The sequence below is a fragment of the Neptunomonas antarctica genome (genome assembly GCF_001305295.1).
Taxonomy (GTDB): domain Bacteria; phylum Pseudomonadota; class Gammaproteobacteria; order Pseudomonadales; family Balneatricaceae; genus Neptunomonas; species Neptunomonas antarctica.
Map to the genome: position 1 here is coordinate 1 of NZ_LJSI01000054.1, position 57,671 is coordinate 57,671.

General features: G+C 44.9%; 55 protein-coding genes, 4 tRNA genes and 1 riboswitch (1 of these 60 running past the window's edge). Of the genes, 29 read left to right on the forward strand and 30 right to left on the reverse strand.

Features of this window, described 5'->3' with window-relative positions; all coding sequences use genetic code 11:
- Nucleotides 1-604, reverse strand: a 604-nt coding sequence (locus Nant_RS19245) for a retention module-containing protein (protein ID WP_156298844.1), incomplete at its 3' end; no start/stop codon positions are given.
- 184 nt (nucleotides 605-788) lie between these two features.
- Nucleotides 789-2,513 (reverse strand): 30S ribosomal protein S12 methylthiotransferase accessory factor YcaO, encoded by a 1,725-nt coding sequence (ycaO, locus tag Nant_RS19250; protein ID WP_054343314.1) that lies wholly within the window; start codon nucleotides 2,511-2,513, stop codon nucleotides 789-791.
- A 237-nt stretch (nucleotides 2,514-2,750) separates the two neighbouring features.
- On the opposite strand from ycaO, the gene Nant_RS19255 reads away from it, so the two are divergent.
- The 4 genes from Nant_RS19255 to Nant_RS19270 all read left to right on the forward strand — a co-directional run bounded on the left by Nant_RS19255 (nucleotide 2,751) and on the right by Nant_RS19270 (nucleotide 3,176).
- A tRNA-Asn gene (locus Nant_RS19255) sits at nucleotides 2,751-2,826 on the forward strand.
- Nucleotides 2,827-2,840: 14 nt separating this feature from the next.
- Nucleotides 2,841-2,917 (forward strand) — tRNA-Pro (locus tag Nant_RS19260).
- 53 nt (nucleotides 2,918-2,970) lie between these two features.
- Nucleotides 2,971-3,047: transfer RNA gene (locus Nant_RS19265), tRNA-Pro, on the forward strand.
- Between the two features lie 52 nt (nucleotides 3,048-3,099).
- A tRNA-Pro gene (locus Nant_RS19270) sits at nucleotides 3,100-3,176 on the forward strand.
- A gap of 259 nt (nucleotides 3,177-3,435) precedes the next feature.
- Here the strand turns inward: Nant_RS19270 and Nant_RS19275 are convergent.
- Nucleotides 3,436-4,713, reverse strand: a complete 1,278-nt coding sequence (locus Nant_RS19275; RefSeq protein WP_054343315.1) for a ubiquitin-like protein — start codon at nucleotides 4,711-4,713, stop codon at nucleotides 3,436-3,438.
- Between the two features lie 434 nt (nucleotides 4,714-5,147).
- Between Nant_RS19275 and Nant_RS19280 the strand changes: the two genes are divergently transcribed.
- The 4 genes from Nant_RS19280 (at nucleotide 5,148) to Nant_RS19295 (ending at nucleotide 10,062) form a co-directional block, all read left to right on the forward strand.
- Entirely contained in the window at nucleotides 5,148-6,695 is a 1,548-nt protein-coding gene (locus Nant_RS19280) for a GGDEF domain-containing protein (protein WP_054343316.1), read from the forward strand.
- Nucleotides 6,696-6,844: 149 nt separating this feature from the next.
- Nucleotides 6,845-7,477, forward strand: coding sequence for a helix-turn-helix domain-containing protein (locus Nant_RS19285; protein ID WP_054343317.1), 633 nt, complete (start codon nucleotides 6,845-6,847; stop codon nucleotides 7,475-7,477).
- Between the two features lie 67 nt (nucleotides 7,478-7,544).
- Nucleotides 7,545-7,649, forward strand: a riboswitch (SAM-I-IV-variant riboswitch).
- 45 nt (nucleotides 7,650-7,694) lie between these two features.
- Entirely contained in the window at nucleotides 7,695-8,072 is a 378-nt protein-coding gene (locus Nant_RS19290) for a hypothetical protein (protein WP_054343318.1), read from the forward strand.
- Nucleotides 8,073-8,307: 235 nt separating this feature from the next.
- Entirely contained in the window at nucleotides 8,308-10,062 is a 1,755-nt protein-coding gene (locus tag Nant_RS19295) for a DEAD/DEAH box helicase (RefSeq protein WP_054343319.1), read from the forward strand.
- Nucleotides 10,063-10,248: 186 nt separating this feature from the next.
- Here Nant_RS19295 and Nant_RS19300 read toward each other — a convergent pair whose 3' ends face one another.
- From Nant_RS19300 to Nant_RS19310, 3 genes are all read right to left on the reverse strand, one after another.
- Nucleotides 10,249-10,746 (reverse strand): outer membrane lipoprotein, encoded by a 498-nt coding sequence (locus tag Nant_RS19300; protein WP_054343320.1) that lies wholly within the window; start codon nucleotides 10,744-10,746, stop codon nucleotides 10,249-10,251.
- A gap of 96 nt (nucleotides 10,747-10,842) precedes the next feature.
- Nucleotides 10,843-12,621 carry an ABC transporter ATP-binding protein gene (locus tag Nant_RS19305; RefSeq protein ID WP_054343321.1) on the reverse strand — a complete coding sequence of 593 codons (1,779 nt, stop codon included), beginning with the start codon at nucleotides 12,619-12,621 and terminating at the stop codon, nucleotides 10,843-10,845.
- A 163-nt stretch (nucleotides 12,622-12,784) separates the two neighbouring features.
- A complete protein-coding gene (locus Nant_RS19310) occupies nucleotides 12,785-13,027 on the reverse strand; it encodes an HP1242/YdcH family protein (protein WP_054343322.1) in 243 nt (80 codons plus the stop codon).
- Nucleotides 13,028-13,289: 262 nt separating this feature from the next.
- Here Nant_RS19310 and aroA point away from each other — a divergent pair, with 262 nt between their 5' ends.
- Nucleotides 13,290-14,570 (forward strand): 3-phosphoshikimate 1-carboxyvinyltransferase, encoded by a 1,281-nt coding sequence (gene aroA / locus Nant_RS19315; protein ID WP_054343323.1) that lies wholly within the window; start codon nucleotides 13,290-13,292, stop codon nucleotides 14,568-14,570.
- 133 nt (nucleotides 14,571-14,703) lie between these two features.
- On the opposite strand, the gene Nant_RS19320 is transcribed toward aroA, so the two are convergent.
- Nucleotides 14,704-15,699 carry a YeiH family protein gene (locus tag Nant_RS19320; protein ID WP_054343324.1) on the reverse strand — a complete coding sequence of 332 codons (996 nt, stop codon included), beginning with the start codon at nucleotides 15,697-15,699 and terminating at the stop codon, nucleotides 14,704-14,706.
- Between the two features lie 179 nt (nucleotides 15,700-15,878).
- Here Nant_RS19320 and Nant_RS19325 point away from each other — a divergent pair, with 179 nt between their 5' ends.
- A complete protein-coding gene (locus Nant_RS19325; protein WP_238377198.1) occupies nucleotides 15,879-16,775 on the forward strand; it encodes a LysR family transcriptional regulator in 897 nt (298 codons plus the stop codon).
- A 98-nt stretch (nucleotides 16,776-16,873) separates the two neighbouring features.
- On the opposite strand, the gene Nant_RS19330 is transcribed toward Nant_RS19325, so the two are convergent.
- The 7 genes from Nant_RS19330 to Nant_RS19360 form a co-directional block, all read right to left on the reverse strand.
- Nucleotides 16,874-18,142, reverse strand: coding sequence for an MFS transporter (locus tag Nant_RS19330; protein ID WP_054343326.1), 1,269 nt, complete (start codon nucleotides 18,140-18,142; stop codon nucleotides 16,874-16,876).
- Between the two features lie 306 nt (nucleotides 18,143-18,448).
- Entirely contained in the window at nucleotides 18,449-18,769 is a 321-nt protein-coding gene (locus Nant_RS19335; RefSeq protein WP_054343327.1) for a chaperone modulator CbpM, read from the reverse strand.
- Nucleotides 18,762-19,718, reverse strand: a complete 957-nt coding sequence (locus Nant_RS19340) for a DnaJ C-terminal domain-containing protein (RefSeq protein WP_054343328.1) — start codon at nucleotides 19,716-19,718, stop codon at nucleotides 18,762-18,764. Before Nant_RS19340 ends, Nant_RS19335 begins: the two co-directional genes overlap by 8 nt.
- A gap of 270 nt (nucleotides 19,719-19,988) precedes the next feature.
- Entirely contained in the window at nucleotides 19,989-20,423 is a 435-nt protein-coding gene (locus Nant_RS19345; protein ID WP_054343329.1) for a hypothetical protein, read from the reverse strand.
- Between the two features lie 223 nt (nucleotides 20,424-20,646).
- Entirely contained in the window at nucleotides 20,647-20,958 is a 312-nt protein-coding gene (locus tag Nant_RS19350; RefSeq protein ID WP_054343330.1) for a BolA family protein, read from the reverse strand.
- Nucleotide 20,959: 1 nt separating this feature from the next.
- A complete protein-coding gene (locus Nant_RS19355) occupies nucleotides 20,960-22,333 on the reverse strand; it encodes a DUF3422 family protein (protein ID WP_054343331.1) in 1,374 nt (457 codons plus the stop codon).
- Nucleotides 22,334-22,346: 13 nt separating this feature from the next.
- Nucleotides 22,347-22,718: a hypothetical protein gene (locus Nant_RS19360; RefSeq protein ID WP_054343332.1), complete on the reverse strand. Its 372-nt coding sequence runs from the start codon at nucleotides 22,716-22,718 to the stop codon at nucleotides 22,347-22,349.
- A 53-nt stretch (nucleotides 22,719-22,771) separates the two neighbouring features.
- Between Nant_RS19360 and Nant_RS19365 the strand changes: the two genes are divergently transcribed.
- Nucleotides 22,772-23,458 (forward strand): hypothetical protein, encoded by a 687-nt coding sequence (locus Nant_RS19365; protein WP_054343333.1) that lies wholly within the window; start codon nucleotides 22,772-22,774, stop codon nucleotides 23,456-23,458.
- A gap of 18 nt (nucleotides 23,459-23,476) precedes the next feature.
- On the opposite strand, the gene Nant_RS19370 is transcribed toward Nant_RS19365, so the two are convergent.
- The 5 genes from Nant_RS19370 to rlmKL form a co-directional block, all read right to left on the reverse strand.
- Complete coding sequence (locus Nant_RS19370; RefSeq protein WP_054343334.1) at nucleotides 23,477-26,905, reverse strand: SbcC/MukB-like Walker B domain-containing protein; 3,429 nt, start codon at nucleotides 26,903-26,905, stop codon at nucleotides 23,477-23,479.
- Nucleotides 26,892-27,527: a DUF4194 domain-containing protein gene (locus Nant_RS19375; protein WP_054343335.1), complete on the reverse strand. Its 636-nt coding sequence runs from the start codon at nucleotides 27,525-27,527 to the stop codon at nucleotides 26,892-26,894. Before Nant_RS19375 ends, Nant_RS19370 begins: the two co-directional genes overlap by 14 nt.
- Entirely contained in the window at nucleotides 27,527-28,921 is a 1,395-nt protein-coding gene (locus Nant_RS19380; protein WP_054343336.1) for a Wadjet anti-phage system protein JetA family protein, read from the reverse strand. Before Nant_RS19380 ends, Nant_RS19375 begins: the two co-directional genes overlap by 1 nt.
- A gap of 249 nt (nucleotides 28,922-29,170) precedes the next feature.
- Entirely contained in the window at nucleotides 29,171-30,382 is a 1,212-nt protein-coding gene (locus Nant_RS19385; RefSeq protein WP_054343337.1) for an ammonium transporter, read from the reverse strand.
- 275 nt (nucleotides 30,383-30,657) lie between these two features.
- Nucleotides 30,658-32,796 carry a bifunctional 23S rRNA (guanine(2069)-N(7))-methyltransferase RlmK/23S rRNA (guanine(2445)-N(2))-methyltransferase RlmL gene (gene rlmKL / locus Nant_RS19390; protein ID WP_054343338.1) on the reverse strand — a complete coding sequence of 713 codons (2,139 nt, stop codon included), beginning with the start codon at nucleotides 32,794-32,796 and terminating at the stop codon, nucleotides 30,658-30,660.
- A gap of 340 nt (nucleotides 32,797-33,136) precedes the next feature.
- Here rlmKL and rmf point away from each other — a divergent pair, with 340 nt between their 5' ends.
- A complete protein-coding gene (rmf, locus tag Nant_RS19395; RefSeq protein WP_054343339.1) occupies nucleotides 33,137-33,343 on the forward strand; it encodes a ribosome modulation factor in 207 nt (68 codons plus the stop codon).
- Nucleotides 33,344-33,475: 132 nt separating this feature from the next.
- Here rmf and Nant_RS19400 read toward each other — a convergent pair whose 3' ends face one another.
- On the reverse strand, nucleotides 33,476-34,504 hold the full coding sequence (locus tag Nant_RS19400; RefSeq protein ID WP_054343340.1) for a quinone-dependent dihydroorotate dehydrogenase: 1,029 nt from the start codon (nucleotides 34,502-34,504) through the stop codon (nucleotides 33,476-33,478).
- Between the two features lie 79 nt (nucleotides 34,505-34,583).
- A complete protein-coding gene (locus Nant_RS21165; protein WP_076495957.1) occupies nucleotides 34,584-34,802 on the reverse strand; it encodes a DUF2835 family protein in 219 nt (72 codons plus the stop codon).
- Between the two features lie 212 nt (nucleotides 34,803-35,014).
- Between Nant_RS21165 and Nant_RS19405 the strand changes: the two genes are divergently transcribed.
- Nucleotides 35,015-36,700 carry a BatD family protein gene (locus tag Nant_RS19405; protein WP_054343341.1) on the forward strand — a complete coding sequence of 562 codons (1,686 nt, stop codon included), beginning with the start codon at nucleotides 35,015-35,017 and terminating at the stop codon, nucleotides 36,698-36,700.
- 15 nt (nucleotides 36,701-36,715) lie between these two features.
- Nucleotides 36,716-37,582 (forward strand): potassium channel family protein, encoded by an 867-nt coding sequence (locus tag Nant_RS19410; RefSeq protein WP_054343342.1) that lies wholly within the window; start codon nucleotides 36,716-36,718, stop codon nucleotides 37,580-37,582.
- On the opposite strand, the gene Nant_RS19415 is transcribed toward Nant_RS19410, so the two are convergent.
- Nucleotides 37,539-38,438, reverse strand: coding sequence for a TIGR01777 family oxidoreductase (locus tag Nant_RS19415; protein ID WP_054343343.1), 900 nt, complete (start codon nucleotides 38,436-38,438; stop codon nucleotides 37,539-37,541). The two genes, Nant_RS19410 and Nant_RS19415, sit on opposite strands and share 44 nt — an antisense overlap.
- A gap of 99 nt (nucleotides 38,439-38,537) precedes the next feature.
- Here Nant_RS19415 and Nant_RS19420 point away from each other — a divergent pair, with 99 nt between their 5' ends.
- From Nant_RS19420 to Nant_RS19435, 4 genes are all read left to right on the forward strand, one after another.
- Nucleotides 38,538-39,149, forward strand: a complete 612-nt coding sequence (locus Nant_RS19420; RefSeq protein WP_054343344.1) for a riboflavin synthase — start codon at nucleotides 38,538-38,540, stop codon at nucleotides 39,147-39,149.
- A gap of 21 nt (nucleotides 39,150-39,170) precedes the next feature.
- Nucleotides 39,171-39,929, forward strand: coding sequence for a YciC family protein (locus tag Nant_RS19425; RefSeq protein ID WP_054343345.1), 759 nt, complete (start codon nucleotides 39,171-39,173; stop codon nucleotides 39,927-39,929).
- A 137-nt stretch (nucleotides 39,930-40,066) separates the two neighbouring features.
- Nucleotides 40,067-41,314, forward strand: a complete 1,248-nt coding sequence (locus Nant_RS19430; RefSeq protein WP_162224960.1) for an HDOD domain-containing protein — start codon at nucleotides 40,067-40,069, stop codon at nucleotides 41,312-41,314.
- Between the two features lie 460 nt (nucleotides 41,315-41,774).
- A complete protein-coding gene (locus Nant_RS19435; protein ID WP_054343347.1) occupies nucleotides 41,775-41,960 on the forward strand; it encodes a hypothetical protein in 186 nt (61 codons plus the stop codon).
- Between the two features lie 125 nt (nucleotides 41,961-42,085).
- Here the strand turns inward: Nant_RS19435 and Nant_RS21625 are convergent, their stop codons facing one another.
- Nucleotides 42,086-42,256 (reverse strand): hypothetical protein, encoded by a 171-nt coding sequence (locus Nant_RS21625; protein WP_179078916.1) that lies wholly within the window; start codon nucleotides 42,254-42,256, stop codon nucleotides 42,086-42,088.
- 165 nt (nucleotides 42,257-42,421) lie between these two features.
- Here Nant_RS21625 and Nant_RS19440 point away from each other — a divergent pair, with 165 nt between their 5' ends.
- Nucleotides 42,422-42,787, forward strand: a complete 366-nt coding sequence (locus tag Nant_RS19440; protein WP_054343348.1) for a DUF2956 domain-containing protein — start codon at nucleotides 42,422-42,424, stop codon at nucleotides 42,785-42,787.
- 119 nt (nucleotides 42,788-42,906) lie between these two features.
- Here Nant_RS19440 and Nant_RS19445 read toward each other — a convergent pair whose 3' ends face one another.
- Entirely contained in the window at nucleotides 42,907-43,131 is a 225-nt protein-coding gene (locus tag Nant_RS19445; protein ID WP_054343349.1) for a hypothetical protein, read from the reverse strand.
- Nucleotides 43,132-43,623: 492 nt separating this feature from the next.
- Between Nant_RS19445 and Nant_RS19450 the strand changes: the two genes are divergently transcribed.
- The 3 genes from Nant_RS19450 (at nucleotide 43,624) to Nant_RS19460 (ending at nucleotide 45,753) form a co-directional block, all read left to right on the forward strand.
- Nucleotides 43,624-44,706 carry a site-2 protease family protein gene (locus tag Nant_RS19450; RefSeq protein ID WP_082400413.1) on the forward strand — a complete coding sequence of 361 codons (1,083 nt, stop codon included), beginning with the start codon at nucleotides 43,624-43,626 and terminating at the stop codon, nucleotides 44,704-44,706.
- Entirely contained in the window at nucleotides 44,706-45,431 is a 726-nt protein-coding gene (locus tag Nant_RS19455; protein WP_054343350.1) for a pseudouridine synthase, read from the forward strand. Before Nant_RS19450 ends, Nant_RS19455 begins: the two co-directional genes overlap by 1 nt.
- 79 nt (nucleotides 45,432-45,510) lie before the next feature.
- A complete protein-coding gene (locus Nant_RS19460; RefSeq protein ID WP_054343351.1) occupies nucleotides 45,511-45,753 on the forward strand; it encodes an RNA recognition motif domain-containing protein in 243 nt (80 codons plus the stop codon).
- Nucleotides 45,754-45,873: 120 nt separating this feature from the next.
- Here Nant_RS19460 and Nant_RS19465 read toward each other — a convergent pair whose 3' ends face one another.
- Nucleotides 45,874-46,353 carry a YehS family protein gene (locus Nant_RS19465; RefSeq protein WP_054343463.1) on the reverse strand — a complete coding sequence of 160 codons (480 nt, stop codon included), beginning with the start codon at nucleotides 46,351-46,353 and terminating at the stop codon, nucleotides 45,874-45,876.
- Nucleotides 46,354-46,941: 588 nt separating this feature from the next.
- On the opposite strand from Nant_RS19465, the gene Nant_RS19470 reads away from it, so the two are divergent.
- Nucleotides 46,942-48,177, forward strand: a complete 1,236-nt coding sequence (locus Nant_RS19470) for a hypothetical protein (protein ID WP_054343352.1) — start codon at nucleotides 46,942-46,944, stop codon at nucleotides 48,175-48,177.
- Nucleotides 48,178-48,265: 88 nt separating this feature from the next.
- Here the strand turns inward: Nant_RS19470 and Nant_RS21630 are convergent, their stop codons facing one another.
- Nucleotides 48,266-48,439 carry a hypothetical protein gene (locus tag Nant_RS21630; protein WP_179078917.1) on the reverse strand — a complete coding sequence of 58 codons (174 nt, stop codon included), beginning with the start codon at nucleotides 48,437-48,439 and terminating at the stop codon, nucleotides 48,266-48,268.
- A 210-nt stretch (nucleotides 48,440-48,649) separates the two neighbouring features.
- Here Nant_RS21630 and Nant_RS19475 point away from each other — a divergent pair, with 210 nt between their 5' ends.
- The 4 genes from Nant_RS19475 (at nucleotide 48,650) to Nant_RS19490 (ending at nucleotide 53,605) form a co-directional block, all read left to right on the forward strand.
- Nucleotides 48,650-49,885: a winged helix-turn-helix domain-containing protein gene (locus tag Nant_RS19475; protein WP_238377199.1), complete on the forward strand. Its 1,236-nt coding sequence runs from the start codon at nucleotides 48,650-48,652 to the stop codon at nucleotides 49,883-49,885.
- A gap of 267 nt (nucleotides 49,886-50,152) precedes the next feature.
- The gene (locus Nant_RS19480; RefSeq protein ID WP_054343353.1) at nucleotides 50,153-51,466 is read left to right on the forward strand and encodes a cation:proton antiporter; all 1,314 of its coding nucleotides are present in this window, start codon (nucleotides 50,153-50,155) and stop codon (nucleotides 51,464-51,466) included.
- Nucleotides 51,467-51,522: 56 nt separating this feature from the next.
- Nucleotides 51,523-51,882: a hypothetical protein gene (locus tag Nant_RS19485; RefSeq protein WP_054343354.1), complete on the forward strand. Its 360-nt coding sequence runs from the start codon at nucleotides 51,523-51,525 to the stop codon at nucleotides 51,880-51,882.
- 175 nt (nucleotides 51,883-52,057) lie between these two features.
- Nucleotides 52,058-53,605, forward strand: coding sequence for an SLC13 family permease (locus Nant_RS19490; RefSeq protein ID WP_082400415.1), 1,548 nt, complete (start codon nucleotides 52,058-52,060; stop codon nucleotides 53,603-53,605).
- Between the two features lie 171 nt (nucleotides 53,606-53,776).
- On the opposite strand, the gene Nant_RS19495 is transcribed toward Nant_RS19490, so the two are convergent.
- Entirely contained in the window at nucleotides 53,777-54,616 is an 840-nt protein-coding gene (locus tag Nant_RS19495) for a class I SAM-dependent methyltransferase (RefSeq protein WP_054343355.1), read from the reverse strand.
- A 145-nt stretch (nucleotides 54,617-54,761) separates the two neighbouring features.
- Nucleotides 54,762-55,643, reverse strand: coding sequence for a LysR family transcriptional regulator (locus Nant_RS19500; RefSeq protein WP_054343356.1), 882 nt, complete (start codon nucleotides 55,641-55,643; stop codon nucleotides 54,762-54,764).
- Nucleotides 55,644-55,765: 122 nt separating this feature from the next.
- Here Nant_RS19500 and Nant_RS19505 point away from each other — a divergent pair, with 122 nt between their 5' ends.
- Nucleotides 55,766-55,975, forward strand: coding sequence for a DUF2798 domain-containing protein (locus tag Nant_RS19505; RefSeq protein ID WP_054343357.1), 210 nt, complete (start codon nucleotides 55,766-55,768; stop codon nucleotides 55,973-55,975).
- Between the two features lie 69 nt (nucleotides 55,976-56,044).
- On the opposite strand, the gene Nant_RS19510 is transcribed toward Nant_RS19505, so the two are convergent.
- Complete coding sequence (locus Nant_RS19510; RefSeq protein WP_054343358.1) at nucleotides 56,045-56,995, reverse strand: DMT family transporter; 951 nt, start codon at nucleotides 56,993-56,995, stop codon at nucleotides 56,045-56,047.
- Nucleotides 56,996-57,123: 128 nt separating this feature from the next.
- On the opposite strand from Nant_RS19510, the gene Nant_RS19515 reads away from it, so the two are divergent.
- Nucleotides 57,124-57,609 carry a MarR family winged helix-turn-helix transcriptional regulator gene (locus Nant_RS19515; RefSeq protein WP_054343359.1) on the forward strand — a complete coding sequence of 162 codons (486 nt, stop codon included), beginning with the start codon at nucleotides 57,124-57,126 and terminating at the stop codon, nucleotides 57,607-57,609.
- Nucleotides 57,610-57,639: 30 nt separating this feature from the next.
- Here the strand turns inward: Nant_RS19515 and Nant_RS19520 are convergent, their stop codons facing one another.
- Nucleotides 57,640-57,671, reverse strand: the final stretch of a protein-coding gene (locus Nant_RS19520) for a sulfite exporter TauE/SafE family protein (RefSeq protein ID WP_054343360.1). It continues 772 nt past the right edge of the window; 32 of the gene's 804 nt are visible here — the last part of the coding sequence; its start codon lies beyond the right edge, outside the window; the stop codon is at nucleotides 57,640-57,642.

The following is a 57,671-nucleotide window of genomic DNA, read 5'->3' on the forward strand; positions in this document are numbered from 1 at the left end:
CCGCGGTGATGATACGTGCACCACTGTCTTCGGCGATGGCGGCCAGCGTCACCGGATCGGTTGTCGGTGCATTGTTCACTACTACTGGCGGCTCCTGAGCATTAATCACTAGTGCTTCAGGATCTACAGTAAATGCAGTCTGAGTCGCGGTTAAACCTATCGTGTCAAAACCTGCTTCAGCATTACCTTCTGCAGCGGTCCTTTCAACTAACACAAAAGAACTACCTTCATTCTCTCCTGCCGCCGCTCCGGCAACATTACCCGCAGCAGGTGCTTCAGCAGCCTGAGTCGGGTCAACGCCTGCCAAAATGGCCTGCTGGATAGCTTCAACAGAGGCTACGTCATCATTTATTACTGCTTCATCTATAGGGTAATCCGCCGCGGCAGTATATGTGTCTGCCGAAACCAACCAGCTTTGACCACCTTCCAGAGCTACTGATTGGCCATCTGCCATTGTGATTTCAATTTTTGCATCAGGAGCAGTACGAATAACTTCGTCCGCATACACTTCATCTCCGAGCATCAGAAGCCTCTGTGTACCATCCGCTTTAATTGCATATGCTTGCCCAAGAATAAAGTTTACAGTTCCAACGACAGTAGCCATGTTATTTACCCTATATAATATTGCCTAATTGCAGACTATTTAACTGCATTCGAACCTCATTTTGAACTGTACCGTGGTACAGGATATACCGATGTCTACACGCGGCAGATGCAGAGAGCTCGGTTGACTAAAAACCGACACACCCTCCACCGCAGATCAAAACCAGAGAATATAGGAAAGAAAACTAAATTTTAGCTGACTGGAGGCGCTGATAAGCCATTAATAAGGAAGTGTGTGTTTGAAGCGGCCCTAACTCTGCATCAATGCTGATCAAGCTTTCAAAAACACCTTCACCTTTAAGCATCGCCTGACATCGACTCACCTGCTCAGCTCCATATAAGTCATTTAATACATGCACAAAGGATTCAACGTCACCATCTTCTAGCAAAGAAAATTGCAGCAACTGATGTAAACAACGATATAATCTTGCACGTTCTTTATTTAAGCAAGCAAACTGTAACAACCCATTACCACACGCCAACGCTACTTTCAGGTGCTGCAACCTAAGTGCGATGAGATACTTCAATTCAACCACCCTTAAGCCATCAAAGCCACTACCGGAATCAGGCGTGATACCAATCAGTTCTGAAATAAGCTGCTGATCATCCAGCCCTTTTTTGCCAATCTCCTGATAAAGCTCCTCAAGCACATGATCAGATAGCGTAGCTATCGACATAATTCGGCTGCGCATACCAATACCGAGATTATTATTATTCCTTACCAGCGTTTCCACTGGGTAAACTTCAGACATTCCCGGCACAATAACCCGGCAACAATACACACCTAGATGTTCGTAGTCCGCGATATAGATATCCATATCTACTTTATGAATCAAGTGACACAAATGCTCAAACTCCTCCTTGCTATCGCCTTCCATGTTCCAATCAGCGAATTCATAGTCTGTATCAGACGACAATAATTCCCACGAAACTAATCCACTTGAGTCGATAAAATGAGTTTCCAGATTGTGCTGCTCTGCCACCAACTGAAGATCAAACGAGGGCTCAGAGAAATGCTCCAACTGATTCAGCGCCCTTCCTTGCAATAATTCAGTGACGGCTTTTTCTAAAGCCACCTCAAATTTCGGATGGGCGCCAAATGAGGCGAAACAACCGCCATCTTCAGGATTCATCAATGTCACGTTCACCAACGGAAATTTACCGCCCAACGAGGCATCCAAAACATAGACAATAAAACCATGCTGACGAAGCGCAGCAATAGCCTCGGTCATTTTAGGATAGCGATTAATCACCTCATCAGGGATTTTTGGCAAACTGATACCTGATGAAATTATTGTGTTCTTTATATGACGCTCAAATATCTCTGATATCGCCTGAACCCGGGCTTCATTAAGCGTGTTACCCGCCGCCATGCCATTACTAGCATAGAGATTGCCGATAATATTGACGGGGAACCATATTTCTTCTTTAGTCTTTTGCTTAATAAAGGGTAATGCACAAATACCACGCTCCCGATTACCCGAATTTGTATCAATTAACATAGACGCAGTTAATTCATCATCCATGTTGTAGTGACTGAGTGTCGCCTCATCCAGCAAACCTTTGGGTATTTCATCAGAGGAAACCGGAAACCACCGCTCATTGGGATAGTGTACGAAGTCGCCTGTCGATACATTTTTACCTAAATAGAAATCTGCAAAGAAATAATTACAACTAAGCTGCTCAAAATACTCACCCAGCGCACTGGCTCTGGCTGCCTCTTTTGTTGCCCCTTTTCCATTCGTAAACAACATAGGACAATTTTTATCCCGCATGTGTACGGACCAAACATTAGGCACCGGATTCAGCCAATTAATCTCTTCTATTTCAAAACCCAGCGTTAACAACAAACCAGACATCTTTTCTATTGAATCTTCTAATGGCACGTCTTTACCAGTTATACATGTCATATTACATCTCTACTCAGCTTTGGCCGCTTACACTCGACTTATTATTGTTATGCCACTGCCGCTACTTTCTGGTAGCCGTATTTACAGATAAACAAGCGTATAGCACCATAAGTAACAAGAAAATATAAGATTTAGTTAATCTCATTAAAAACAAGGGGTTTTATTAGTATTTTTTAACAAATTCGCTTGACGACATGCGCCTCCATCACTAATATACGCGCCCACAGGTTAGGTGATTCCTCGATAGCTCAGTTGGTAGAGCAGTAGACTGTTAATCTATTGGTCGCTGGTTCGAGTCCAGCTCGAGGAGCCAATCTGTAATAGTGTCGGAGCATAGCGCAGCCTGGTAGCGCATCTGGTTTGGGACCAGAGGGTCGTAGGTTCGAATCCTACTGTTCCGACCATTGATTTTCCCAAAGAACTCTATAGATTAATTTATAGTGTTCAGCTTTTTAGTCGGAGCATAGCGCAGCCTGGTAGCGCATCTGGTTTGGGACCAGAGGGTCGTAGGTTCGAATCCTACTGTTCCGACCACTTACTTCCCAAAGAACTCTATAAGTTATTTTATAGTGTTCAGCTTTTTAGTCGGAGCATAGCGCAGCCTGGTAGCGCATCTGGTTTGGGACCAGAGGGTCGTAGGTTCGAATCCTACTGTTCCGACCACTTATCCGCTAAACGATCCGAATTTCGTTTTATCATGCCTCGATCCTTCGTAATGCCTAGATATATTTTCAGTGTTCTGACCACCTCTTAACGAGACAATTTAATTAGTCACTCGGGTACGTATTCGTATTACCGCCTGCTTTATCTTGTATATAACTACCCGAATCTCTTCTCATAATCTCTTGAAATAAAAAAACCACCCCGAAGGATGGCTTGAGAAAAGACTGATACCGTCTATTACTGTCGTTTTACAAAGCATTTAATGCATACTAACAACCCAACTAAGCGCCACCCAAGCTTCCGCTTGCTGGCCTTCAGTCGTTCCATTTATCATCAAGCTAACTCTATTAGCCTCAAAGTCTTTGATAAGACCGAGGGAAGCCCGTGTCCAATTATTATCCTGATCATCTATAACCACTGAGAAGCTATCTCCTGCTCCTGTAAAACCAGAAACAGAACCAGCGCTGACTCCCAATCTATGCACTTGCTCCAGGCCAGCAGTCAAATAGGCATGACCAGACAATGCCCGCATCAAGCTGATACCCACGCGCAGCTCAGACACATGGTAATTAAAATCATCGAAAGCCACCGGGGCTGAACCACCTCGCTCTGTATAGGCATCTACGGATGAGGACATATAGGAGAGATCCACAAAAGGTGAAAAATTCGCACCCACTACCGCAAACAAGTCTTCCCAATCCGTGCGCGCTCGCACTGCCCAAGTATTGGCATCCGTCTCGCCCAACGAAAGATCAATACCTGAATCAGTTAGGTAGCCACGCTCAATTTTTGTACTGGACGGACTGTAATACCCTGTCAACGTCAGCCACATATCAGGTGAGAGATCTTCTATGGGCGCAATATACTCAACTAGCAGATAGTAACCATCCTGATCTTGTTCACCACCATAAAGTGTACTTATCTGCCTTCCTGTTCGCCCCACGGCTAACCCGACTTGAGCACGAGACTCGTTTAAAACTTTACAACCACCGAGCTCCGCAAGATACCGCGAACCATCAGAAGAGCCATGGTTCAACACACCCCAATCACCAGAGGCCCAAAGACAAGCATCAGAGCCTGCTGCAGCTCGCATGAGAAGAGGATGCCCATGATTACCGTGAAGGACCATACTACCCGCATTTACGCCTTCTAAAGCTAATCCACTTAGCGTTTTTAAACTTTCTAATGGATCAGGGATATTCAAAGTCGATATTATCAGGTGGAGAGTCGACTCTTTTTGGATATTGTAATCCGCAAGTGTCCTTTCATCTTCTAATTCTTCACCAGCAAAGACTAAACGCTGCTTACCAGGGAACACTCCTTCTTTTTCTTGGATCTTAGACTTTACGGTTTCGATCGTATCCCCAGCCTCAACGTCAAGCGTAATAGTTTTTCCTGATGTCGTTTTAACAAAGATCTGCATAGCAGAAACCTGACCAGACATAAACATCAAACTGACTAACAGAAACGGAAGTAGAAGCTTATTAATAGAGCTCTGAATCTTGAAGTATCGCGAATAAGCACCTACGTACTGCATATATTTTTCTCTAGGTTAGATGGGTAATAGTAGTAAGTTATTAGTGACTAAATCCGAGAGCACGGGAAAACCCTACTCTTTAGAGTCACTGAATCGGTTTGCTGCTCAATCCTTGCATAAGAGCGATCACGCATCAGACACTTATTCCGGACACTTATCCCTATTTTCACAGCCTTATCGTGCCTACAACATATGAATTAATATATAGTATATTTTATTCGTATGTTCTTATCTAACTGCCGACACGGTTTAACACTTTTCAAGATCCATTTACTCGCATTCAAAGAATCATTTTATTTGTAAAGCCCTCAAATTATTTGTAAAGCCCTCAAACTTAGCTTTAAATACGTAACGGTTTAGCTCACTAAGGATTTGATGTGCTATCAAGACTTTTCTTAATATGGACTGTTTGCTTACTGATCTCGGCACATGCTATGTCGAGTGAAAAAGTAACATTACAACTCCGCTGGCATCATCAAGCACAATTCATAGGTTATTACACAGCCAAAACAAAAGGCTATTATGATGAAGTTGGTTTAGATGTAACTATTCAAGCCGGCGGCCCAGGCATCATCCCTTGGCAGGAAGTCATCAGCGGCCGGGCAGATTACGGCATAGAAAACACTAACGCTTTAACTGCTTTTATGTCTGGCGAACCAATTATCGCGCTTGCGGCCATCTACCAACACTCTCCCAGCGCTTTCTTGACCAAGCGCTCTTCTGGCATCAAACACCCCACAGACCTAGCCGGTAAAAAAGTGATGATTTTTCCAGGCGGACAAGACCCAGAATTAATGCTATTACTCAAACAAGCTGAATTATCCAAAGCCAACATCAGCCTCATCCCGACCAGCACTGATTTAAACGACTTAATCAATGACAAAGTTGATGTTTATAATGCCTACATTTCTAATGAGCCTTACGCCCTGGAACAAAAAAACATACCTTATCGCCTGATCAAACCAGCAGATTACGGAATTGATTTCTATAGCGACATCCTTATTGCAAATAGATTAACAGTTAACGAAAAACGACAACAAATTGATAAATTTATCTCCGCTAGCCTCAAAGGCTGGCAATATGCTTTAAGCCACCCTGAAGAAGCGATCGCCCTTTTTAAAAAAGAATACCCAACGAACAAAGACCTTGGATATTTACGCTATGAATTAAATATCGCACATGAACTCATCATGCCCGGACTAATTGAAATCGGCCACATGAACCCCGAACGCTGGCAGCACATAGCAGACATGCTAGCCGAAGCCGATCTCATAAGAAAAAACCGTAGCATTGAGGGGTTTATCTATCAACCGAAAGAAAACTTTGACTGGTCCGAGTGGGAACCCATCTTGTATTCGGCAGCCGGCTTAATATTACTACTATTAGTGTTTAGTTTTTATTTACTCTCACTGAACTTAAAACTAAAACGTGAGATAAATATTCGACAAGCAGCAGAACAGCAGCTTAAACGCCTCGCAACACACGACTCACTAACCGGCTTAGCCAATCGCCCCGCCCTTTCTGCGCATCTGGATATGATAATTAAGCTCGCCCGAAGAAAAAACCTCAATCCCAGCATTCTCTTTATCGATCTGGATGGCTTTAAAGAAGTTAATGACACACATGGCCACTCCGTAGGCGACCAGGCTCTTATTCACTTTGCCAAAAAAACCAAAGCACTTCTCAGAGAAAGTGATATTTTTGGTCGCCTTGGCGGTGACGAATTTCTTATCCTAATTGAGGACAGCACGCAAGAAGGAGCCCACAACCTTGCAAGCAAAATACTTTCCAACCTTGAAACACCGTTCATATCAAAAAACTCATTTAGCCAACTAAGCGCAAGCATAGGCATTGCTATTTACAAAAACCACGCAGAAACTCTGGACCTATTTCTTACAAGAGCAGATAAGGCAATGTATGACGTTAAGAACAATGGAAAGTCTGGCATTGGAATAGCCGCGCCTTTTCAGCCAATACAGTGAAAAACACATCTTTCGCATAAGAAACTTTTATATTGAAATTCATTATAATATAAAAATTTGCCTTTTTACTCGACAATTAGCCAATAACTCTCGATAGTTACTGATTAATCAGTTCAGTCTGAAAGCTTATAAAAGAGATGGAGATACGAATGTCTGACCTGCCACTTCCTCATAGTCAGAACCCTATATTTAAAGTTGTACGCCAAACATCCAGCGAAGCAACGGTTGAGCCCGTTCAATTAGGGAAACGTGTCCGCGAAATCCGTCTGAGCCAAAGCCTCACTCTCGAAGAGGCTAGCAAGTTAACCGGACTGGCTCGATCAACGCTCTCAAAAATCGAAAATGAACAAATTTCTCCTACCTTCAGCGCTGTCTCGAAATTAGTTAAGGGTTTAGGCATAGACATCCCCCAACTATTTTCCCAACCATCCCGCTCTGCCGGGGCCGGCGGTCGCAGAGATATAACTCGCGCGGGAGAAGGAAAACCACACCCAACACCCACCTATGAGCATGAATTATTAGCAAACCAACTCACTTGCAAGAAAATGCTTCCGTATAGAACAACGGTTCGCGCCAGATCATTTGATGAGTTTGGAGGCTGGATCCGACACGAAGGTGAAGAACTGCTTTATGTTATTAGTGGCAGCATTATTTTTTATTCTGAATTTTACGAACCGGTATCTATGAACGAAGGCGATAGTGCCTATTACGATTGCGAAATGGGCCACGCAGTCACATCCACCAGCGAAAATGACGCTATCATTCTTTGGGTTACCGCCTAGAATAATAAAAAATAACACCCCGTTTTTCATCAAGCTATTGCCGCATAAGACACCTGATGCTAAATTACACCTACATTAAGAGAAGGGCTGACGTCCTCGCCAACCTGCCAACCTGGGCAAGGTGGTTACCGAACCTCGGTGATGTGGTCTATCGACAACTAATCAGGAGACCCATTTCTCGTCAGCTTTTGATTTATTTTTATATCAGGAGCCTTTCATGTTTGAAGCACACCTACCGTCTGCAGATCTATCTTCACAGCCGGCCCATCATCACGACCAAACAACATCAAATGACCAGTTAATTAACCGTATAGTTCACAGTAGCACTCATAACTGCCCGATATGGGTCTGGAGCACCCACGGAAAACGTAAAGATAAAAAAGGCGCTCTTTTAAACGCCGTATTTCTTTACATCGAATACAAAAACCCACAAAACAACACCTGCTATTTATGCAAGGAACTGACGGGAAAATCACTCGTCGATAATCAATTTTTGACCATGCTGGCCGAATCAGCATTACTCGCCAATATCTGTACCAGCAAAACCCGCCATTGGCTGAAAAACTTTAATGAAACTGATTCAGAAATAATCTGACATTCAGCCTTTATGCTATATATTGTCAATATAATAAAGAAATTAAAATGGCTTACGTATATACATAAATCCATTAAAGCTCAGAGACTTAAGTAATTTCGCCATCAAGCCATGCAGCATTCAAGCCATCCGTTAAAACAGCGGCCTGTACTAAATGGGCGATATATTCTATAATCGTTCATTAACATTCATTCCGGTCGATCTAATCGACCATGATTTAACACAGGTTCATTAGATGTCATTAGACGACCAGCCCGCCTTTTCAGAATTGGGCTTGGCCGCTCCTTTGTTGCAAGTGCTTCAAGAGATCGGTTACGAAACACCTTCGCCCATTCAAGCCAGATGCATCCCTCAGCTTCTTGACGGAAAAGATCTGCTAGGGCAGGCACAAACAGGTACGGGTAAAACAGGCGCTTTTGCTCTCCCTATTATGTCACGTATCGACATGGTAGCTACCACTCCACAAGTACTGGTACTGGCACCCACACGAGAATTGGCTATTCAGGTAGCCGAAGCGTTTCAGACGTATGCTCGTCACATGCCTAACTTCCGCGTACTCCCTATCTACGGCGGCCAGGCATATGATGTTCAGCTAAAACAGCTGCGTCGCGGTGTACACGTTGTTGTAGGAACACCCGGCCGCGTGATGGATCATATCCGTCGTGGCTCACTTGTTCTGGACAAACTTAAAACACTCGTACTCGACGAAGCAGATGAAATGCTACGTATGGGCTTTATTGATGATGTTGACTGGATATTGAGTCACACACCACCTACTCGCCAAATTGCTCTGTTTTCTGCAACAATGCCACAGGCAATTCGCAAACTTGCTCTCCAGCATTTAAAAGATCCTATTGAAATCAAGATTGCCAGTAAAACGGCAACCGCGACAACGATCAAGCAGCATTACTGGCGCGTAAGCGGCGTGCATAAATTGGATGCATTAACCCGCATCCTCGAAATGCAGCAGTTTGATGCCATGTTGGTATTTGTTCGCACAAAATCAGCGACCACAGAGTTAGCAGAAAAACTATCTGCACGTGGCTATGCTTGTGAAGCACTTAATGGTGACATCTCTCAGCAAATACGCGAGCGTACCGTTGAGCGCCTTAAAAATGGCAAGCTAGATATCCTCATAGCCACAGATGTTGTAGCACGCGGCTTGGATGTAGAACGCATCAGCCACGTTCTTAACTATGATATTCCTTACGATACAGAGTCTTACGTACACCGTATTGGCCGTACTGGTCGTGCTGGTCGTTCAGGTGAAGCTATTTTGTTTGTAGCACCGCGCGAACAGCGGATGTTACGTATGATCGAACAGGCAACACGCCAGAAAATCGAGCCGATGGCACTGCCGTCTGCTGCTGATATCAACGTGAAACGTCTGGATCGCTTTAAACAGCAAATCAGCGACACCATGGATAGCAAGGATCTTTCTCAATATATTGATCTGTTGACTGAATATCAGCATGAGCATGATACTGATCCAATCAATATCGCTGCTGCATTAGCATTATTGCTGCAAGGCCAGACACCTCTTCTCATTAGTGAGAAAGAATTACAAGGCCCTAAAGCTTTCGATGATAGAGATAACAGAGACAGCAGAGATAGCAGAAGCGACCGCGGCGAACGCAAACCACGTAAACCACGTGGAGAGAACTCTGATCTGGAAATGCAACGCTACTGCTTATCTGTCGGCCAGGAACACGGTGTTAAGCCTGGTAATATTGTTGGTGCTATTGCCAATGAAGCAGATATCGAAAGTCGCTTTATCGGACAGATTGAGATCAAAGAGAAAGCAACCTTTGTGGATCTGCCATCTGGCTTACCTAAAGAAACACTCGATATCCTACAGAAAATTGTAGTATGCGGACAACGCCTCAACCTTAAAAAGGTTGATGGTGCTTCCCGCCCCGGCGCTCGTCCAGCATCGAGAGGCCCTAGACCGGCTTCTTCCGCTCCTCGTAAGCCTCGCGCTAAAGAATAGATCTGATATAGATCGATAAAAAGGCGGGCCCTGTAAAGGGCCCGCCTTTTTTGTGTTTAAATATTATGACTAGTACGTCTTCCTCAAATGCAAAATCATCCAAATGCTGAAAGCCTATTACCTCAAAAGAAAAACCAGTTCCTCATATCAAGGTTGCCGTCTATTCATTAAGCGTCCAAACAACAATTAATACACAACGCGCATAACCCCAGCTCTTTGCAGCAACCGAACTTGCTCACCCACCTTAAAGAAGTACTGATTTTCAACTTCTTGGACAATAGACAAATTTTCACCATTTGATAAACGCACCGTTATTTCCTGCCCCTGCTTACGCGTGGCATTTCCTTCAATCGCCTGCCCAACCATACCCCCTGCCACAGCACCCAAAACTGCAGCAATACTACTACCCTTACCACCACCAATCGTACTTCCGGCAATACCTCCCACAATAGCACCAGCACCGGTACCAACAATACCGTCTTTGCGACCTTCAATGATGACAGGAGTAACCGACAAAACCGTACCATAACGCACTTGCTGAACCTGACGAGCATCACTTCGGCTATAAGTCGTTCCGGTCAAACCTGGAGACGCACAACCAGACAACACTAAAGACATTGTTACAACGATAGTTCCCATAAAAGAACCACTCGAAACGCCAATATTCTTCTTTAATAAAATCATAATATCACCTCATTCCTACAAGCCAAAAACAATACCCTGTTCGTTTTAACTGCCCAATAAGGCAGCACTAAGTTAAAACAATTTCGCTAACATATTCTAATGCTGACCATAGAGCCTGGCATACAAACCATCCTGCTCTATTAATTGGTGATGCCCACCCTCTTCAGCTATTTGTCCATCTTCAAAGACATAAACATGATCTGCCTGCTTCACCGCACTTAAACGATGCGCAATGATAAGTGTAGTTCTGTTCACCAAAAATTCTTGTAACGCCAAATGCAACTCCCGCTCTGTTTCTGTATCGAGCGCAGAAGTCGCCTCATCAAGAATGACAACTTTAGGATCCGCTAAAACCATCCGTGCAACAGCCAATCGCTGCCGCTGGCCTCCCGATAAGCGGACACCCTGCCGCCCCACCAGCGTATTCAACCCTAAATCTAACGTCTTAATAAAAGTAGATAATTGAGCAATTTCCAAAGCCTGCCACAGTTCCTTATCATTAAAATCTTTGCCCATACAAAGATTACTGCGTACCGTCCCATTAAATAACGCAGGTTGCTGTAATACCGTAGCTACGTTATCTCTGACCACATCAAGCCCAATCTGTTCGACAGCGACACCATTGAAGCTCACTCGTCCTTGCTGAGGCACGTATAGCCCCAACAGCACCTGTACAAATGTTGACTTGCCGCCGCCACTAGCACCGACTAATGCAATCTTCTGGCCTTTTTTAATCTGCAGTGAAATGCCTTTTAAGACCTCGGTTCCATCTCCGTACGAAAAATGTACATTGTCGATTTCAATACTGACACTATCAGCATCTTCGAACGGATTAATCAGCGTCGGATACTTCGGCTCTTGTTGTAGTTCAAGTATGTTGTTTAACCGACTAATCGCCGCTTTAGCACCATAATATGCATACTGAATACCTAATACTTCCTGAACCGGCCCCATCATGAACCAAAGGTAACCGAACACCGCCATCATCTGACCAATCGACAAATCAGAAAAAACCACCATTAACATTGATACTGCCCGAAACAGATCAAAACCTATCAAAAATATTAGAAAACTAAATCGCCCTGCGGCTTCACTCTTCCATTCATAGGCACTGGACTCATCACGTACTTGTCGGGCGTGCTCAACAAGGCGACTCAAATAATGCTGTTCTCGGTTGCCCGCTCTGATCTGCTGAATAGCATCCAATGTTTCTGTAAGCGCTCCCTGAAAAACCTCATAAGACTTATTTTCTCGTTTCTTAAGATCTTTCACCCGCTTGCCAATAATGGTTGTGAAATAAATCACAACAGGATTAAGAAACATAATAAACAGAGCAAGCGCCCAATCCATCCAGAGCAAAATAACAGCCGTGCCAATAATGGATAAAGAAGCGACTAATAACCGGCTAACAGAACTGCCAATAAAGCGATCAACGGTGTCCAAATCAGTCACAAAATGCGAGCTGACAGCACCACTCCCCATGGTTTCATACTCAGCCATTGAAATACGACCCAACCTCTCCAGCATCATTTTTCTCATTCTGAAAATAATATCTTTTGAGATAATCGTAAACTGCCTGGCTTGCCAGACATTAAGTATGAGTGCCGCCGCACGTAGCACGATGGTAATTACTAAAATTGAAACAATATAGAGAACAGGCCCGTGCCAACTAACTGGAAAGAATGGATTTAACGTATCAATTAACAGACCTGGCGTCTTAAGCAAAACCTCATCTACTAATAGAGGCATTAACAGCGGTAACGGAACCGATGCGATCGTAGCCAGAATCGCTACCAGATTCGCCATAATCAACTCGCGTTTATGCTCCAGCGTAATGCTTAAGATATAGTTCCAACTGAATCGAAACGACTGCATATTACTCCACGTTTATTGAGTGTATTGCAGCATTATATAACATATCCCTCGTCGGCGTTCATCGCTACAGATACAATAACACCCGCCGAAGCAGGTGTTATTGTGGACTCAATAGATACTCTATATCAAAAGAGTTATCTGAAAGGCTATATAGAAGAACTATCTACGCTGTAGCAGTCAACATCGCATACAACTGATCTTTCAAATGAAGACGTTTAATTTTCAGCTCTTCTTCGGTGTGCGTTGTAACCGGCTCTGCTTCCTTCTCCATACGCTCAACCTGCTTAGTGACATCATGATACTCATCGAACAACCTGGAAAAATGTGCATCTTTCATTTTAAGCGCGTGAATCTGTTCGCGAAACTCAGGTAATTCATGTACTAAGTCGTGATGTTCAATGCTCATAATCAGTGCTTCCTCATGGACTACAGTGTTTTTTATCTTCAAAGACAGTATCTAACAAAGACCAACCCTGTTCATTGATGCTTATCAACGAAGAGCACTTCATTGTTATAAAATATCGTGTCACGTTAAAAGCTATCCGATTAAACACGTTCCGTCTCATGCCACGTACGACACTATTTTTTGCTTTTTACTCTCGACCTTACGCCTAACACAAGGTAGGTTATACACCCCTGATAATTGTTCAATATAGAGCTCGTAATCCATGGAAAGTCTGACACTTCAGCCCATCTCCTCTGTTGCCGGTGAGGTACAGATTCCGGGTTCAAAAAGTCTATCAAATCGAATTTTACTGCTGGCTGCATTAGCAGAAGGACAAACCACGATCACCAATCTGCTCGACAGTGATGACGTTCGCCACATGCTTAATGGCTTAAGCGCATTAGGTGTTAGCTATGAGTTATCTGATGATCGGCGCACTTGTATTATTAAGGGCCGGGGACAAACCCTAGGTAACACAGATTCCGCCCTTTTTCTGGGTAACGCCGGTACCGCCATGCGTCCACTGTGTGCTGCACTTTGCCTCAGTCAGGGAGAGTATGAGCTGACAGGGGAGCCACGCATGTATGAGCGGCCTATCGGGGATTTAGTTGACGCACTGAGAACATTGGGAGCAGACATCACTTATTTAGGTACTGAAGGCTTTCCTCCACTTCGCATTAAAGCCAATGGCCTGAACGGCGGCGAGGTGAGTATTAAGGGTAATATCTCCAGCCAATTTCTAACGGCCCTATTGATGGCTGCACCTCTAGCAAACGATGATTTAACCATCCATGTTGATGGTGAATTGGTATCCAAACCGTATATCGATATCACGCTGCATACTATGGCGCTATTTGGCGTTGAAGTCATCAATCAGGACTACCAACACTTCATCATTCGTGCAGGCCAAAAATACAAATCTCCGGGAGAGATCATGGTCGAAGGCGATGCCTCTTCGGCATCTTACTTTCTTGCTGCGGCAGCCATCGCAGGCGGTACTGTTCGCGTCTATGGCGTAGGGGCCGATAGCGTTCAGGGCGATAAGCGTTTTGCTGAAGTACTTGAAGCAATGGGGGCTAATGTTACCTACGGTCCGACGTTTATCGAAGTAACAAAAGGCAGCGAACTGATAGGCGTTGATCTGGATCTTAACCACATTCCTGATGCCGCTATGACCATTGCGACTACTGCCCTGTTTGCCAAAGGCACCACCGCTATTCGTAACATCTATAACTGGCGAGTTAAGGAAACAGATCGCCTGGCAGCGATGGCCACCGAGCTACGTAAAGTGGGAGCTACCGTGGTTGAAGGAGATGATTTTATAGAAGTGACGCCTCCGGCACAGCTTACACATGCCACCATTGATACTTACGATGACCATCGCATGGCTATGTGTTTCTCGCTAGTTGCGTTAAGCGATACGCCAGTCACTATTAATGACCCGGGTTGCACCCGTAAAACATTCCCTGAGTACTTCGATCTGTTTAAAAGCATCTGCCGATAAACGCAAAAAGGCGTGCTGGTCATCATGACTGGCACGCCTTATAACAGATAGCTTCATGTTCTTAGAAACGATTAAAAAACCCTCAAACTCTATTTCACGGCCTCCCCTTTTTAGAGTCTCTCAATAATTGCCGTTATGCCACTATCAACCAGTGATTCAGATAAAACCCGCCAAAGATCAACATCACAAAAAGCATCAGCGACAATATCATCGGCTTAGCACCAGCGTGCCTGATAGTACTCCAACGCGTTTGAACACCTAAAGCAGCCATCGCTATCGCTAACGAAAACTGACTACCCAACTGCAAACTGCTTAACAAAGCCTCTGGTATCACCAAAACACTATTGATGCCTGATGCTGCAATAAAACCAAACACAAACCATGGAATTATAATTTTTCCGCCAGAACTACAACCAGATGAGCTTTTACCACTGCGTGTGAGAAACGCACTCAAGATAAGAATAAAAGGCGCTAACATCATCACACGAATTAATTTAACAACTACTGCGTTTTGCAACGCCTCTCCACCGACCGCCTCCCCAGCGGCTACCGCTTGAGCCACCTCATGCACAGTACTGCCAATGTAAATACCAAAGGCTTGCTCACTCATGCCTGAAAACTGAAAAATAATGGGATAACTGAACATGGCCAACGTGCCGAACAGAACCACCGTAGCTACAGCCACCGTGACATTTTCCTGACGGGGTTTTAATACCGATTCAGTAGCAAGAATAGCCGCCGCACCACAAATAGCACTACCGACCGAAGTCAGTATCGCCAGCTCTTTATCTAATTTAAGGAAGCGTATACCGATATAAGTGCCTACACAAAATATAGTCGTAATCACCAACAGATCTAACACTAACGCTTGCCAGCCAACGGATATAATCTGCTGAAAACTCAAGCTAAACCCAAAAAGAATAATCCCCGCACGTAACAACTTTTGCTGACAAAAGCGTGTAAATACAATCTCCTTACCCGCCGCCTCACGTGTATTCACATGACCTGCAACGATGCCCAAAACGATAGCTAATGGTAGAGCACTTAAACCAAACTGCGCGATGGCTGGCACTTTTGCCAGCAAAATTGCCGCAATCGCAATAAATGGTAACACTATCAATTGAGACATAGGAAAGCACTCGAAGAAAGATCAGTTGTGATGATGATCCACCTATACAAACAAGAAGTAAAATGGGATTATTCAAACTAATACATAAGATAAACCGATCGTTTTAAACCCAAGCGTTTATCACAAACCATTTATTACGAAGCTATTTGTCACGAAGCTATCTATTACGAACTTATATCATGAGCGTATTTATTATGAGTGCATCGGTTAAACAACTGAGGGTCTTTGAAGCGACAGCCCGACTTGGCCGATTAAGCGCCGCTGCCGAAGAACAAGCCATGAGTCAGTCAGCAGCCAGCCAATCACTTAAAGAGCTTGAATCCACATTCAATTACCCGCTATTCCAACGCGTAGGCCGTGAACTTATGATCACTGAGGCCGGTCGAGACATGCTACCCAAGGTCAATCAAATCCTGCATTTAATAGATAGCCTCCATATATCGGGAGACGGCACCATCAGCGGCCCGTTACGTATTGCCGCCAGTGTTACCATTGCCAGCTACCTACTCCCCCGCCTACTAGCAGAATTTATCCAGCAGTATCCAGAGGTAGTACCTGACGTTAAGATAGAAAATACACAGCAAGTTATTGCCACATTAGAAAAAGGACAGGCGCATGTTGGCTTGATCGAAGGCCCTGCTCAACATCGCCAATTACAGATAACGCCATGGCACCAAGACAAACTAGAAGTGTTTTGCCACACAAGCCACCCTCAGGCACAGGCTGGCCAAATATCCCTGAAACAAATAGAGCAGCAACGCTGGATATTACGTGAAGACGGCTCAGGCACCCGCCGAATCTTTGACACCGCCATGCAAACCATAAATATTCAGGCGCAAGTAGCCTTTGCATTAAACAGGCAAGAAGCCATTAAACAATCCGTTAAAGCGGGGCTAGGCGTGGGCTGCTTATCTCAACTCTCTATTGTTGAAGAGCTAAAGGCAGGCAGCTTAGTTGTGCTTAACAGCCCTTTGGAATTAACACGGCGCTTCTCTCTTGTTACTCAGCCTTCACATAACAATCGACTAACCGAAGCATTTATAGAGTTTATTAAATCGCAAACTCAATCTGTTTAAAAAAACCTAATCAAAAAAACATAAATCATGTGCGCCAAAGCTTGATAGAGAGAGTCATTCCAACGCTCAGCGACGTTCCCTCATTATACACATTGCCATTACCGCAAAGGCTCACGACTGCGGTCCTTCATCCACAGCATCACCGCAAATGCCAGGAGAGATCCCACCACGAGCATCCCAGCCGGTGCAACGGTAAATCCGGAAACATCAATCAGCCAGGTGGCAAACATCGGGGTGGCACCTCCAATGACTCCCAAGCCCAGATTATAAGAGACTGAATAGCCAGACAACCGATCGGCTGGTGGGAACAGTTCAACAAACATAGCGGGAGCCGACCCCAGCGGTACCGCCAGAATAACCACCATTATGGTCTGGACAATGATCGCCCCCCAGATGCCATCCTCCAACAGCCATGTGTACAGGGGAATGGCTAACAATGCCGAACAGAGCATGGCTCCTGCGATAAAGTGGGTTCGTCGGATAAAGCGGTCACCGAGCCACCCCGAGACGGGTATAAGTAGCAGTAACAGCAAAGTCCCGCCGGTATTGATTTGCAGTGCCTGGTGTCTTTCCATACCTGTCTGGTCGTGCAGCCATTCGGGCAGATAAACCAGCGGAATGTAAAACAGCACGCCATAAGCGGACGCGAAAAGAGAGGCTTGAATCATTTCCAAACGATTGGTAGTGAACGCCTGAATCAGCGGAGACGTCTTCGGGCGCTTTCGATCATGGCGCTTGAAATGCTGCGATTGCGGCAGGTTGCGTCGTAAAAAAATTGCTACGCCGCCAATGAGTCCGCCCAGTAAGAAGGGAATGCGCCAGCCCCAGGAATTTACCTCGTCCGCTGTCAACAATCCGGTTAACAAAGCAGCAGCTCCGGCACCTAGTAACATACCCACCATGCTACCCGTATTGGCCCAACTTCCCGCGTAGCCACGCCGGCCATCCTCAGCGGTTTCTACTAAGTAGGTAACCGAACTGCTGAATTCACCTCCGACGGAAAGGCCTTGAACGAGGCGGATGATAACTAGCAACACCGGCGCCCAGATACCAATGGTTTCATGCGTTGGCAATACGCCGAGAAAAACGGTTGGCACCACCATCATGATAACGGAAATCATCATAGTTCGACTGCGGCCAATCGTATCACCTAACCAGCCGAAGACTGCCGAGCCGAGAGGACGCATTAAAAACCCGGCGGCAAAAATACCATAGGTGGCAATCAAACCTGCCGTTTTACTTTGCTCAGGGAAAAACAGGACGGCAAGAATTCCCGCCATGTATCCGTAGAGTGCGAAATCATACCACTCAACGACATTACCAATAAATCCGGCCAGCAACGCTGTCCTTTGTTTTCCAACGACCATTAACGTTTCTGCCTTTTCTCTTAAGTATCTTTATTGACAGTGCTAAAGCTTCAAACCAAAGCGAGGGCTCACTTTTTCACTGAGGGGAGAAAGGGTTAGGGACTTGTGTTTTGTCTACAGAGCAAAAGAAAAGACGTGATGAAAAGATGCGCGTTTTGGAACGATATCGCCACAGCGTCATATGAAAGCCCCTCAGGCAGAAGTTATGCAACCATCTAGTCTGCTTGCCACCATCGACTTTATGTAGCAGCAGATCAAAAAGCGGCTAAGCTTTTGATCTGCTACCAGCGACGTATTATAAGCTTCTCAATGTAAATCAGTAACATTATTCACAAATCGATCAAGCTGCTGTTTCAAACGCTCGTTCTCTTTGAGTAAGGCATCTTTTTGCTGCAGTAAATCGATTACTATCGCAATCGACACCCAATCGATATCAAGATCATGATATAGCCGGATCGCTTTCTTCATCCAGTAAACGCTATTTAATTCGAAAATCCAGTCATTAACATCATTACCTGCGAGTGGTTCCGCAATCCCATACTCAACCACTTCAATCAGCATGGTTTCGGTTATACCTTCTTGCACACACAACTCTTGCAATGAAACTTCCAACTCAATATCAGACATTTTGTTTCTCCCATTCATTTCTGGGATCAAAAGCCGATATATCAGACAGCGACTGCCACAACGCTTTTGATTCTTCGTTAGTATATTTTGGTATTACAATTTTGAAGATAACATACAGATCGCCAGTGCCATTTTTCATAGGCAAACCCTTGCCTTTAATACGCAACTTTTGACCCGACTGGCTATTGGGGGGCACACTTAAGCTGATCTTGCCTGTCAGGGTAGCTAAAGTAACTTTTGCACCCAATGCAGCTTCCCAGGGAGCAATGGGCACAGTTATCAGTAAATTATGACCCTCTACATCGAACATAGGGTGAGGTATAAGACGAATATGTAAATAAAGATCACCGTTAGGTGCATCTCCCGGGCCGGGTGCGCCTTGCCCCTTTAATCGAATCCGTTCACCATCAGAAACACCTTTGGGTATTTTAACTTTCAAGGATTTTTTGACTTCCGTTACCTGACCATTTTCAATGGCCGGCATCCGATACTCAATGGGCTTGGGTACATCAGAGAGAAGCTCTTCAAGAAACACCGGCATTTCGACCTCAACATCCTGACCGCGCGCGGCAGTTTGCTGGAAATCACTATAACCTTGAAAACCACCACTTCTATTACCAAAGGCAGAATTAAAAAAGTCGGAAAAGTCACCCTCAAATTGGCCGTTACCTGATGACGCGCTTCCGCCTCTTTGCCGACCTGACGGCGTTTCAGAACCTTTACCATGCGGCCCCCCATAGCGACGCATTTCATCATATTCGGCACGGCGTTCGGCATTTTTTAATACTTCATAAGCCCCCGCCACTTCCTTGAATTTTTCTTCAGCGCCCTCTTCGGGATTAACGTCGGGATGATATTTACGAGCAAGCTTACGATAGGCTGTTTTAATGCTTTTGGCATCTGCATCGTGCGCGACCCCAAGTATCTTGTAATAATCTTTAAATTCCATAATACCTTCCAGATATGCTAATGCGTCCTATAAAACACTATTCTGACGCCATTCCTTTCAACACTATAAACCTATCTTTAGCGGTATAGCATGTAATAATCTTAGGCTTATATGTACTTGGTCATGAAAATAAAACGTAACGGATGGATACACCAATTTTGCAAACACCAGAACCCTTTCCAACACTATAAGGCCTCGTGCTTCAACTAAGTATTTCCAATGATGCTGACGATATGAGCAGAGCCCAAACACTGCGTAAAAATTTTCGCGTTAATTGCTTTCGTTAGCAGGCGTTGTTTCTACTATTTGAATCTGTGTTTTACTCTCTAAATTAAGCTTATACATTTGATAAGCTCCATACGAAAAGATAACGACCAGAAAAACAGTGGTAATAATAATTCTTGAATTTTCTACTTCAGGAACTTCATCACTAAGCCCTTCTAACTCTGAAGGGTGATATAGAGATCTTGGGCTCCATATTGCGATCATAATAAAAGCAAAAACTATACTTAGAAATGTATGTATTGCGTAAATAAATGCGTCTAACTCTCCCATCAAACCCGCTGAAAGTGAAAAAACAGCATTACAAATGAGCATCGCCAGCCCAAACATACTTAAAGGGGAACGCAAAGAAGAAATAATAGCCGGATAAGCCTTTAGATCTGACGTATTGTTTTCTTTATTCACCACTTCATCTTTACTCATTTGTATACCTCCTAATGGTCTGCTTATCAGGACTCTTTATAAATACTAATTTTAATAAAAAATCACACTGAGTAAATAAATAGCATTTGCTAAAGAACTACTCAATGGCAACTCCTCATACCTTTGATTCATCCGCGAGTACATGCTAGTTAGGCGCCATAGTCCTAGAACCATAGCGGCATACCTATTGTCGATCAATACCTAATTTATGAGCAGATAATGATTAGCTTTTCGAGCCGCCTTTGCAGGCTGGTGAGGGCATCACTACACCGTTTTTCTTCTGCCACTCTTCCTCTGTGTAAAGATGCATGGCTAAGGCATGAATGGGATTTTGTAACTCATCCGCCAATATTTTATAAATCATCTGATGACGCTTAACTAAGCCTTTATCGACAAACTCTTCTGACACCAGCAATAGTTTAAAGTGACTCTCTGCGGCGGGTCCGGAATGCATATGGCTTTCATTAACGATTTGTAATTCAGAAATAGCCAATGCTGCATGCAATTTATCTTCAATAATCTGTGCGGTACTCATTTTATTTCTTCACCTCTTTTGACACTTGTTCATCCGCAAGATCAGCCTCTCGCTGTTCTTTTGCCAGTTTTAGAAAGTGTTTATGTATTTTACGCGTCGCTAACCATACGCTACTGATAACAACAGGCACAGCAATGCCGAGTGCCAGATTCTTATTAAAATGTAAGCCGCTGTCATGCGCCGCTTCCATCATGATTTTAATCAAGCCAACGGCGTAATAACTAATAGCCGCGACCGATAATCCTTCTACGGTATGCTGCATCATTAACTGAATTTTAGAACGCCGATCCATGGATGCCAGCAATTGCTGATTTTGCGCCTGAATGGATAACTCGACCCGTGTCCGCATCATATCAGACACCCTATCGATACGTTTTGACATATCTTCAAGACGCTCACCGACGGATTGGCAGGTACGCACTGCTGGCGTTAAACGCCGCGTTAAAAACTCGGTGACGGTTAAATGGCCAGACACTTCATCTTCACGCAGTTCAACCAAGCGTTGTAAGACCAGTTCATGATATGCCTGCGTCGCGGTAAAACGGAAGGTGGTTTTGGCCCGATAATCCTCAACCCGCGCCGCTATAAAGGTTAGCTCAGACAACACCTCTTTCTCATTGATAACATCGCGCTCTGAAAGATGCTGAGTTAACTCGGCCAGTTGCCGATCCATCGCCCCTAAATGAGGCGCACATTCTCGCGCCAGCGGTAAAGAAATTAAGGCCATCAAACGATAGGTTTCAATCTCCATGATACGTTGTGCCAAACGGCCCAACTGGCTGTCACTCATGCGTTTATTGCATATTAGAAAGCGACCGAAACCATCGCTGTGTAAGCGTAAGGTTGTCCAGACGCGGGCATCCCCTTGCTGAGGGCTACTACCCACCAGCCGCATTCCTTCGAAAAACTGTTTTACCCTCGGTAACATCACATCATCATCGGAATCAGACGCTTCAACCGACAAATGAAATGCAGTAATCACTTCACCTGGCATACTCTGCAACCATGCGTGCGGCAAAGCGGCCACACCCGTAACGTCAAACGGATCAGAATCGGCGGGCACATCAAAGTTAATGAAGGTGTAGGTCGTAAATTCCAGATGCTTTTCGCGACGAACTCTTAATCCTCCCAACTCATACTGAATACACACCTCATCATGCTCGGGCGGCGTTACGCCAAAAGCAGTAAAGAGTGTTTTCAGATGTTCAAATTGCTCCTGTCTCTGGGTGTCATCACATAAAATGGCCAGATGCGTAACACGGGCGGGGCTGGGAATGACCTGAAACGGCCGTGAATGCATCTCTTCATAGAAGGCTTCGCGTAGGGGATGGAACCTCATTCCCTGAGAGATATTCTGTAGCACTTCATTATTCATGCGTTATCACCGCTCATTCGGTCAAATTTTCTAACGGGGCGAGTAACAACACCTCATCAGATACATCAAACGTCATTATCTGATTCGTACGCTCAAACCATTGGCAGAATAACTCATACGATAAATTTTCAGGCCAATGATCTCCAAACTCATCCCACGCTGCCAGCTCATTTTTAAAGATCATTTCCCATGAGTGCTTTAATGCCTCTGCAAAATCAGCTTCTTCATCGACTTCATTAATAAGATAAACATTGCCTTCTTTACGCAGCTCCTCCAATGAGGTGGGCACGCTAATTAATTCGCTATCTAAAGGTAAACCAGCAATCCATTCAGCAAAAGGGATCCGGGCTAACAAAGTAATGGCGGATCTGTTCAATAGTTTCATAATGCGTTGGTTACCTATTCTCTTTATACTCTGGGAAAAAATGATACTCTATAATGATGCATATTCCTGTTCTAAATCAATTAGAAACCCGTACTGAATGGATCTCTTTCTTTAGGAGAGAGCGGTCGTACGCTTATCTTAAAACACCGCTATGCCTGATAGATTTTCAGACCACCTATTTACAGATAACCCTGTTGACAGAAGATATGCTCGATGGACGTCAGGCTACAAAATTCAGCCTTGGATCAAAAAGCAGCATCGAGCCGGTATGGAAACTAATCAAAGCCTGTAACTGGCAGCTAACCGCCATTATTCAGGGGCTTGAAGCACTCTCTTTCAGCAGCAATGCGCGCGATAATACTTTCCCTGGTATAGATCGCGATCTGAGTGTCAGAAAATTTTTTGCAAAAGATAAACAGTTATTAGCACCGTCGCTGATTGGCTCTTTAGAGCCTCTCTGCTCGCCTCCCGAGCTTTGGTGCATAAAGGACATCTGCCGATTACTGAGTCATCAGCAGTTTACTCATACTGAATTTATGCCTGATCCTGCAAAACCGGCTCCGTTAAGAAGTATTTTACTGCGCCTGCTGGACTCAGCCTCTGACTGGTCGATTTCGGAAAAGGGAGTCTCGGAAAAAGGAGGCACTATAATTCTCAGCTATATGGACAAAAACATTCTGGCCATTGATCCCTCTTTCAAAAAGCCAGCCCCTCGATTAAAAAGCCAGTCTCTCATTTAAAAGAGACTGGCTAAAAAATCAGACCGTTTCCAGTGCCGCCTCATACAAGTCGTCTTGTTCCATCAGTTTACGCGGGGTATCCGAGTTCAATAACTCTTTACCCTTCGCGGTAGGAAACTCCACATCAAGATCCACTACACGCCCATCACGACAGACATTGATGATGGTATCCATACAGGAAGATAGCAGAGAGTATTTTTCATCCGGTGCCGCAATAATAGTCTGCAGCCCCAAATCGGTCATAAAGCCCAATGACGTCATGGTATTTTCCGAATCCAACTTGTTAAAGGCTTCATCAAATACCGACAAACTCATACCACCTACGGCTTTACCATCAGGCCCTTCTTTAAGCCGGTAAGCCGCGCCCATCGCGGCTGCCATGGCCACATAGAAAGGTACCTGATGCTCACCCCCTGAACCGGTTTTAATACGCTGTGTTAACGTGGTTTTACGGTTGCCATTGAGATCTTTAACCACCAGTTCAAAATTATAAAAGTTACGATAATCCTGAAGCAGACTACTTTCACCTTCATCTTTCAAAACATCATGGATTTTAGACAACGCATCCTGATGCGGACGATCTTCATCGTATTTGAGATCGAACAGCGAGCCGACATTGGCCTGATCCAGGCGCGTATAGGCTTCTACCAACTCAAGAATATCCTTCAATTCCGGGTTCGGCATCATCTCAAAACTGTACATTTCTTTGTGAAATGGACGATTTTTAAGATGGTTATTCAGCTCGCGAATCAGATCTTTGATGTTATTGATCTGATCATTCAGATGGGCAACAAAGTCAGAACGGAACGACGCTTCAGCCTCAAGGCGCGCACGCTCTGCTTTTAACGTGTACAAGGCCAGTTCAGAGTCAGTTAACGCCTGTACTGTTTCGTTAACGTACTGTTCAAGCTCTTCGTGTGTTGACTCAGGTCCGATTTTATCCAGTCCCTGATGACTCATACCGCCGCCATGAAATTTCGCTTTATAGTTAGCGATGGCATCCCGGACAGAGTACTTTTTCTTCTCGTGAAGCGATAATTCTGCCTGCGCTTTTTTAGCCGCTTCAAAAATAATCCGCTCTAACTCTCCGCCACAACTCTCGTCAAGATAATCACGTTTTTCCTGCGCCGACTGCGCATCAAAGTCCGCTTTTACCGCGCACACATTACGCGCGTCAGCATGCTCGGTAAGCTCTTGGGTAAGCACTTCCAGCGCCGCCGAATCCTTTATCATATGGGTACGGATGCGCTGCAATTTATCCATCAGCAGCTTGTTTTTCTCTCCGGCTACCTTTTGAGCCTCAGCCAGCTCAACGATACGCTGCTGAATACCCGTGTCATCATGATTACGCATATCGGTAATGGCCTGACGACAACCCTGAATATCAGCGCTTAGCTGCTCGCGCTGTTGTACCAGATCAAACACTTTCTCAGTGGCACCGGCCAGACTTGTGGTCAAATTGATCAGGCTATCTCGTAATTTCTCCAATGATTCATGGCGTTTTCCGAGCGTCGTAAACTCAACCATCATCTCATCGACTTGTTTACCCTGAGTTGCCAACTGATCACCACGACGGCGAATACCCATAATCGGCGATAATTCATTAATAGACGTCGTTGAGCCTTCGGTTTGCAGCATGCAATCGTAGGTTAATGCACGCTCCTGACGTAGTAACTCAGTCTCGGTTTCGACGGCAATCACGCCACCCAGGGCGCGATTCATATACGCTTGTGCGTGTTCATTGTCGGTATCAACAAAATGCGCCAGCGACTGGGGTTTATTACGATTTAACCATTCGCCCGACTTTGTCGTATTAATGATACGACAGCCTTTCAAGTGACGACCTTTGCGACGATACAAAGTAATCGCTTCTTTAACACGATCAGGATCAACAATCAGTGCTTCACGACGAGCACCCAAAAAGGACTCAATGGCAATACGCCATTTATCTTCATTGATATCCACCAGCTCACAGATCGGCGTGGATTCAATACCGTATTCAGCCAAAAGCTCCATCAAATCACGGGTATTATGGCGTACCGGTGCCCGCCCTTGCTTGAGCTGTTCTACTGCGCCCTTCTGATTCTGAATATTGGTACGCAGTTCGTTGATACGAATGACCGATTCTTCAAATTTACGACCGATATCGCGCCTCACAGAATCAACACTCTGCTTAAGCTGATCAAGCGTGTTATCGACTTCAACCGGCTCTGGCGGCCAGACATCGGCCATCATATCCTCACCCGAACGCCACAAGGCAACAGAGTTCATCACTAATGGGCGAAAAGATTCCGGTAATAGTTGTTCATAATTTGAAAACCCAACCGTAGTTCTCAGTAAATTATAAACATTCTGAATTTTATCTTTAACCACACCTTCTTCATGCAGGCGTGCAGTGATCGAATTTTCCAACGCTTTAATCTGATGAGCGGCGTTAGTGTTATTCAACTGTGCGCGCGCATCGGCAAGGCTTTGCATCACATTGCTCATCTCTGCGCTGTGATTTTCTAATTCTTTCTGTGCGCCGCTTTCTTTTTCCTGATTACTTTCAAGTCGCTCTTGAGCATCTTCTTTCTTCAGGTCGGCATTATCAAAACGAGTTTCATGTACAACCCACTCATATTCGACCGCGTTTTTTATATTGCGCTGAATCCCCTTACACTGCTCCTGAACTTTTTCCAACTCGGCTATGCGATTGAATACTTCACGCGTTTTCTGCTCCATTGCACGGTATTCGTCCAATGATTTACGAAAGGCACCAACGTGAACAATCTTTTCATCCAAAACAAATTCACGCACGAATCGGGTGGGGCTGTCGATGGGGACGAAACGCAATGCACTTTTAAAGTTCTTAATGAATTTTTCATCATCATTAGGCATCTGTGGGTCATGGCTCAGCGTCGCCGTCACATCACGTATAAACTTACTGGCACGCTTTTCCAGAATCATCTCCGGACATTGTTTCAGCAACTGATCGCGTACCTGTGACCACGCTTTTGGCAGGCGACCATCACCCTCACGTAGTGAGAAGTCATCTAGCCCTACTGAAAAATCAGGCAAGATAAAACGCCCTAAAATCTCTTCATCAGGTGAAGCTGTCGATGCGCTAATTGCAATGCCGATACAGGTTTCTTTGGCCGTCTCTGTATCAAAAAAACTGAGCGCCATATAGGTCAGAGAATCTTCCCTCAACATGGCCTTTTTGCTGCCGTCATCCAGATAACCCAGACAATAGGTGCGCAAAGAACGCTCGCTTTTTTGGCCTGCCGATGCGTTAAAACTCATATGGCGCTTATGCCCACCCATCAAAACTGTCTGGATAGCATCCAACAATGCCGACTTACCCGAGCCATTGGGACCGACAATCGCCACATTTCCTTTGATAGGTATTTCAACAGCACCCAGCACATACCAGTTAACCAGGACTATACGATTAAGCTGTTTCATCTGCATCCGCCTCTTCTGCTTCTGTCAGGGCATCACGTGTGTCTGTATCACATAACGCTTCGAGCTGACCGATGTAATCTTCGACAACAACCTGACGAATCGTCGGTTGAATACTGAATGGAATATTTTTCGGCTCCATTTCATTAGGCTTGCCCCGCTCAATCACACCATGACGAGCGAAGAGCGATAAAATTTCCTTCATGCGGGTTTCATTCGGTATCTCTTTACCCGTTAAGTTCTCATATAAAGAGAGTAAATCATTAATCGTGGTATAGGCCTTACCACTTTCCACTTCAAACTTTTCCAACTTCTGCTCATATTGTTGGCGCATACATAACAGTAGTAATGATTCGTCTAAACGTAGCTTTAAATTACGTTCTTCAGCTTGAGGAAGGATACCAAGATAGGCTTCATCCGGCTGATACAGGAAAGACCAGCCAATGGCTTCAAACAGATTGGTAAAATAATCGATATGTGAGGCTATCAGGAAATAACTATCCCGGTGCGATGAACGATCAGCGTGTAAAAACTGACTGGTCAGCAACAAATTAGCAGCACGCGTAAAATCCGCTGCTTCATACTGATCACTTCGGCCGATTATTTTTTGCAGATCACCAAGCATTAACGTTTCCTATAAATAACAAAATCACGACACTCGACCATTCCGGCAACCTGAGTGTATTGATCATTAAACTGAATATTGAACTGCTCTGCCGTTTTTTTGGCTTGCTTGCCCAACGAAGCTAAATGGCGGATATAGCTAAAGCAGATGTAGTCTTCGATGCTATCAATTTGGAATTCATCCGCACGTAGCGATTCTTTTTGGATCAGATGGCGATCAAGATACGCATCAATGCGATCGATCCTAACCTCACGTCGCTCTTTAAACTCTTTGAATAACTGACGCAGCTGAAGCGCTTTCGGATCAATGATTTGCTGATGTATGACGCGTGGCTCATTCTGAATACGTCGTTTAAAAGGCGAACGCACACTGGATGGCGAGATAAACCCTACTTCTTCTAAGTTTGTAATAACAGGCAGCGCGGGGTTTGTAGCGACTTTGGTAATCAATCGAGATAACCTCGATGCCATTCCAGGTGTTGTTTTGTCCATATACCGTATGGTATCAGCTACCCGTTTTTCAAGGCGATAACGGAAATCATCGATGGTATCAAGACGTTTATCAACAGATTCAAAGATACGCATAATACGGTTAATATGCAGATGAACCATCGCTTCAGCATCGTCATAAGTAGATTCAAACTGTTCCTGATAATGCACGGTCAGTTTATCCAGTTTGATGCTATCAAACTGCAAATCACGTAAAAGTGAGATAATTTGTCGACGAAACCTGAACGGATTATTTTTAGTTTTCAGCGTTTTGTAGTCTGACACAAGAATCTTTTCGACAAACCGATCAAAAAAACCGCGTACCACTTCCTGTGGGCTTTCTACGTTTGACAAACTGATTCTCAGCTCACGTAACCCCAACATCATATCGGTCAGATGCGCACTGAAATCGGCTGCTGTTTGCGCTGCTTCCGACAGCGTAATGCCACGCCCTGCGGGATCATTCACAGCAGACTCTAAAGAGCTCAGCACGTTAAGTACAGCGCCGCCATAGGAACGTTTCTCAAGTTTGGAGATAGAGACAAGCGAACGTAACAGAAAACTGATCGAAGGAGACATCAGCACAAACGTGCGATAAATACGCTGTTCCTCTTCCAGCCACCCCGTTTGAACCAGACGTCGATAGATACGGTTGGTGTATTCTGCCGTTGAACGCGGCAACTCACCTGCTTCGGAATCATCTTCTTCCGGTTCCCAGCGCCGGACGCCTAAACGCACCACAGCATATTCAATGGTCGAACGTACCATATCCTTAGGAATAAAAGGATCAACCAGATCCTCATCAAAAAACAGATCAGCCAATTGCAAAAGAACGGCGTGATAAATATGTCGGTTCTTACCCGAAAGCGGTAAAAACAGGTCATCAGGGAGCTTGTTAAAAAGCATTCAGCATCCAATACGAATTTATGCTACTTCATTAATAAGCAGCACTTTGTTATAAATTTGGCTTAGCAGTGGATTTTAGCCCAGCTGGACCTGACAAATAAAGGATCTGATAAATAAAGATTTGACGAATAAGCTACTGTAAAAACACAAAAGCCCCGGTTCGAAAACCAGGGCTGACAGTTACACACAGAGTTAGCCTCTATTGTGACCCGTATTTGTTATATTTCCAGCTTATGAGTCATTACCGGTTTATGAATCATTAGTAGTCGCTTCAATTTTATGAATACTAAGATCAGCACCGTTAAACTCTTCTTCTTCACTCAAACGTAAACCAACAACGGCCTTGATACCACCATAGACAATCGCCGCACCGACGACGGCGACAGTAACACCAGCAACCGTACCTATTATCTGAGAAGTCAGGCTAACGCCTCCCAGACCACCTAAAGCTTCGCTGCCAAAAATACCCGCAGCAATCCCACCCCAGACACCACATAAGCCATGCAAGGGCCACACACCCAGCACATCATCAATTTTCCATTTATTCTGCTGTAGCGTGAACATCCAGACAAAAATAACACCGGCGATAGCACCCACCACTAACGCACCAATAGGATGCATCACATCGGAACCCGCGCATACAGCAACCAATCCAGCCAATGGACCATTATGAATAAAGCCAGGGTCATTCTTACCGACGATTAATGCGGCAATAATACCACCGACCATCGCCATCAGAGAGTTCACCGCCACCAACCCCGAAACACCTTCAAGTGTTTGAGCCGACATTACGTTAAAACCAAACCAGCCAATCGACAGGATCCAGGCTCCTAAGGCTAAAAATGGAATATTCGACGGTGGAAAAGCCACCAAACGCCCATTACGATAACGTCCTTTACGAATTCCCAGAAACAACACAGCCACCAGCGCAATCCACCCACCCACTGCATGTACTACTACCGAGCCTGCAAAATCATGAAAACCGGCGCCAAAAGAAGACTCTAACCATGCCTGAAAACCATAATTCCCGTTCCAGATAATCCCTTCAAAAAGCGGATATACAAAAGCGACAGTTAATGTTGATGCAACAAGCACCGGCCAGAATTTAGCACGCTCCGCTATGCCTCCTGAGACAATCGCAGGAATAGCGGCAGCAAACGTCATTAGGAAGAAGAATTTAACAAGCTCATAACCATTACCAGCGGCAAGCGTTTCCGCATCCTGAAAAAAAGTAACGTCATAAGCTATCCAATAACCAATAAAGAAATAGGCGACAGCAGAGAAACCAAAATCCGTCATGATTTTAACCAGCGCGTTTACCTGATTCTTATGACGTACGGTACCCACTTCAAGAAAGGCAAATCCGGCATGCATGGCAAACACCATGATGGCACCCATCAAAATAAACAGGGTATTGGAGCTTTGAACTAGCGTCTCTACAGCACTATTAACATTATCCACAACTATCTCCTAAGTTCATACTGACGCATACATTACTGATGCTCAATTATGGTGCGCTTTCTTATATTTCATCCCAAATAGGTGCAGAATTTTAATAATCGGATTAATTATCATTCTTAGAGTAGATATAAATACCCAATAAGCTATTGATTATTAATGGATATAAAAAAACAACCCAGTTTGGTGCAACAAAGCGCCTATGAGGCGCTTTGCTTCGCACTAAAATACAGCATGAACTATGCCAAAATTCACTGCAGCCGTGAATTCACACTCACTTAAGGCCAGCGTATTTCAAAGCAGCTATGGATACGCGTATTCCGCTTGAAGTCAGGATCAATTGTTTTCGCGGTAATTTCACGAATATCAAAACCCGCCAACAACTCATAATCCATTTTAAAGCGGCGATAGTTATTTGAAAAAATCAACACGCCATCCTTGCGCAACAAGCGCATAGCCAACTTAATTAAATCAATATGATCACGCTGCACATCCAGCACATCCAGCATTTTCTTAGAGTTAGAAAAAGTAGGAGGATCCATAAAGATCAGGTCATATTCTGGCTTACGTTGTTTTTTCAACCAACTAATACAATCCGCTTCAATAAAATGATGTGCTTTATTATTGAAACCATTTAACGCCATATTTTTCATGGCCCATTGTAAATACGTAGTTGACATATCAACACTGGTCGTCGATTTTGCACCACCAACCGCCGCATGCACACTGGCCGATGCGGTGTAACAGAACAGGTTTAAGAAATCCTTACCGGCTGCCATTTCCTGAATCTGGTGACGTATGGGTCGATGATCCAGAAATAATCCGGTATCCAGATAATCATGTAAATTGATGCGTAATCGGCAACCGTGCTCTTTCACCTCGAAAAACCGGCCGACACTCGCCTGTTTACCGTATTGATCACTACCGCTTTGTTTTTTACGCTGCTTCAATATAATGCGGCGTGGATCAACGCCTAAAGCTTCGGGTATGGCCGCCAAGACATCTTTAATACGGTCAAACGCTTTTACTTTATCGATTGATGCGGGTGCAGCATATTCCTGTACATGCACCCACTCTTTATACAAGTCGACAGCCACAGCATATTCTGGCATATCCGCATCATAAAGACGGTAACATTCAATCTCTTCTTGCTTGTGCCACTTTTTAAGGGCTTTAAGGTTTTTCTTCAGGCGATTAGCAAACATCTGTGCGTTGTCGCTCAGCGTGCCTGCTTCTTGCTCATCATCATGTTTTGCTGTGGTAGCCCGGTCTGTATACAAGGTATAAAGAAACAAGCGCCCATCTATCGGGCCATTATTGAGACTGTATGATTTATCCGCTTTAAGACCCACCACCTGGCAAAGATCTGGATTCCCGGTAAATATGGCCGCTTTCCAACCCGCAAAATCCTGTTTTAGTGCATCCCCGATATGACGATACAAAAACATGAGTTCCTGACTTTCGCCCATTCGCTCCCCATAAGGAGGATTTGTCACCATCAAACCAGGCGCATTCTCAGGCACGACCATCTGCTCAACGGATGCTTTCTTAAAGCTGATCAGGTGATCGACCCCTGCTCTTTCAGCATTATCTTTCGCCAGTACAAGTACTTCAGAATCCTGATCATAGCCATAAAAACGCGTGGTTAACTGAGCCAAACCGGCTTCTTTACGCTGCTCCGCTTCAGCAAGCAGTGACTCCCACAATTCCGGCTGGTGCTGCACCCAGCGCTCGAAGCCAAACTGCTCACGCAATATACCTGGCGCAATATCAGCCGCCATTAATACACCTTCAATCACCAATGTGCCGGAACCACACATAGGGTCGAATAAGACAGGATGATCAACCGCTAACTCAGGCCATTGAGCTCTGCGTAAAATAGCGGCCGCCAAATTTTCTTTTAACGGGGCCATACCGGCGCGAATACGATAACCACGGCGATGCAAACTGCCGCCGGAGAGATCAAGCGATAAAGTTAACTTGCCACGATAAATATGAGCATGTACACGCAGATCAGGATTTTCGCGGTCAATGCTGGGGCGCATCTGCGTTTTATCTCTAATTTGATCAACAATGGCATCTTTAACTTTTAAAGCACCGAAGTGCGTATGGTTGATCGCATCAGTTTTACCGGTAAAGGCAACCAATAAAGACGCTTCCGGCCTCATATGCTCCAACCAGTCAACCGACTGTACCGCATCATAAAGCTGATCGGCTGTTTCTACATTTTCTTCGGCAATGGGTAGTAAAATACGGTTAGCTAGCCGCGACCACAAACACGCTCTATATGCCTGCTCTAGTTCGCCATAAAACTCAGCGCCCGTCGCTGTTAGTTTGACGTCAGCAGCACCTAATTCGGTTAATTCCGCTACCAACAATATTTCTAGCCCTTTAGGACAGGTCGCAAAAAATTTCATTTTTTTTCCAAGTTATGTATACCGTCTGCAAAAAAACAGTCAGATCAAGTAGTTACGCTTACATCGATAATAACATTCAATCGTTCTCAGCATCCCGTGAATTTTTTTCATGCCGTTTTTCTACAGTAATGAACGTATCTAAGCTGCTGATAGATCACCTTTTTTGCAGGCGCTTACTATCAGAAGCAATAAAGTAATAGATAATTTTAATCGCACTAACACACTATTTTCGTTATCAATACAGGTGTGATGAGCCAAATGATGGAATTTATCACAGTATCAGTGAATATCCAGCCTCAGGATTCACGTTCTCATAATAACGAAATATAGGCACTTTTTTATGAAGAGACAAAAACGAGATAAGGCTTCAACTCTTTTCAACCGGGGCTTCCAGGCCGGCTTAAGTGGGAAATCTCGCGACGACTGTCCTGTTAAAGTTATCGATTTGCGCAGCCACTGGATGAGTGGATGGCGCCAAGGTCGTGAGGCTCATTGGAATGGAATGGCAGGAGTATCAGCCATTCAGGCTCACCCAGCATTACATTGATGCTGTACCCCTTTTACAAAAAATTAGGCTCCTCATATTGAGGAGCCTTTTTTTGTCATTGCATGTGCTCTTAACCATCACGCCTTTAACTATCGCGTAAAATAGCGATCAACTTCATAAACCAGCGGTCGTCTATACGTTGTGTAACGCCTGTATAGCTCTAACAGAATCACTGACCAAAGTCGGACCTTTATAAATAAAGCCAGTGTAGACCTGAACAAGGCTAGCACCCGCCTCAATCTTCTCAGCGGCATCAAAACCTTCAGTAATGCCACCCACGCCTATAATAGGCAAGGCGCCATCCAATGCTTTAGATAATACGCGTATCACTTTAGTCGATTTATTGCGTACAGGCGCACCACTCAAACCACCGGATTCAACTTGCAAAGCTGAGTCTTCAACACCTTCTCTGGATAGCGTTGTATTGGTTGCAATAACTCCATCCATTTCATAGGTTTTTAATGAATAGGCAACCATTTCAATCTCTTCGTCTGTCATATCCGGCGCAATTTTTACAGCGATAGGCACATAACGATCATGTAAATTCGCCTGTTTGGCTTGCTCATTTTTGATAACTTCTAACAAGGTATTCAATGACTCGCCAAACTGTAATGATCGCAATCCGGGTGTATTGGGAGAAGAAATATTGAGTGCTATATAGGAAGCGCGTGAATAAACCTTACGTAGGCAGTATATGTAATCATCGTTCGCTTTTTTATTGGATGTGTCTTTATTCTTGCCTATATTAATCCCCAACACTCCCTTGTAACGAGCGCGATCAATATTAGCGAGAAGTTCATCCACCCCGTGATTATTAAATCCCATACGATTAATAATCGCATTATGTTCGGGGATACGGAATAAGCGCGGCTTGGGATTACCTATCTGCGGCCGTGGCGTCACGGTACCCACTTCGATAAAACCGAAGCCCATCGCCGCCAAGCCATCAATAGCTGAACCATTTTTGTCCAAGCCTGCCGCCAGACCTACTGGATTAGGAAATTTAATACCCATGACTTCAACGGGCGCATCAAGCTTTTCGGCACCCATCAATGACGGTAATCCGATGGCCGCCGCCATATTCATACTGCGTAATGCAATATGATGTGAGCGTTCTGCATCCATACTGAACATAAGGGATTTTGCCAAGGTATAAAGCATAACCAGACCGTTTTAAGAAAAAGATGACTGCATTATAACGATGCTACGCATGTTTTACATCCTGTCATCAGATTCAGATTCATATTCGATCTATTGTTTTAAATTTCCCATGCAAATCAAACACAATTTTAAAACTACCGGCTATTCCAGTGTGCAATAAAAAGGGCTGGAGAATGTCAGCGGGGAAACGCACGCTTCGCCCATCGCGCGCATGGGTACTTACCATACAGCCGGGTATACGGTACTGTTTTATGTATTCATCGGGAGATATACGGATATCTACAATAATTTCATTCATAATGAGTTTGTCTTGCTTCTCTATAATGCCAACATTGTACTGTGAAATGCACAAAACCGTGAACTATAGATTTCTCAATTTATAGGCTGATTATTTAATTGCGCTTATACGAGAATCTAACTCAAATGGGGACCAAGTCATTGATATAACAGGTTGCTTCATTAATAATAAATATTTGCTCATCTACTTTCAGTCTGGATCACGATAACGTCATGCGAACTTTTCTACTTCTATTTGTGCTACTCGCTTCGCCTGTACATGCCGAGGTCAATGCTTACTTAAACAAGTACAGTATTTCAACTCAGGAAACTGTCCGTCTGACGATTGAGTCAACTCAACAAGGGCAACCACAAAGACCTGACTTATCTGTACTGAACCAGGATTTTGATTTACTGGGTATCAAACAAATGACAATTTCGAGCCTACAAGCGGGCTCAAGACAAGCAACCACTCGCTGGCAAGTTCTGTTGCGACCTAAGCATGCGGGTCAAATTAAAATTCCAGCGCTATCGGTAAATGGTGAACAGGCGGACCCTTTATTAATAGAGGTAACAGGGCTTCTACCGAAAGAAATCACAAATCAAAGCACACCGACTGTCGACGGGGAGCCCCTTTTTATCACGACAAGCATTGATCATACTGAAGCCTATGAGGGTAGTCAGCTCATATACAGAGTCAAATTTTTCCATAAAGAGCCATTAAATAAGAATGCTGTTTTGTCTGACCCCTTCTTAAATCAGGCACTTATTCTGCCTATTGAGGAGATAAAGAAAAGTGAGATAAAGATCAAAGGGCAAGCGTACTTTCTGGAAGAACGCCGCTATGCAATTTTTCCCGATGAGCCTGGCACTCACTTTATTGAACCACCCTTGTTTTCAGGCACCTCAGCCAGCGATCAATATTTTGAAACACAAGGCAATGAAATTGAAATTGCCGTTATTCCACGAGCAAATACAAACTCACGGGGTTATTGGCTTCCTTTAAGCACTCTTCAGCTGGAAGAGTCAATCGATCAACCTGCCGTACTCGCACCTGGAAGCTCACTTATACGAAAGTTAACACTGACCGCGCATGGGTTGCCTGCGGCACGTTTACCCTCCTTATCAATACTAAAAAATGAACTCGCCGATCTGGAACTCCTGCAAACCGATCTTGAAGAAAGTTTTGATGAACGCGGGCTGGTGAGCCGCCGTATTGAGACCGTTAAAGTCACGATGAAAGAAAGAGGGGAAGTCACGCTCCCACCCATTGATATTCACTGGTGGGACACGTATGAAGACCAGAGTAAAATTGCCTCGATTCCCCCTCTTATTCTCCATGTAAACTCGCCAACTCATTCAACAAGCCCGCTAGTTCCAGCAAAGAAAGCAGTATCGTTTGAATCGACTTCTGCACCTGAATCACCCACATCAGATATCCAATCAACAACTCCTACTCAACAACCCCCTAGCCAACAGATCCCACTCATTGTGTTTTTGGCAACCGTGAGTATCATTTCATCGTTAGGATGGCTCTATACTTATAACGGCTTGCGCAAAATGAGAGTGAAGACACAGAAAAAACGTGAAGCACTCACTGAACGCCAAAATGAGAAAAAGATACACGCTCATTCCCTTGCAGAAAAAAACACCTTTCAAGCACTCGCTATGGCATGTCAGCAAGACAATGTCGATATTAGCAAATTACGTTTAATTGAATGGGCTCAGCACTTTTGGCCCGACACGCTTATTCAGACGTTGGAAGATATCAGCCCCCTTACCCGAAACAAGACATTCGATTTTCTTATTATTGATATGGAACAACATCTATATTCAAACGAAAAATCCTTATGGCAAGGCGATCTTCTTTTACAGGCAATAGAAAAACTTCGACTACGCCGCAACAAAGGCAAGATATAGTAACAGGAAGCACGTATGACCTTTCAGAGACATCAAGCGTTACTGAGCCGTATTGGTTTCGGTGGCGTAAGCGATCAAGAGAATAATCGTGCTAAACGCTGGTCCCGACGTTTAGAAGGGCCGATGATGCTGGTTGCTCTCTGGATTATTGTCGATTGGTATTTGCGTGAAAAAGGCTTATCGACCCCTGCCATCACTTTTCTTACTGACTGGTTTATCTGGATTTGCTTTATCGTAGAATCCAGCATCCTGCTAACACTGGTCGATAACCGCAGACAATACTTAGCTGACAACTGGATGAACATACTGATCATCCTGGCGGGCATACCTATCATCTGGGGTATGGAAACCTTCTATGCCGGTATGCTCAGAAGCCTGAGGCTTCTGATTATGTTCGGCATTTTCCTGCGAATTTCTACAGACGTACGCTCAGTATTATCTCGGCATAATTTAGGAATGACGCTCTTTATCAGTTTTCTGATCATGCTTTTTTCAGGATTTATGATATCCGGAATTGATCCTGCTTTCGAATCACCCCTGGATGGCATCTGGTGGGCATGGGTTACTATCACAACGGTCGGCTATGGTGATCTGGTGCCTAGCACCACCACAGGACGCCTGTTTGGCGCACTACTCATTTTAATGGGTATTGGCTTGTTCTCAATGCTCACCGCGAGCTTCTCTGTATTTTTCATTGAGCAGGATGAAAAAGTGATGATTACCCGGGAAGATGAAAACATTCGCCGTATTACTCGCATAGAATCTAAATTAGAGCGCATCGAAAAACAACTGGAGAGAACGCTGGAACAACTTAAAATCCAGAATACTAACTCTCAGCCTAAAGAACCGAGTGCAACGCCTCTTCAAGACCGGGATAAGTAAATTCAAATCCTGCATCCAGTAAACACGCGGGGTAAACCCTCTGCCCTTTCACTAACAACTCACTCGCTTCACCCAACATTAGCGACAACATAAACTCAGGTACTGTCAGCCAGGTAGGTTTATCTAATACGGCACCTAAGGTTTTTGTAAAAACTTTATTGGTAACCGCATTAGGTGATGTCACATTGAAAACGCCCACCAGCGTTTCATGTACCATTAAAAACCGAATGGCGGCTACTTCATCCTCTAAATGTATCCATGACATCCATTGCTCACCACTACCGATAGCCCCCCCTAATCCAAACTTAAACGGTGGCAACATTTTAGCGAGAGCGCCGCCACCCGCACCTAAAACGACACCCGTTCTTAGCAGACAAACCCTCGACCCCAATCGCTTCTGAGCCTCTAATGCAGCCGCTTCCCAGTCTCGACATAAATCATGAGTAAACCCGATGACCGGATTACTCTTTTCATTCAAGGGCGCACCACCTTCATGGCTCCCATAAAAACCAATAGCAGAACCGCTGATAAAAAACGCCGGACGCGCATCAGCCATAACCAACTGCTCAATTAACTGCTCGGTAAAGTCAATTCGACTTTCCCGTAATAATTTTTTACGCTGTGCATTCCAGCGTTTATCAACAATAGGCTCACCTGCAAGATTAATAACCCCGTCAATAGGCTCTTTTATAAGATTCACGTCATTAAGACTAACCGCATTAACACCCGGCCCCAGAAGCCCCATGACTTTTTCTGGCGAGCGCGAAACAACCGTGACCTTATGGTTATCTTCCAGCAAACTATGAACTAACCGGCTTCCGATGAAACCAGTTCCTCCTGTCATCAGATAATGCATGTAATACTCCTTTGGCTAAAATATTGGTGCAGGTATTTTGAGTCTATATACGCTATCCTCTCCCCTTTAGATTAATCGCTAGATACAGGAAAGGTAAAGATGTTTACAGGTATTGTGCAGGGGCTCGCTGAAGTCACCGCGCTGAACAAACGCGACAACTTTATGCAACTGCACTTAAAACTGCCGCAAATCCATGCCAACAACCTGCAAACCGGCGCTAGCATTGCCGTTAATGGTACGTGTCTGACAATTACGGAGTTTCATGAGAACAACGTACAGTTTGATCTGATACATGAGACGCTCGATGTAACAAACCTTGGTCAGCTGGACGTCGGGGATAGGGTCAATTTTGAACGTGCGGCCCGCTATGGCGATGAAATTGGCGGGCATCAATTGTCGGGGCATATCTCGTCTGTCGCTACCATTGATCAGATTGAACGCACACCTGACAACTGCACGCTTTGGCTTAAGGCACCAGCGCACCTTATGCAATATCTGCTACCTAAAGGCTTTGTTGCCCTGAATGGATGCAGCCTTACTATTGGCGAAGTAGAAGCATCACGTTTTTGCATCTATCTGATCCCCGAAACACTCACAGTTACCAGCTTCGGCAACACAAAAATCGGTGATAAAATCAATCTGGAAGTTGACCCGCAAACACAAGCCATTGTTGATACCGTCAATAATTATTTAACCAACCGTAACCTTTAGAAAGTCGCAGAACTATTACTTATGAACACTTTTGAATACCTCAGACAAAGTTTTTACTTTTTCAAACAGAATTTTTCAACCATCGCTAAGATACAACTACCTTTTCTTTTACTTCTTAATGGCCTGGCATTATGGCTGGACATTAATACCAGTGAAACTGACGATTTAAAACAACAAGCGGCTTACCTTTCTATTCTCAGCCTGACGTTTCTTCCTATTTATTGGGGAGGAACGATTTTATTCATGCAGTCAACACTCGATAATGCCCCGCTCTCTGCCAGCCAGGCAATTATTGGCAGCCTGTCATTCTGGCGCACCCTGCTTTTCACATTTATCCTGACCTCCATTGCTGTTTTTGGAGGGCTTCTGTTGCTCATATTACCCGGACTTTATATCGGTGTACGGTTAGCTTTTGCTGACTACATCTGCGTTTTAGAAAATCAATCTGCTATGGATAGTCTAAAACAAAGCTGGAAGGATTCGGCTGATTACTTTTGGAAACTGCTTCCGGGGTTCGCCATTCTCTTTACAAGCATACAACTTATTCAGATGCCCATTGCACATATGCTTTCTACGATGGAAGACCGGAGCCTGATACTGGAGTTACCTATCATTGCTTTGTTCGACCTTCTCGGCGCTCTGATTACCGTATTTGGATTCCGGATGTATTGCGTCATGCGTGCAGAAACAAGACCACACACATTCGATCCGGCCGATAAAAAACCAGACGAGCTTTCTGATAACTCTTCTGATGGCTCTTCTGATGGCTCTGATCGATAAGGTAAATTTTCAATCTATAAATCAGAAAAAAGTATATATACCTTTTTTGTGTAAATATTGAGTACAAATACGGCTAATAATTATGACTCAAGCGATATATCATTATGTATCTCACTCATCAATTTACGAGCAGCCGTATGGTGTCAGAGAAGCGAGAGCCACCTGAAAAAAACATAAGCATTATGCTGCTCGATCCGCATGGTGAATATCTCAACTGGTCAAAATTGCTCAAACAAACCGGCAGAGAGTGGGAAATTTTCTGCATAGATGATCCAGACACGCTTATTTCCCGCCTGGAAATCAGACATTATGATGCCATAATGCTGAGCAGTTCAGTAAAGGACTATATTGAGCTAAGCGTGCTGCGTCGGGCACAAAAAATCAGGCCAGAGACATTACGCTTCCAATTAGGCGCGAAACTTGAATTCCCCAAAGAAATGGCACTCACACTGGAATTAACGCATCGCATTTTTCCAACGCCTTCTGCGACAGAAGAGATTGCCCAAACAATCGAATACTTACTCAAAGTTACCCGTCTAATAAACCGACCGGCACTTAAACGCTACATTAGCCAGCAACAGAAACTTCCCGCAGTACCTCAGATATACCAAGATCTCACGCAAGAATTAAACTCTGATTCAACCGATGCCAGAAAAATATCTGCGATTATTGAACGTGATCCAACGCTCAGCGCCAAAGTAATACAACTGGTGAACTCCTCCTTTTTTGGTCTGCCACGTCAAATCAGTCATATAACAGAAGCGGTTTCAATGATTGGTACCCGCATGCTCAGTGGGCTGGCATTATCCAACCAAATCACAAGTACTTACCCTCCTCATAAAAACTGGAAATACTTTTCATTCGAGAAAATAAATAAAAGATCTTTATTGGTTGCACGATTAGCGCGTGATATATGCAAAGATGCAGGCGCTGATAAAGGCATTACTGAGCAAGCCTTTTTAGCGGGTTTGCTACATGATGTAGGGATTCTGGTTATGGTTTCTCAAGATCCTGCCTCGTATCTTAAAGTTCTGCAATATGCAGTCAAAGAGGAAAAACTTTTACATGTTGCCGAAAAAAAAATCACCGGCGTTTATCACGGTGAGGTAGGTGCCGCGTTGATGGCACTTTGGAATATCCCGACGTTAACCGTAGAGGCTATATTATTCCACCCAATCCCCCAGTTATCTGAAGATAATAGCTTTCAGCCATTAACTGCTGTACATGTCGCCGATGCACTTATCCCTGCGGCCTGGCATAGTAAAAACACTAAAATGAATAGCCAGTTGTCTGAAGCCTATATAGAGAGAATCGGCCATATAGGCGATTTGCACCGCTGGAAACTCATTGCTTATGACTATAAATTACTGATGCAATCCAACTAAAAAAGAGTGCCCGCACCTGAACCCATACTTAACTCGTTATAGACAAACTCTGCGCGTACCGGGCTTGAGGTTGATAGCAAGAAACCCGACATAAACATGTCAGCACTATTTTATACATGACGAGAATCCGAAAATTTAATTAAATATTGTTCAAAATAATCTTAAAACCCTCCCAATCAAACTCAAAATAATTGCGGAATCTGATGTAGTTATAAGACAATATGACTATATATTAACTTAGTTATTTAAGTTAAAACGCTATTAGCACTTACCTTTTATGTAAGATTTACTTCAAGCATATAGCTACGTAGAGACTTGGACTCATGTACTAATCTTAAATTTTTTATTAACAATAAGAATAAGAATAGAAGAAATATTTTAAAAAACACTTCCTTGAAAATAACGATTATTGATGGGCTTTGTTTTCTCAAACTATTTTTAATAAAAAGAGGATGCTGCTATGAACATAAAAAGCCGTACGAAACAGGTAAATATCAGAACAACTATGGTGATCCCCGTTGAAGAACTTTTACGCTGGAGAGATCCTCATTGCCCTGATGGTGAGCTATTACAAGAAGAATTTTATTGTGTTAATAACGATGTTGATTTCTGGTTTGATACAGATGAAGAGCAAACTCGCCATTAATTAACACTCTCTTCTATAGTACAGAGGTGCTAGCGCATTCTGCATTCGCTAGCATCACTCTGCAAACATTCGCCTTTAAGGCCAAGCCTTAATGCTATGCCCACGTTATATTCTACTATCAGCACTTAATCCTTCTTATCGATGGTGACTTCAAGCGCTTTCGTACTACCTGCAAACCACTTCTGTACATACAAAGTACCCATAATAGGTGCTTTTCCCTCTTCTGGTACCTCCTGATAACGCACGCTATTTTTGGTTTCCTTTTCGTATTCAAATTTAACGGTAACCTTGGACATAATTCTCTCACTGTATGAATTTCATGATTAGGAATATACGAATAAGCATCGTTTTACACAAGGATCTTTGTGGCAGTCTTTACATCAGCGATTCGTCATTTTCAGCCGTGTTCGGGTTATACTTTGTGACATCCGAGGAAGGTTAAAAGGCGAAGGTTAAAATTAATGAATCACATCCCAAAAAGCACCATTTCAGACGAAACAAAAACGGAAGCAATGCGACTTGCCAAGGCAACACAGAAACCAGGCCAGACGAAAGAACAAACAAAACTAGTTATTCAGGGAATACAGAAAGGAATCGATCAGTATAAAAAGCAGCAAAAAACCAAGGCACGGGAAACAGATCGTCTACGTAAAAAGTTGAAGCCCGTAAGTTCAGCGCTACTCGACATACAATCTGATAACTCTCTTCAAAGCCAACCTGACAGCCAACAAACGATTTCATCCGGCAATAAATTACCTTGGGTACTGTTAGGGCTTTCCTGGCTATTGTTCGCAGGCTATCAATTCCTCAATAATTTTATTTCATAACACCAATTTCACAAACCCCACTACGTTTAAATAGAGAGCCTTTAAATACAGCATCCGCTGAAAAATAGTGCTTTTAAATAGATACTTGAGAAGTGTAATAGCAGAGAGACCAGCCTTGACTACGCTCTTTTCGCTTTGCCCATCGAACGATATTCTAAAATCAAACTAATAAGTTCATGATCACTGGCGACCGCTAACATGGAATCATCCATTGAACGGCGTTGCGGAAGTGCAATGTTAAATTTATCACGTAAAACGTTAGTAATTTCTTCATCAGAGTTGGGATCAAACTCTTGTCCCGCAAAAACGCATATCCGTTGAAGAATAAATGCCTTAGTAGCCATTAATAGTGTTCCAATATTGTAGTAAATAAAAATATCTACTGGCGATAATGTATTGATACATAACCAGAAGGATAGTGTCTGTCCATAAAACAGCCTCAACCAATAAAATAGTGTTTATCGACAAAAAGGCAAATGGGGGAAAACCAGTTCAATATTCAAGGTAAAGCGATTCAAGGTAAAACATTAGCGCAAACGAGAAATACTATGGAAAGAGCTGTTAATTAGTCACCATGACATAAGTCCGGCAAACGCATCGAACGACACTCTGTATAGACATCAACCCGACATGGCTGTGGATAATAGATGCCTATAGGGCTGAATTGTACCACAGAAGCGATCCATATACCTGAGCATCTTCGCTAACCATTACATTTTGACCAAGTTAATGTCCATGTAATTGAGCACCTCAAAAATAAAATGAGGCATAACACTTGCCTGATCAAAGGAATTAGCGATAATTTGCACCTATTGTTACTAAAATGGAAGATAAAATTGCAGTTATTACGTATCGAATGTCTGGGACGGGAGCTACGCCTTGAAGGCTCAATGGCCGGCTGGCAGGCCCTGTACTGGGACAACCAGTTAGTCTCGCAACACAATGCAAGCGCAGACCCTTCTTCAAAACCTGTCCATCAATTTACCTTACAGGCAGACCAGACAACGCTTCAATGCCAATTAAGTATTGATCTGACGTGGCAACCCTTTGCACTGCAGTATCAGCTACATATTGATAATGACCTTATTAGCCAAAGTACTCTCAATGAAAAAGACATTGAAACGCAAGAAGTACGGCAACGCCCTAAAACACCCAACAAATTAAGCATCATCGGACTGGGTTCATTAGCGCTGAAACTGTTTAAAAGCGCAAAAATCATTAAGGTGCTGTTTGCTGCCGGCAGCTTAGCCGCTTACGCCTGGCTATTTTCGTTTCAGTTCGCCATTGCACTGATTCTGTGTCTGGTATTTCATGAATACGGTCACATTCGGGCTATGAAATACTTTGGTTTGAAAACCAAAGGCATCTACCTGATTCCATTCGTCGGTGGGCTGGCGTTATCTGATGATAAAATTAACACCCGCTGGCAAGATGTCGTCATCTCCATCATGGGGCCATTTTTCGGACTAATTTTGTCATGCGTCTGTCTGGTCGTGTATTGGATAACCGATATCGAGTTGTTCGCAGGTCTTGCCGTCTTTAATGCGTTACTCAATTTGTTCAATCTACTGCCGGTTCTCCCACTGGACGGCGGACATATATTAAAGAGCATCGCCTTCTCGGTTAATTCCATCGTGGGATTAGTCGCCTGCGTTTTAGGTGCCGCCTTAGGGATTTTTGCCAGCTACTATTTTGGCTTAGCACTGTTAGGTTTTCTGCTCGCCATTGGCAGCATGGAGATCATTTTTGAATGGAAGCACCGCCATTTAAGCCAACTGCTGCCACTCAATCGTTATGCCCAAATCGTATCCGCGTTATGGTATTTCATTACCATTGGCGGCCTCAGTGCGATTATATGGATGGTTGGCCAGGGAGATAACCACGCACTGGCGCTGCCCCTTAAAATATTAGCCAGCTAATGCGGCTTTCTCAGTTTCTGGTATTCGCGGGGATCTGCTCTCGCCACTCTGCCAGCAAGCTTATCGCCGCACGGCTCGTCACCATTGATGGTGTAATAGCCGAGCACCCGTGCTTTGTCAGCGGACAAGAAAAGATTATTGCCGATGGCACCCTAGCGATACTGCCCGACCAGTGCAGTTATGTGCTTTATAACAAACCGGTGGGGGTCGACTGTAATTGTAATGCCGACAACCCACAGAGTATCGTTAATCAACTCGTACTACCCCCGGCGGTATCCATACGCCTATTCCCCGTGGGAAGGATCGATAAAGACTCACACGGGTTAATGCTGTTAACCAATGATGGCGATTTATGTTATCGATTACTATCGCCGGATTACTCACACCCAAAAACCTATCGTGTCACGGTAGAACCCCACTATAAAAAACCGGATATAGATGCGGATTTTCAGCAAAGAATGACGCAGGGAATAGACTTAGATGGCACGCTGACACTCCCTTGCGAACTCACTATATTTGAGACAAACCAATTTACCATCACGCTGACCCAGGGCCTCAATCGCCAGATCAGGCGGATGTCCCGCGCAGTGGGTTACAAGGTGATCGATTTACAACGTATTCATATAATGAACCTGGCGCTCGGTGATTTACCGCTTAACCAATCACGCGAACTCACCACAGAAGAACTCGCAACGCTAAAAAAACACATCAGTACCCCAAGCTGATTGGGGTCGGGTGGAATTCCTGCTAGAATCACATCTATTGATCGACTTCCTACTTAATTACCCAGAAGAACATAGCCCCATGAAATTATTAGTACGCAACCTTCCCCGCACCACTACAGAAGCTGAACTCCTGGCTATGTTCGAGGCTCACGGCGCAGTGCAGTCTTGTTCTCTGGTAATGGATGAACATAACGGTAAATCCAAAGGCTTCGCATTTGTAGAAATGCCTAAACAAGGCGATGCTAAAGCAGCCATCATTACGCTGAACGGCAAAAAAATTGACGGCAATGTTCTCCGCGTCAAAAAAGCCGACATCAAGTAATAAAAAGCTAAATAATAGAAATGCTAAGTAAGTAAAAAACGAAGCACTGCCGGAGATATCCGGCAGTGTTTAGAAAAAACGTAGATAAAACTGGTTAACGAAAAAGTATTGAAACAGCGACTACTCTGGTTTCATCGATTTTTTATCGCGATACTTATTCAGCACACCGGTTAAAAAATTACGTAATACCTGATCATTACAAACCCGATAATTCTGGTGATCTGCCTTTCTGAAAAACGCGCTGAGTTCATGCTTACTTAAACTAGTATTCGCGTCCGACATTACATCTAATACATCTTCGGCGGTCATATTTAACGCAATTTTCAGCTTCCTGAAAATAATATTATTGTTTAAACGTGTCTCAGGCTCTGGCGTTGGCCCCTCTTTTTTACCACGCATCTCAACAATTAAACCATTCAGAAAAATCGCCAACTCACGATCGCTGCATTCCAGATACTCAGCCTCTTCCTCTTTTTTCAACCACCCGGCAATTTGAACGCGGGTGACCTGATGCTCAGCAAGACGGAAAATACCGACCATTTTTGAATCATGAAAATCGAAGGTATAGCGAAGACGGCGTAAAATATCATTATTGGTCACAGGCATGCTCTAATCGGTATAGCAGTGGTGTCACAACGACTCACTGGCTGGGTAATGCAGTTTAACAGATTTACCGTTTTCTTGATTCAATGAATCCAAGATTTTTATTTCTGTGCTCACCCAAGGCATGAAAGACATCCCTCTTCTTAAGCCCTCTTCAATTTCTATCCAACCTTCTTGAGCTCCATTTAATCGATGATCACGTGCCCTCGCACCATAGATAAGCCTTGCTCATATGCGGGTATCTGGTTATGGTCTAGCGAATAATAAGCCACGCAATACACCACGCGTAGCACCTGACAAGCAGTTGGGCAGACAAACCTAAGGAATGGGAGCACATCATTGAACAGTCACCTCTCAAAAACTGTGCATTCACAGATTGTAATTTTTCTTGCTGTGTCCCCACGCCTTGTCACTGATTCTTTCCTATTTAGCTTTCATAGACAGCACCATGCATTTATTTATAAATATAGTTCAATTAGTTACAAACCATGAAGGTGTAATCATGGAATTATAAGGATTCCTGATAATAATTATTATGAGGACGCGTTCCTTATAAATAGACTGTTAGTTTCTTTGGAGGCATAAATGAAACATTACCAAGATACAGAGACAGGCAAGATTTGGGCATTCGAGAATAGTCTAGATCTGAAAACCTATAAAAATCGTAATGTTCCAAAGACTCTAGTCGAAAACGTTAAGGAAAAGCCAAGTGGAGAGTTTTATTGGCATAATGCTGATTGGGTTAATATTAACGATTTACCTGATGGTTACAAAGAACCAGCATCCAGTGTTCCGATATATAACCCCGCATGGGTAACGTTTTTGTTCCCTGTGGGAACGTTTGTTTGGCCTGATAGTAAGCCACTTCTTGAAATATCGTTGGAGCAAGTAAATTCAAACAACTATCAAGGTTCAATGTTTCAAGAACTTGCTACAACAATCAAACTCTCTAATTCTGAGTTACCTGCATTGATAACACATGATGGTTCATTAGCCTTACCTATGTGTACGACATTTCCGGATGCAAGCGTAGCCTTAAACACAATGAACAATATAGAGGGAGCGATATTTCTGGGGGGACTCATTTTAAGTCCAACAAGTCATAAGACCATAGAGTGTGGAAGCCTGTCGGAAATAGGGCAAAGAGTTCACTCTAATATAGTATCTACACACAATAGATTTCGTAGTAATTCAGCATCATTATCTGAACGTATTGCTCTCTGTCACCCAAATTACATAATGGTGTCTGATCTAAAATCTGCATTCTCGATTGGGGTGCAAGTTCTCGAACACATTGGCAACTTGTCACCAAACTTTCTTGTCAAAGGGCACAATGCTTTGGTTGCATGGGATTTGTCAGGTGCTTTAAGTAATCTATGGATTTCAGTTGAACAGATAACTAGCTACTTATGGGAAAACAAGATTACATCTAACCTCAAAGATTTGGAAAGCTCCATTTCGAAAGAGTATTCCCAGCTTCAGAAATCGAAGCAAGACTGGAAAATTTCAGTGAGACACAATTTACTGAAAAAAGCAGGTTACATCTCAAAACCTAACTTTGATGTACTTGGCAAGGCAAGACAAAGAAGAAATAAACTAGCTCATAATGGCTCTTTACCTGAATTTGAAGTCGTCGAGAGTTTGTGGTTTGCCTTGATTTCGTTGATTGAAGAACATAGCAAAGTCTCTCTTGAAAAATTACGACAATGCACATCTTTAGGTGACGGAAAATTCAATAAACACTTTCCTCCGGGCTTTTCTGAAGAACAAAATATTACTAGAGCAGAGTTCCCAGAGTGGCCGTTAGAAGAACGAAACTAATCAGGTAGCCGAGGGTATCTAACCCTCAGCCCCCACAACACCCTGTACCCTACGGGTATGCAAGCACACCGGATGCGCACAGGGCGTTTCACTGAGAATAATGAAGCTTAATCCAGCCATCACGTAGTACGTAAAGCCCCTGAGACTTTAAATAAGCATTGGATAATGCTTGGTTAATCCCCGGAGTTTTTGAACTGCGCCATGGGCCTTTACTAGTAATACCAGACGCAACAACGGCCTGAGCACGAACGCCCAGCCTCATCAGGCTTCTTACTTAAGTAGTACACGGTTTTCGCTATTATCGCCTGTCAGCCATCCGAACTATGCGGCTGATGCCTGCAAATGCGTCCGGTTTTTTCCAGACCAAACCTCGTGGTTAAGCCCTTGCCATTTGCTAGTCGTTAACATCTAATAACGACAAAAATCGCTATCACGTGCAGCAACTTCCCCATGTAACCAACGTCAGCCAAATATGACCATGATTGAAATCAAACACCCACAAGATCTCACACGCTTACGCCGCCTTGCCCTGTCTTCACAAGGTTTGCTGCAGGCTCAGTCCTTTGGGCGTGGTTTGGCGGGGGCGCGTGAAGCGGTTAGTCACTTGGGTTATGTACAGCTCGACACCATATCGGTGGTGGAGCGGGCACACCATCATGTGCTCTATTCCAGAGTGCCTGAGTTTACGCCTGCCATGACAAATCAATTGCTGCTCGATAAAGATGTTTTTGAGTACTGGTCACATGCAGCGGCGCTTTTACCCATCGCTGATTTTCGCTTCTCTTTACCTTATAAATACTCTATTAAAAACGGCCAAACCCATTGGTATAAAAACCCTGATCAAAAGCTTATGAGTGAGTTGTTAGCGCGCATAGCTTCAGATGGCCCGTTACGCTCGCGAGATTTAGAAACCAACACCACTAAGCCTGCAGGCTGGTGGGATTGGAAGCCTGCCAAAAAAGCACTCGAACAGCTGTATATGCAAGGCGATTTGATGGTCAGCAACCGCGAAGGTTTCCAAAAGACCTATGATCTGACCGAGCGGGTATTGCCATCTCACATAAGCTCCAACATGCCCAGCATAGAAGAATTTGCGGCGCACTTGCTCGATCAGCAGTTGCGCTGCCACGGGCTTGTATCGCTCAAAGGGCTGACTTACCTGCGCCGCAACGCCGAACTACGTAAAGCGGTAAAAGCCCTGGTCAACGAAAGGTTGGCACAGGGCACATTAGAGCAAGTACAAATCAGCAGTGGCGAGCTGTTTATTATGGAAACGGGTGCGCTCGAACGCCCTCTTCCTCGTTTAAGCAACCGCTTGTTGATTGTTTCGCCCTTCGACAACAGTGTTATTCAGCGCGACCGGCTAAAAACACTGTTTCAATATAACTATCAGATCGAATGCTATGTGCCCGCGGCCAAACGTCAGTACGGCTACTTTTGTTTGCCTCTACTTTACCGGGGTGAATTTATGGGGCGGATGGATTGTAAAGCTCATCGCAAAACTCGTCATTTAGAGATCAAATCGCTATTTTTGGAGTCGCTATTTTTAGAATCGCTCAATTTTGATGAGGATTCAGTCATTGCGTCATTTGTAGACGCCATGACAGAATTCAGTCATTTTCAACAATGTGACTCAGTGTCTTTAATTCAGGCCCACCCACAGCACCTAACCCAACGTTTGCACAGTGCACTAAAATCTATAGGGTGACACCAAGATAAGGAGCTCAGATAAGAAGCCAAGATAAGACGCCAAGATAAGACCTAGGCGGCGCTTAGTCTGAATCCATATTTTTAGCATAAAATAGAACAATCGTACTGGCCATAACCTGTCCACTATGAAACTATCGTCGCTTACAGTGGACTTCACCAGCCTCCTGTCTGTCGAGAGTAATAGCCCCCTCGCCGACTGTCCTGGAACGCCTCATCGGCATCAAGATCCATACGCTATTACCACACAGTACTACAAGGACAGATGATGACTAGTGCACAATGGTTTCTGTTGATTGGCGGACTCCTGCTCACCATGGGCTTGACTCCCTCGTTGATCAAACGCCTGCCGATCACCTCCGCGATTCTTTACCTCGCCGTCGGTTTTATTATCGGCCCCTCCCTGCTTAACGCCTTCCATTTCAACCCTCTGAAAGAAGCACCACTGCTGGAAGTGTTAACTGAAGTGGCAGTGCTGATCTCCCTGTTCGCTGCGGGTGTCAAGATGCCGGTCCCGTTCAGCCTTCCCCGCTGGCGCAGCCCCATCTTGCTGGCCTTTGGCGCCATGACGATCAGCGTTGCCCTGATGACCCTGTTCGGCCACTTCACACTCGGGCTTCCCTTGGGAGCGGCGTTGCTACTTGGTGCCATTCTGGCCCCCACCGATCCGGTATTAGCCACCGATGTGCAGATTCGCCATCCGGGCGATCACGACCGGTTGCGGTTCACCCTCACCTGCGAAGCCGGCATGAATGACGGTAGTGCCTTTCCGTTTGTCATGCTCGGCCTGGGCCTGCTGGGCCTGCACGATCTGGGGACGTATGGCGCACGCTGGATACTGGTAGACGTGCTCTGGGCGACCTCCGCCGGCATCCTGATCGGTGTGGTATTAGGCACTGCACTCGGTCGCCTGAGCATGATGCTGCGTCGCCGCACGCATACCCATGATCTACTGGACGATTTTCTCGGTCTGGGATTGATCGCTACGGTATACGGGGTCAGCGAAATGGTCGAAGCATGGGGCTTTCTGGCGGTATTTTTCGCGGCGGTGGCGCTGCGCCATAGTGAGCACCGCTCCATGGCTCGTGAGGCAATTTTCGACAAGACCGACACAGAAACACAATCCATGGACGTTAACTCACCAACCGCCAGCGTCAGCGAGGGATCCCTGATCTTCAAGGAGCACCTGGAACGCCTTTCGGAGCTGGTCCTGATCCTGTTAGTGGGCGGCTCATTGTTCCTCGATTCATGGAGCTGGCGAGCCATCGCTACCGCGGGCTTCCTATTTATAGTAGCGCGTCCGCTCAGTGTGCTGATCGGTCTATGGGCATCACGTACGCCTATGGACATCCGCGCCATGACCAGCTGGTTTGGGGTGCGCGGTATCGGCTCGCTCTATTATCTGATGTTCGCGATCCAGCACGGCCTGCCCGAATCTCTGGCCCTGGAGCTGATCCACATTACCCTGATCGTAATCACCCTCTCGATTCTGGTTCATGGAATCAGTGTTAAGCCGCTGCTGAAACGCTTTGAAAGCCTGCGCAGACGCTCGCCACAAGCGACGCGCACGGAGAAAAAGTAACGCGTGAATAGTGTTTATTAACTTACATTTTTAAAAATTTAGGGCTCGTTAACTGAATGAAAAAGACCGATAAGAAAATTGAAAACGCTATCAGGCTAGCATTGACCGACGTTTGTGACGTGGCGCTTAACGAAGTGGGCGGATTTAAGTGGATCACCCATTTTGTAAACTACAACGCATTTCCAGCCTCTTTGTTGGTGGTGTGCGTATTCACGACCAACAGCGATTTATCACATGCGCTGAGTACACACCAGGATGATTTTTTACGCACACTCATAAGCAATAAATTAAGAGCTGCCAATATTCAGCTTAAAGATATTCACCCGCATGTGAAATTTGATTCAGAAGAGGCCTGTGAATCCGCACATGCCGGAAACTGGCAGCAACGCTTTGCGTCCTCTTGTAAAAGCGATTGAAAATCCAAACCTAAAGAGGCTAAAATCCCGCGCTCTAAAAAGCTTTTATTTTCGGGAGCCGTACACGACAAAAGGCTTGTAGATTCTATTGGTATTGTGTGGGGTAATTGATTGAATAAAGATTACCTTTTCAGTGCGTATTCCCATGAGCGTTTCTTTAATAGGGTAAAGACCAATGACGACAGATAAACAAGAACACCCCTCTCATGACCAGGATTTTCTGGCACCGGGTGACCGGCGCGACCCGGACTATAAAAACCGCCCTGATCCGACCTCTTCTCCCGTCAGTGGTTTACGCTTGGCGGGCTTAATCGGCGGCCCCATTGCGGCCATGATTATTCTGATGCTACCCGCACCTGAAGGCATGCCATTAGAAGCCTGGCGTTTGGTCGCTATGGCTGTCTGGATGGTCGCGTGGTGGTTGACCGAAGCGGTGCCTATTCCGGCAACGGCCCTGTTGCCCATGATCCTGATGCCGCTGTTAAGTATCGATAAGATGAAACCGGTTGCGGCCAATTATGCTCACCCCTTGATTTACCTGTTCCTGGGTGGCTTCTTGCTAGCCGCAGCCATGCAACATGTGGGCTTACACCGTCGTATCGCGCTGAAGATCGTCAGCCGTATAGGCTCTTCGCCTTCAAGAATCATCTTAGGCTTTATGCTCGCGACTGCCTTTTTGTCGATGTGGATCTCCAACACAGCCACCACCATCATGATGTTCGCGGTCGGCTTATCAGTTATTGATTTTATTTCTAAACAAACCGAAGACAAAAAGGTAGTACGTAATTTTGGTGTGGCACTGATGCTCTCTATTGCCTACAGCGCCTCAATCGGTGGCGTGGGCACGCTCATCGGAACGCCCCCTAACGCGCTGCTGGCCAGTTTTTTGCAAAGCACCTACAACATAGAAATCACTTTCTTTAACTGGATGCTGCTCGGCGTACCGGTCGTCGTTATCATGTTGCCCGCCACCTGGCTTATTCTGACAAAACTGCTATTTCCTTCACACCAAATTGCCATCGAGGATCCGGGCAGCGTTGTCGAGCGTGAGCTAAAAGCACTGGGGATTATGTCGCGCGGCGAGAAGCTGGTCGGTATCGTTTTCCTTTGTGCGGCACTGGGGTGGATTTTCCGTGGTGTATTAGTCGATCTAACGGGTTTACCGCTTGATGACACTATGATTGCGCTAATCGCCGCTATGGTGCTGTTTGCGGTGCCGATTTCACGATCAAAAGGAGAATTTGCGCTAGACTGGGAAGCGGCCAGAAATGTTCCCTGGGGTGTATTATTGCTGTTTGGAGGCGGCTTAGCGCTGGCTAGCGGTTTTAAATCCACAGGTTTGGCTGAATGGATTGGTAGCTCTGTTGCTGGTGTCGATATCAGCACGATTGCATTAGTTCTGCTAGTCACTGTCGTGATCGTCTACCTGACCGAAATCACTTCTAATACAGCATCTACGGCCACCTTTTTACCGATACTCGCCGCCGTTGCTGTTGGCTTTGGGCTAGACCCGCGCATCCTGACCATACCCGTAGCACTGGCAGCCTCAATGGCGTTTATGATGCCGGTTGCCACGCCACCCAATGCCATCGTTTTCTCCTACGAACAAATGGAGTTACGCGATATGGTGCGGGCTGGTTTCTTACTGAACATCCTGGCCATTATCGTATCCTTCGGCCTGTTTATGTTGCTCGGGGAAATAGTCTTCGGCCTGGAGTTCTAGTCTCTACCTTTTAGCCCGGCTTTTTAACCGAGCTTTTAACCTGCCTTTTATTTGGCATATCCGGATATCACTAGTAATAGCGATATCCGGAATCCATACCTGATCAACAAGCAGACCAACAAGCCGATCAACAGCCAAAGTATTTTCAATTAGTACTTGAAGGTTCCCTCGCTACTTCTGCGCACTGACCCCCATGAGCCGATCGACCTTTTCTACGTTTTTGAAGCCAGCCGACTTGAGCCTGCGGATAACGCCATCGACAAAGCCACTTCCCTTCCTTATTACGTGCGGATTTCCGGTGTAATGAAACAGCCGTCCGTTGCGGCGCAGCACCCGAAAAATCTCGCTGTAAAACTCCTCGCTATACAGCTCCCCTGCCAGCGAAAATCGCGGCGGGTCGTGAATAACCGAATCGAAGGAGTTATTCAGCATGGTGCCTATCAGTTCATAGCTGCTGCCCTGAAGCTGAGTAATCCCCTCCTTTTCTAAATCGTTTGACCAGGGATTCTGGGCGCGGAGTGCCATCACCTCCGGACTCAGCTCGATGCTCAGCACCTCGCGTGCGCCCAGACGATGAGCCGCGATGGCCGCATAGCCTAATCCGCCGCAGCAGTCCAGCACCCGGTCACCCGTACGCACCGCCTGTTGCGCCATCTCGGAGGCGCTGATAAAGGGGTCAGTACCTTTGGAGATGTGCATCTTAACGCCGCTAATTTCAAGCAGCGGTGACCCAGCCGTAGGAACGAGCTTGTAGTAGCCTGCACTGCGGTCTTCCAGTGGATCCAGCTCGCCGTCATGGCAGAGGAAGATCTTCTGGGTTTTTTTAACAATAAATTTGAGTTCATCGACAGAGAGCTGATTGGCTTCGTCGAGCATCAGGCCCTGGTCATTCAGGGAGAAATCCCGTTCCGAAATATTCAGGTCAGTTGAGAGCCGAACGCAGGAAAGCCCCTTAGCCAGAGCCTCTAGTGCCTGTTTGGCATTTTCAGCATGAAGGTAGTAGTTGGGCATATCGTTCGCTTATCTTATTGGATTTTCTGATCCGCACTATACCCTGTTTATGCTTCCTATATCCTAAATCAGGGAAAGATGACGGCAGTCTGGTGGACTTTTTAAATCAACTGATCCGGGCATCGTTAATAATAGCGATGTCCGGTTATAGATGTTCCCTCAGATAGTCGTGTATGAAATCACGTAAGCATCTCGCTTTGGCATTCAGTAAACGCCCCGTTGGCCACACGGCGAACAGGTCTCTATCAGGGCCTCTCCATTCAGGCAAGACCCGCTTTAGCTGTCCGCTTTCGATATGACTTTTTACTTCGCTCATCGGCAGTAATGCGATGCCGATTCCATCGCATGCGAGTTGGGTAATTAAGGAAACATCGTTCGATAACGTCGAAACGCGAGGGCGGTATTCATATTGCTGGCCTGTTTTTGAATTCACTAAATTCCATATAGACACGGCCTTTGTCGCAATCAAATGATGCCCCTTCAGGGCATCCAGACTTTCAGGCTCACCTTTATTTTTCAGGTAACCCGATGTCGCGACCAACACTGTTTGTAGTGTGCCGAGATGCTTTTGATATAAGGCTGAATTTTGTTGCGGGCCGACACGCAACGCTAAGTCAGCCTTTGATAGCGCCATGTCTTCAATAACATTATTTAAACTTATCTCAAGCTGGATATCAGGATAAGTTTTGATAAAGCGCGACCACATGGGTTGTAGCAGGCCAATAGAAATACCTGTTGGGGCTAAAACTTTTAACTTTCCACTCATCTCATGCATATCAGCACGTAAGCTTCTCTGCGTCAGCTCCAGCTGTTCTACTAAATTTGCATACGCAAGATAATGCGCCTCTCCTTCAGGGGTTAACACAAACTGGCGTGCAGACCGGTGAACGAGTTGACACCCCAAGGAGCGCTCAAGTTTTTGCAGCTTTCTCGTCATCGTAGCGGCAGGTATACCTAGCTGTTGAGCTGCCGCTGCTAATCCGCGATGTTGAACGATATGAATAAATAAAACGATGTCGTCATACATAAATTACGATTTCATATTTGGAATTTAATGTTGATAACAACAGCATATATTCCATATATAAAAACATCTAGGATAGATTTACTTTTTTATAAGACCACTAACTACGTAACCTGAGAGTAAAAATGAAACAAAGAATTATATTTGCCCTGTTAATGTCCTTCCTGCTATCAATACTGATGACGTGCTGGGTCACATGGATCAATCTGGGATGGACTCCTGGTTTTTACACTCAATGGCTACATGCTTTTACCCTTGCCTGGCCGGTAGCCGGGTTGATCGCATTCTTTGTAGGGCCCGAGATTTACAAACTATCAGCAAAGCTTGCCCGCTAAGTTAGCGCTGCAAAGCGACGCTTTAGGCCAGCGACTGTTTATCCCTGTGCCGATGGCTTTCATCGGCCCCTAATATTGTTCTTTAGCGCCGCGCTGAAACAGCACAATACCAATCGCTACCAATACACCCGCCAGGCCAAGATTTGGCGGTGCCATTTCGCCTAAGACAAACACAGACAATAAAGTACCACTGAGTGCAGCCACCGTGCCTATCTGGCTAAAGTAGACAGGGCCGGCAAGCTGCTGGAGCAAGAAGTAAAACAGGTAAAGGACAGTGAATATGGCAATTTCTAAGGCAAGTAACTGAATAGTTTCAGTAGATTCGAACAGTGCCTGCACCTGCCCTGCTTCGAGCACTAATACGAACGGCAGTAAAGTAATGGCACCTCCCAGCATCATCAACGCCGCGAGGAATACCGGAGACGCTCCTACAGGCCACCGTAATGTTCTATAGATATTTCCGCAGGCAATAACAACAGGCAACGACAGTACCAGAATAATCCAGCCTTGTGCTTCGCTGGCATCAGCACTCTTGGATGCAGCCAGAATGATGCCGCCGCTTAGCGCCAGCATGACACCGGAAAAACGTAATACCCGCAGCCTTTCCATGCGCAGCACTACCGCTAGCAGCCAGGTAATAAGAATAGGAAAAGCATAACTCAACGAGATAAACCCCGCGCCTACATGACGTATCGCCAAAAAGCCTAACGCATTGGGCAGTGCGAACAGCACACCTGAAACGATGCCGTATTCAATCATGCGTCTATTTAATGCCATAGGGTGGCGTTTAATTGCAGATATAATGCAAAGCATCACACTCGCGCCCAACATAGATATCATCAGAAAAGTTAACAGAGGCGCGCCCGCTGTGGAGGCCAATTTACCCACCACTAAAGACAGTGCCAGAAAAGCGCCCACCAACAGCAGACAAGCAAATGCATATAAGCTGGCTCGGCTGTTTTGTTTACTCACTATTTGCTGATGTGATAGTGGGTTATTCAGATTTTTGCTAACCGGCATCGCGCTTCTCCTGTCGCGTGGTAATATATTAGTGATAAGTTTCTTATTACAAAGCTTCTTATTACAAAACCTCTTAGTAAAAAGCTTCTTGATGAAAAGTATCTTAACGTGGAGATAAATATATAACAATGAACAAAGTCAAATTTGTCACGTCGCAATGGCAGCGCGAGATGCCCGAACTCGACCTTTTACCGATGAAAGTAATTGCACATCTGGGTAAAGCGACTCGATTAATTACTCGGGATTATCTGGACCCGTTCTTTAAAAGCCACGGTTTACAGCTGGGGGAGTTTGATGTGTTGGCCACTCTGCGTCGCTCTGGCGCGCCTTATGAACTGGCACCAACACAGCTATTTGAAGCGCTGTTAATTTCATCAGGCGGAATGACCAATCGGCTCGACCGGCTGGAAAAAGCCGGCTTGATTGCACGTGCGCCCAACCCGGAAGATCGGCGCGGTACACTGGTAGTTTTAACTGAAGAAGGTTTAGCGTTAATGAACCACCTGGTGCCATTACATGTGGCAAACGAAGCACGCTCACTGGACTGCCTAAGCCAAGAAGAGCAAGAGATGCTAGAGAGTTTACTGGGAAAATTACTCGATGGGCTGGAATGAAAATAATCTACACCAGATGAGCCGGAAGTATCAAAGCACAGAAAATAGCATTTTAATGCTCA

Bases quoted from the DNA above. Each gene is read 5' to 3' on its own strand.
- ycaO (WP_054343314.1), bottom strand. From the start codon at position 2,513: ATGACATGTATAACTGGTAAAGACGTGCCATTAGAAGATTCAATAGAA.
- Nant_RS19275 (WP_054343315.1), bottom strand. From the start codon at position 4,713: ATGCAGTACGTAGGTGCTTATTCGCGATACTTCAAGATTCAGAGCTCT.
- Nant_RS19280 (WP_054343316.1), top strand. From the start codon at position 5,148: ATGTCGAGTGAAAAAGTAACATTACAACTCCGCTGGCATCATCAAGCA.
- Nant_RS19285 (WP_054343317.1), top strand. From the start codon at position 6,845: ATGTCTGACCTGCCACTTCCTCATAGTCAGAACCCTATATTTAAAGTT.
- Nant_RS19290 (WP_054343318.1), top strand. From the start codon at position 7,695: ATGTTTGAAGCACACCTACCGTCTGCAGATCTATCTTCACAGCCGGCC.
- Nant_RS19295 (WP_054343319.1), top strand. From the start codon at position 8,308: ATGTCATTAGACGACCAGCCCGCCTTTTCAGAATTGGGCTTGGCCGCT.
- Nant_RS19300 (WP_054343320.1), bottom strand. From the start codon at position 10,746: ATGATTTTATTAAAGAAGAATATTGGCGTTTCGAGTGGTTCTTTTATG.
- Nant_RS19305 (WP_054343321.1), bottom strand. From the start codon at position 12,621: ATGCAGTCGTTTCGATTCAGTTGGAACTATATCTTAAGCATTACGCTG.
- Nant_RS19310 (WP_054343322.1), bottom strand. From the start codon at position 13,027: ATGAGCATTGAACATCACGACTTAGTACATGAATTACCTGAGTTTCGC.
- aroA (WP_054343323.1), top strand. From the start codon at position 13,290: ATGGAAAGTCTGACACTTCAGCCCATCTCCTCTGTTGCCGGTGAGGTA.
- Nant_RS19320 (WP_054343324.1), bottom strand. From the start codon at position 15,699: ATGTCTCAATTGATAGTGTTACCATTTATTGCGATTGCGGCAATTTTG.
- Nant_RS19325 (WP_238377198.1), top strand. From the start codon at position 15,879: ATGAGCGTATTTATTATGAGTGCATCGGTTAAACAACTGAGGGTCTTT.
- Nant_RS19330 (WP_054343326.1), bottom strand. From the start codon at position 18,142: ATGGTCGTTGGAAAACAAAGGACAGCGTTGCTGGCCGGATTTATTGGT.
- Nant_RS19335 (WP_054343327.1), bottom strand. From the start codon at position 18,769: ATGTCTGATATTGAGTTGGAAGTTTCATTGCAAGAGTTGTGTGTGCAA.
- Nant_RS19340 (WP_054343328.1), bottom strand. From the start codon at position 19,718: ATGGAATTTAAAGATTATTACAAGATACTTGGGGTCGCGCACGATGCA.
- Nant_RS19345 (WP_054343329.1), bottom strand. From the start codon at position 20,423: ATGAGTAAAGATGAAGTGGTGAATAAAGAAAACAATACGTCAGATCTA.
- Nant_RS19350 (WP_054343330.1), bottom strand. From the start codon at position 20,958: ATGAGTACCGCACAGATTATTGAAGATAAATTGCATGCAGCATTGGCT.
- Nant_RS19355 (WP_054343331.1), bottom strand. From the start codon at position 22,333: ATGAATAATGAAGTGCTACAGAATATCTCTCAGGGAATGAGGTTCCAT.
- Nant_RS19360 (WP_054343332.1), bottom strand. From the start codon at position 22,718: ATGAAACTATTGAACAGATCCGCCATTACTTTGTTAGCCCGGATCCCT.
- Nant_RS19365 (WP_054343333.1), top strand. From the start codon at position 22,772: ATGATGCATATTCCTGTTCTAAATCAATTAGAAACCCGTACTGAATGG.
- Nant_RS19370 (WP_054343334.1), bottom strand. From the start codon at position 26,905: ATGAAACAGCTTAATCGTATAGTCCTGGTTAACTGGTATGTGCTGGGT.
- Nant_RS19375 (WP_054343335.1), bottom strand. From the start codon at position 27,527: ATGCTTGGTGATCTGCAAAAAATAATCGGCCGAAGTGATCAGTATGAA.
- Nant_RS19380 (WP_054343336.1), bottom strand. From the start codon at position 28,921: ATGCTTTTTAACAAGCTCCCTGATGACCTGTTTTTACCGCTTTCGGGT.
- rlmKL (WP_054343338.1), bottom strand. From the start codon at position 32,796: ATGAAATTTTTTGCGACCTGTCCTAAAGGGCTAGAAATATTGTTGGTA.
- rmf (WP_054343339.1), top strand. From the start codon at position 33,137: ATGAAGAGACAAAAACGAGATAAGGCTTCAACTCTTTTCAACCGGGGC.
- Nant_RS19400 (WP_054343340.1), bottom strand. From the start codon at position 34,504: ATGCTTTATACCTTGGCAAAATCCCTTATGTTCAGTATGGATGCAGAA.
- Nant_RS21165 (WP_076495957.1), bottom strand. From the start codon at position 34,802: ATGAATGAAATTATTGTAGATATCCGTATATCTCCCGATGAATACATA.
- Nant_RS19405 (WP_054343341.1), top strand. From the start codon at position 35,015: ATGCGAACTTTTCTACTTCTATTTGTGCTACTCGCTTCGCCTGTACAT.
- Nant_RS19410 (WP_054343342.1), top strand. From the start codon at position 36,716: ATGACCTTTCAGAGACATCAAGCGTTACTGAGCCGTATTGGTTTCGGT.
- Nant_RS19415 (WP_054343343.1), bottom strand. From the start codon at position 38,438: ATGCATTATCTGATGACAGGAGGAACTGGTTTCATCGGAAGCCGGTTA.
- Nant_RS19420 (WP_054343344.1), top strand. From the start codon at position 38,538: ATGTTTACAGGTATTGTGCAGGGGCTCGCTGAAGTCACCGCGCTGAAC.
- Nant_RS19425 (WP_054343345.1), top strand. From the start codon at position 39,171: ATGAACACTTTTGAATACCTCAGACAAAGTTTTTACTTTTTCAAACAG.
- Nant_RS19430 (WP_162224960.1), top strand. From the start codon at position 40,067: ATGGTGTCAGAGAAGCGAGAGCCACCTGAAAAAAACATAAGCATTATG.
- Nant_RS19435 (WP_054343347.1), top strand. From the start codon at position 41,775: ATGAACATAAAAAGCCGTACGAAACAGGTAAATATCAGAACAACTATG.
- Nant_RS21625 (WP_179078916.1), bottom strand. From the start codon at position 42,256: ATGTCCAAGGTTACCGTTAAATTTGAATACGAAAAGGAAACCAAAAAT.
- Nant_RS19440 (WP_054343348.1), top strand. From the start codon at position 42,422: ATGAATCACATCCCAAAAAGCACCATTTCAGACGAAACAAAAACGGAA.
- Nant_RS19445 (WP_054343349.1), bottom strand. From the start codon at position 43,131: ATGGCTACTAAGGCATTTATTCTTCAACGGATATGCGTTTTTGCGGGA.
- Nant_RS19455 (WP_054343350.1), top strand. From the start codon at position 44,706: ATGCGGCTTTCTCAGTTTCTGGTATTCGCGGGGATCTGCTCTCGCCAC.
- Nant_RS19460 (WP_054343351.1), top strand. From the start codon at position 45,511: ATGAAATTATTAGTACGCAACCTTCCCCGCACCACTACAGAAGCTGAA.
- Nant_RS19470 (WP_054343352.1), top strand. From the start codon at position 46,942: ATGAAACATTACCAAGATACAGAGACAGGCAAGATTTGGGCATTCGAG.
- Nant_RS21630 (WP_179078917.1), bottom strand. From the start codon at position 48,439: ATGAGGCTGGGCGTTCGTGCTCAGGCCGTTGTTGCGTCTGGTATTACT.
- Nant_RS19475 (WP_238377199.1), top strand. From the start codon at position 48,650: ATGACCATGATTGAAATCAAACACCCACAAGATCTCACACGCTTACGC.
- Nant_RS19480 (WP_054343353.1), top strand. From the start codon at position 50,153: ATGACTAGTGCACAATGGTTTCTGTTGATTGGCGGACTCCTGCTCACC.
- Nant_RS19485 (WP_054343354.1), top strand. From the start codon at position 51,523: ATGAAAAAGACCGATAAGAAAATTGAAAACGCTATCAGGCTAGCATTG.
- Nant_RS19490 (WP_082400415.1), top strand. From the start codon at position 52,058: ATGACGACAGATAAACAAGAACACCCCTCTCATGACCAGGATTTTCTG.
- Nant_RS19495 (WP_054343355.1), bottom strand. From the start codon at position 54,616: ATGCCCAACTACTACCTTCATGCTGAAAATGCCAAACAGGCACTAGAG.
- Nant_RS19500 (WP_054343356.1), bottom strand. From the start codon at position 55,643: ATGTATGACGACATCGTTTTATTTATTCATATCGTTCAACATCGCGGA.
- Nant_RS19505 (WP_054343357.1), top strand. From the start codon at position 55,766: ATGAAACAAAGAATTATATTTGCCCTGTTAATGTCCTTCCTGCTATCA.
- Nant_RS19510 (WP_054343358.1), bottom strand. From the start codon at position 56,995: ATGCCGGTTAGCAAAAATCTGAATAACCCACTATCACATCAGCAAATA.
- Nant_RS19515 (WP_054343359.1), top strand. From the start codon at position 57,124: ATGAACAAAGTCAAATTTGTCACGTCGCAATGGCAGCGCGAGATGCCC.